Source organism: uncultured Tateyamaria sp., from assembly GCF_947503385.1.
Classification (GTDB): Bacteria; Pseudomonadota; Alphaproteobacteria; order Rhodobacterales; family Rhodobacteraceae; genus Tateyamaria.
In genome coordinates, this window is sequence record NZ_CANNDO010000010.1 from 55,887 (window position 1) to 98,444 (window position 42,558).

General features: G+C 61.1%; 49 protein-coding genes and 1 tRNA gene (1 of these 50 cut by a window edge). 21 read left to right on the forward strand and 29 right to left on the reverse strand.

Annotated elements, in window-relative coordinates; genetic code table 11:
• The 3 genes in view from Q1A85_RS20960 to Q1A85_RS20970 are tightly spaced (at most 7 nt apart) and all read right to left on the reverse strand, a layout consistent with a single transcriptional unit that may run on beyond the window.
• A protein-coding gene (locus tag Q1A85_RS20960; RefSeq protein WP_299694369.1) for a saccharopine dehydrogenase crosses the window boundary here: on the reverse strand, nucleotides 1-21 show its 5' portion. The gene continues 1,035 nt to the left of window position 1, outside the view; 21 of the gene's 1,056 nt are visible here — the first part of the coding sequence; its start codon is at nucleotides 19-21; its stop codon lies off the left edge, out of view.
• Nucleotides 18-632 (reverse strand): glutathione S-transferase family protein, encoded by a 615-nt coding sequence (locus Q1A85_RS20965; protein WP_299694371.1) that lies wholly within the window; start codon nucleotides 630-632, stop codon nucleotides 18-20. Before Q1A85_RS20965 ends, Q1A85_RS20960 begins: the two co-directional genes overlap by 4 nt.
• A 7-nt stretch (nucleotides 633-639) precedes the next feature.
• The gene (locus tag Q1A85_RS20970) at nucleotides 640-1,293 is read right to left on the reverse strand and encodes a histidine phosphatase family protein (RefSeq protein WP_299694374.1); all 654 of its coding nucleotides are present in this window, start codon (nucleotides 1,291-1,293) and stop codon (nucleotides 640-642) included.
• 232 nt (nucleotides 1,294-1,525) lie between these two features.
• Here Q1A85_RS20970 and fdhF point away from each other — a divergent pair, with 232 nt between their 5' ends.
• A complete protein-coding gene (gene fdhF / locus Q1A85_RS20975) occupies nucleotides 1,526-4,288 on the forward strand; it encodes a formate dehydrogenase subunit alpha (RefSeq protein WP_299694377.1) in 2,763 nt (920 codons plus the stop codon).
• A gap of 3 nt (nucleotides 4,289-4,291) precedes the next feature.
• Here fdhF and Q1A85_RS20980 read toward each other — a convergent pair whose 3' ends face one another.
• A complete protein-coding gene (locus tag Q1A85_RS20980) occupies nucleotides 4,292-5,512 on the reverse strand; it encodes a PAS-domain containing protein (protein WP_299694380.1) in 1,221 nt (406 codons plus the stop codon).
• A 156-nt stretch (nucleotides 5,513-5,668) separates the two neighbouring features.
• Here Q1A85_RS20980 and Q1A85_RS20985 point away from each other — a divergent pair, with 156 nt between their 5' ends.
• Nucleotides 5,669-7,627: an AMP-binding protein gene (locus Q1A85_RS20985; protein ID WP_299694509.1), complete on the forward strand. Its 1,959-nt coding sequence runs from the start codon at nucleotides 5,669-5,671 to the stop codon at nucleotides 7,625-7,627.
• Between the two features lie 131 nt (nucleotides 7,628-7,758).
• On the opposite strand, the gene Q1A85_RS20990 is transcribed toward Q1A85_RS20985, so the two are convergent.
• The gene (locus Q1A85_RS20990; RefSeq protein WP_299694382.1) at nucleotides 7,759-7,926 is read right to left on the reverse strand and encodes a hypothetical protein; all 168 of its coding nucleotides are present in this window, start codon (nucleotides 7,924-7,926) and stop codon (nucleotides 7,759-7,761) included.
• 85 nt (nucleotides 7,927-8,011) lie between these two features.
• Between Q1A85_RS20990 and Q1A85_RS20995 the strand changes: the two genes are divergently transcribed.
• From Q1A85_RS20995 to Q1A85_RS21015, 5 genes are read left to right on the forward strand one after another with little or no spacing between them, the layout of a single operon-like run.
• A complete protein-coding gene (locus Q1A85_RS20995) occupies nucleotides 8,012-8,830 on the forward strand; it encodes an ABC transporter ATP-binding protein (RefSeq protein ID WP_299694385.1) in 819 nt (272 codons plus the stop codon).
• Nucleotides 8,823-9,293, forward strand: a complete 471-nt coding sequence (locus Q1A85_RS21000; protein ID WP_299694388.1) for a hypothetical protein — start codon at nucleotides 8,823-8,825, stop codon at nucleotides 9,291-9,293. The genes Q1A85_RS20995 and Q1A85_RS21000 overlap by 8 nt, the downstream gene beginning before the upstream one ends.
• Nucleotides 9,283-9,861, forward strand: a complete 579-nt coding sequence (locus Q1A85_RS21005; protein ID WP_299694391.1) for a hypothetical protein — start codon at nucleotides 9,283-9,285, stop codon at nucleotides 9,859-9,861. Before Q1A85_RS21000 ends, Q1A85_RS21005 begins: the two co-directional genes overlap by 11 nt.
• Entirely contained in the window at nucleotides 9,858-10,394 is a 537-nt protein-coding gene (locus tag Q1A85_RS21010; protein WP_299694394.1) for a hypothetical protein, read from the forward strand. The genes Q1A85_RS21005 and Q1A85_RS21010 overlap by 4 nt, the downstream gene beginning before the upstream one ends.
• Nucleotides 10,395-10,397: 3 nt before the next feature.
• Entirely contained in the window at nucleotides 10,398-11,408 is a 1,011-nt protein-coding gene (locus Q1A85_RS21015; protein WP_299694397.1) for a branched-chain amino acid ABC transporter permease, read from the forward strand.
• A 72-nt stretch (nucleotides 11,409-11,480) separates the two neighbouring features.
• On the opposite strand, the gene Q1A85_RS21020 is transcribed toward Q1A85_RS21015, so the two are convergent.
• A complete protein-coding gene (locus tag Q1A85_RS21020; RefSeq protein ID WP_299694400.1) occupies nucleotides 11,481-11,810 on the reverse strand; it encodes a hypothetical protein in 330 nt (109 codons plus the stop codon).
• Nucleotides 11,811-11,990: 180 nt separating this feature from the next.
• On the opposite strand from Q1A85_RS21020, the gene Q1A85_RS21025 reads away from it, so the two are divergent.
• The 8 genes from Q1A85_RS21025 (at nucleotide 11,991) to Q1A85_RS21060 (ending at nucleotide 19,689) form a co-directional block, all read left to right on the forward strand.
• Nucleotides 11,991-13,067 (forward strand): branched-chain amino acid ABC transporter permease, encoded by a 1,077-nt coding sequence (locus Q1A85_RS21025; protein ID WP_299694403.1) that lies wholly within the window; start codon nucleotides 11,991-11,993, stop codon nucleotides 13,065-13,067.
• Between the two features lie 92 nt (nucleotides 13,068-13,159).
• Nucleotides 13,160-14,443, forward strand: coding sequence for an ABC transporter substrate-binding protein (locus Q1A85_RS21030; protein ID WP_299694406.1), 1,284 nt, complete (start codon nucleotides 13,160-13,162; stop codon nucleotides 14,441-14,443).
• 67 nt (nucleotides 14,444-14,510) lie between these two features.
• Nucleotides 14,511-15,335 carry an ABC transporter ATP-binding protein gene (locus Q1A85_RS21035; protein WP_299694409.1) on the forward strand — a complete coding sequence of 275 codons (825 nt, stop codon included), beginning with the start codon at nucleotides 14,511-14,513 and terminating at the stop codon, nucleotides 15,333-15,335.
• 12 nt (nucleotides 15,336-15,347) lie between these two features.
• Nucleotides 15,348-15,728 (forward strand): cupin domain-containing protein, encoded by a 381-nt coding sequence (locus Q1A85_RS21040; RefSeq protein WP_299694412.1) that lies wholly within the window; start codon nucleotides 15,348-15,350, stop codon nucleotides 15,726-15,728.
• Nucleotide 15,729: 1 nt separating this feature from the next.
• On the forward strand, nucleotides 15,730-16,017 hold the full coding sequence (locus Q1A85_RS21045) for a hypothetical protein (RefSeq protein WP_299694414.1): 288 nt from the start codon (nucleotides 15,730-15,732) through the stop codon (nucleotides 16,015-16,017).
• Nucleotides 16,018-16,052: 35 nt separating this feature from the next.
• Nucleotides 16,053-16,751, forward strand: coding sequence for a VIT family protein (locus Q1A85_RS21050; RefSeq protein ID WP_299694417.1), 699 nt, complete (start codon nucleotides 16,053-16,055; stop codon nucleotides 16,749-16,751).
• A 17-nt stretch (nucleotides 16,752-16,768) separates the two neighbouring features.
• A complete protein-coding gene (locus Q1A85_RS21055) occupies nucleotides 16,769-17,986 on the forward strand; it encodes an AMP-binding protein (protein ID WP_299694420.1) in 1,218 nt (405 codons plus the stop codon).
• Nucleotides 17,987-18,030: 44 nt separating this feature from the next.
• On the forward strand, nucleotides 18,031-19,689 hold the full coding sequence (locus Q1A85_RS21060; RefSeq protein WP_299694423.1) for an iron ABC transporter permease: 1,659 nt from the start codon (nucleotides 18,031-18,033) through the stop codon (nucleotides 19,687-19,689).
• Here Q1A85_RS21060 and Q1A85_RS21065 read toward each other — a convergent pair.
• The 3 genes from Q1A85_RS21065 to Q1A85_RS21075 form a co-directional block, all read right to left on the reverse strand.
• The gene (locus Q1A85_RS21065; RefSeq protein WP_299694426.1) at nucleotides 19,686-20,165 is read right to left on the reverse strand and encodes a hypothetical protein; all 480 of its coding nucleotides are present in this window, start codon (nucleotides 20,163-20,165) and stop codon (nucleotides 19,686-19,688) included. The genes Q1A85_RS21060 and Q1A85_RS21065 overlap by 4 nt on opposite strands.
• Nucleotides 20,166-20,225: 60 nt before the next feature.
• A complete protein-coding gene (gene yghU, locus Q1A85_RS21070) occupies nucleotides 20,226-21,095 on the reverse strand; it encodes a glutathione-dependent disulfide-bond oxidoreductase (RefSeq protein ID WP_299694429.1) in 870 nt (289 codons plus the stop codon).
• 91 nt (nucleotides 21,096-21,186) lie between these two features.
• Nucleotides 21,187-22,050: a LysR family transcriptional regulator gene (locus Q1A85_RS21075; RefSeq protein WP_299694432.1), complete on the reverse strand. Its 864-nt coding sequence runs from the start codon at nucleotides 22,048-22,050 to the stop codon at nucleotides 21,187-21,189.
• Nucleotides 22,051-22,146: 96 nt separating this feature from the next.
• On the opposite strand from Q1A85_RS21075, the gene Q1A85_RS21080 reads away from it, so the two are divergent.
• The gene (locus tag Q1A85_RS21080; protein ID WP_299694435.1) at nucleotides 22,147-23,202 is read left to right on the forward strand and encodes a sodium-dependent bicarbonate transport family permease; all 1,056 of its coding nucleotides are present in this window, start codon (nucleotides 22,147-22,149) and stop codon (nucleotides 23,200-23,202) included.
• A 177-nt stretch (nucleotides 23,203-23,379) separates the two neighbouring features.
• On the opposite strand, the gene ykgO is transcribed toward Q1A85_RS21080, so the two are convergent.
• On the reverse strand, nucleotides 23,380-23,505 hold the full coding sequence (gene ykgO / locus Q1A85_RS21085; RefSeq protein WP_005850168.1) for a type B 50S ribosomal protein L36: 126 nt from the start codon (nucleotides 23,503-23,505) through the stop codon (nucleotides 23,380-23,382).
• Between the two features lie 108 nt (nucleotides 23,506-23,613).
• Nucleotides 23,614-23,688, reverse strand: a tRNA-Val gene (locus Q1A85_RS21090).
• Nucleotides 23,689-23,838: 150 nt separating this feature from the next.
• Between Q1A85_RS21090 and Q1A85_RS21095 the strand changes: the two genes are divergently transcribed.
• Nucleotides 23,839-24,699 carry an N-formylglutamate amidohydrolase gene (locus tag Q1A85_RS21095; RefSeq protein WP_299694438.1) on the forward strand — a complete coding sequence of 287 codons (861 nt, stop codon included), beginning with the start codon at nucleotides 23,839-23,841 and terminating at the stop codon, nucleotides 24,697-24,699.
• A gap of 1 nt (nucleotide 24,700) precedes the next feature.
• Here Q1A85_RS21095 and Q1A85_RS21100 read toward each other — a convergent pair whose 3' ends face one another.
• Nucleotides 24,701-25,954: a DNA polymerase IV gene (locus Q1A85_RS21100; RefSeq protein ID WP_299694441.1), complete on the reverse strand. Its 1,254-nt coding sequence runs from the start codon at nucleotides 25,952-25,954 to the stop codon at nucleotides 24,701-24,703.
• Nucleotides 25,955-26,011: 57 nt separating this feature from the next.
• Here Q1A85_RS21100 and Q1A85_RS21105 point away from each other — a divergent pair, with 57 nt between their 5' ends.
• On the forward strand, nucleotides 26,012-26,449 hold the full coding sequence (locus Q1A85_RS21105; protein WP_299694444.1) for an NUDIX hydrolase: 438 nt from the start codon (nucleotides 26,012-26,014) through the stop codon (nucleotides 26,447-26,449).
• A gap of 210 nt (nucleotides 26,450-26,659) precedes the next feature.
• On the opposite strand, the gene pyrF is transcribed toward Q1A85_RS21105, so the two are convergent.
• Complete coding sequence (gene pyrF / locus Q1A85_RS21110; protein WP_299694447.1) at nucleotides 26,660-27,376, reverse strand: orotidine-5'-phosphate decarboxylase; 717 nt, start codon at nucleotides 27,374-27,376, stop codon at nucleotides 26,660-26,662.
• A 203-nt stretch (nucleotides 27,377-27,579) separates the two neighbouring features.
• On the reverse strand, nucleotides 27,580-27,891 hold the full coding sequence (locus tag Q1A85_RS21115) for an orotidine 5-phosphate decarboxylase (RefSeq protein ID WP_299694450.1): 312 nt from the start codon (nucleotides 27,889-27,891) through the stop codon (nucleotides 27,580-27,582).
• 417 nt (nucleotides 27,892-28,308) lie between these two features.
• Here Q1A85_RS21115 and clpB point away from each other — a divergent pair, with 417 nt between their 5' ends.
• Nucleotides 28,309-30,924: an ATP-dependent chaperone ClpB gene (gene clpB, locus Q1A85_RS21120; RefSeq protein ID WP_299694453.1), complete on the forward strand. Its 2,616-nt coding sequence runs from the start codon at nucleotides 28,309-28,311 to the stop codon at nucleotides 30,922-30,924.
• Between the two features lie 123 nt (nucleotides 30,925-31,047).
• On the opposite strand, the gene Q1A85_RS21125 is transcribed toward clpB, so the two are convergent.
• The 5 genes from Q1A85_RS21125 to Q1A85_RS21145 all read right to left on the reverse strand — a co-directional run bounded on the left by Q1A85_RS21125 (nucleotide 31,048) and on the right by Q1A85_RS21145 (nucleotide 35,361).
• A complete protein-coding gene (locus tag Q1A85_RS21125; protein ID WP_299694456.1) occupies nucleotides 31,048-32,331 on the reverse strand; it encodes a TRAP transporter large permease in 1,284 nt (427 codons plus the stop codon).
• Between the two features lie 9 nt (nucleotides 32,332-32,340).
• Nucleotides 32,341-32,868 (reverse strand): TRAP transporter small permease, encoded by a 528-nt coding sequence (locus tag Q1A85_RS21130; protein ID WP_299694459.1) that lies wholly within the window; start codon nucleotides 32,866-32,868, stop codon nucleotides 32,341-32,343.
• Between the two features lie 75 nt (nucleotides 32,869-32,943).
• Nucleotides 32,944-33,924: a TRAP transporter substrate-binding protein gene (locus Q1A85_RS21135; protein ID WP_299694462.1), complete on the reverse strand. Its 981-nt coding sequence runs from the start codon at nucleotides 33,922-33,924 to the stop codon at nucleotides 32,944-32,946.
• A gap of 213 nt (nucleotides 33,925-34,137) precedes the next feature.
• Nucleotides 34,138-34,650, reverse strand: a complete 513-nt coding sequence (locus tag Q1A85_RS21140) for a redoxin domain-containing protein (protein ID WP_299694465.1) — start codon at nucleotides 34,648-34,650, stop codon at nucleotides 34,138-34,140.
• 18 nt (nucleotides 34,651-34,668) lie between these two features.
• Complete coding sequence (locus tag Q1A85_RS21145; protein WP_299694468.1) at nucleotides 34,669-35,361, reverse strand: GntR family transcriptional regulator; 693 nt, start codon at nucleotides 35,359-35,361, stop codon at nucleotides 34,669-34,671.
• A 214-nt stretch (nucleotides 35,362-35,575) separates the two neighbouring features.
• Between Q1A85_RS21145 and Q1A85_RS21150 the strand changes: the two genes are divergently transcribed.
• The gene (locus Q1A85_RS21150; RefSeq protein WP_299694471.1) at nucleotides 35,576-36,319 is read left to right on the forward strand and encodes an SDR family oxidoreductase; all 744 of its coding nucleotides are present in this window, start codon (nucleotides 35,576-35,578) and stop codon (nucleotides 36,317-36,319) included.
• A gap of 19 nt (nucleotides 36,320-36,338) precedes the next feature.
• Complete coding sequence (locus Q1A85_RS21155; protein ID WP_299694475.1) at nucleotides 36,339-36,650, forward strand: cupin domain-containing protein; 312 nt, start codon at nucleotides 36,339-36,341, stop codon at nucleotides 36,648-36,650.
• Nucleotides 36,651-36,696: 46 nt separating this feature from the next.
• On the opposite strand, the gene Q1A85_RS21160 is transcribed toward Q1A85_RS21155, so the two are convergent.
• From Q1A85_RS21160 to Q1A85_RS21205, 10 genes are all read right to left on the reverse strand, one after another.
• Nucleotides 36,697-37,716, reverse strand: coding sequence for an AI-2E family transporter (locus tag Q1A85_RS21160; protein ID WP_299694478.1), 1,020 nt, complete (start codon nucleotides 37,714-37,716; stop codon nucleotides 36,697-36,699).
• 7 nt (nucleotides 37,717-37,723) lie between these two features.
• Entirely contained in the window at nucleotides 37,724-38,488 is a 765-nt protein-coding gene (locus Q1A85_RS21165; RefSeq protein WP_299694481.1) for a hypothetical protein, read from the reverse strand.
• Nucleotides 38,481-38,876 (reverse strand): phage holin family protein, encoded by a 396-nt coding sequence (locus Q1A85_RS21170; RefSeq protein ID WP_299694483.1) that lies wholly within the window; start codon nucleotides 38,874-38,876, stop codon nucleotides 38,481-38,483. The genes Q1A85_RS21165 and Q1A85_RS21170 overlap by 8 nt, the downstream gene beginning before the upstream one ends.
• Complete coding sequence (locus Q1A85_RS21175) at nucleotides 38,863-39,351, reverse strand: hypothetical protein (protein WP_299694486.1); 489 nt, start codon at nucleotides 39,349-39,351, stop codon at nucleotides 38,863-38,865. Before Q1A85_RS21175 ends, Q1A85_RS21170 begins: the two co-directional genes overlap by 14 nt.
• Before the next feature lie 59 nt (nucleotides 39,352-39,410).
• Complete coding sequence (locus Q1A85_RS21180; protein WP_299694489.1) at nucleotides 39,411-39,683, reverse strand: hypothetical protein; 273 nt, start codon at nucleotides 39,681-39,683, stop codon at nucleotides 39,411-39,413.
• A gap of 36 nt (nucleotides 39,684-39,719) precedes the next feature.
• Entirely contained in the window at nucleotides 39,720-39,881 is a 162-nt protein-coding gene (locus tag Q1A85_RS21185; RefSeq protein WP_299694492.1) for a DUF1328 domain-containing protein, read from the reverse strand.
• A gap of 232 nt (nucleotides 39,882-40,113) precedes the next feature.
• Nucleotides 40,114-40,590: a PRC-barrel domain-containing protein gene (locus Q1A85_RS21190; protein WP_299694495.1), complete on the reverse strand. Its 477-nt coding sequence runs from the start codon at nucleotides 40,588-40,590 to the stop codon at nucleotides 40,114-40,116.
• Nucleotides 40,591-40,831: 241 nt separating this feature from the next.
• Entirely contained in the window at nucleotides 40,832-41,233 is a 402-nt protein-coding gene (locus Q1A85_RS21195; RefSeq protein WP_299694497.1) for a DUF4112 domain-containing protein, read from the reverse strand.
• On the reverse strand, nucleotides 41,230-42,174 hold the full coding sequence (locus tag Q1A85_RS21200) for a YihY/virulence factor BrkB family protein (protein WP_299694500.1): 945 nt from the start codon (nucleotides 42,172-42,174) through the stop codon (nucleotides 41,230-41,232). The genes Q1A85_RS21195 and Q1A85_RS21200 overlap by 4 nt, the downstream gene beginning before the upstream one ends.
• A 195-nt stretch (nucleotides 42,175-42,369) precedes the next feature.
• Nucleotides 42,370-42,558, reverse strand: a 189-nt coding sequence (locus tag Q1A85_RS21205) for a hypothetical protein (RefSeq protein WP_299694503.1), incomplete at its 5' end; no start/stop codon positions are given.

The window sequence follows — 42,558 nt, forward strand, 5'->3', positions numbered from 1 at the left end:
GCGCACCCAGAGATGAGTCATCTCAGCAGCCCCTTTGCCCGCATCACGTCGATGCTGTGGCGCGCGCTCATTGTGTCCATGAAGCCCCGGATGCGGGGGAACGGTGCGAGGTCAACGCCGTCACCGGGCAGCCACGTGCAAACCACGTAGAGGTAGCAATCGGCAATCGACAGATGCGCGCCCAGCACAAAAGGCGCGGCGATGCAGTTTTCTTCGACGAAAGTGGCGCTTTCGGTCATCGTTTGCGGCACCTTGGCGGCCATGTCGTCGCGGCTGGCCTGCTGGTCCGCCCAGCGGTGGCCACGCATCTTGTGGGCGTGGTTCACATGCATGGTCGAGGCGAGGTAGTACATGACGCTGCGCGCCTGAGCGGCGTGCACCGGATCGGCGGGCATCAGGCGCGGGTCATGGGCCGCGACAAAGTCGAGGATTGCACCGGTTTCGGTCAGGACGGTGCCGTCGTCGAGGATCAGAGCGGGCACGCGGCCTTTGGGGTTGATGGCGCGGTAGTCGTCACTTTGCTGTGCGCCGCTGGCAAAATCGACCATGTGCAGATCGTAATCCACGCCCGCTTCTTCGAGGGCGATGGCAACGGCGACCGAGATGGTGCCGGGGGCGGCAAAAAGTTTCATGGGGACCTCAAACGTGGGTGTGGGCGTGGTGGCGATCGGGTGCCTCAAGATGCGGGATCGCGTTGAAGAGAACCGGCGACCACGTGCCACCGATGGGATGCAGCCGGTGCATGGAGGTGTTGAAAATCGCCAGCGCAACATTTGCCATAGCACTGACGTCGAGACCCAGATGCAAACGCATGGTCATCGCGATCAGCCCGCCGGAGGTTACGACCAGCGCAGGCCCCGACCCTTCACCGATTTCGGTCAACGCTTCGCTTATGCGGCTTTCGAAGGCCGAAAACCGTTCCGGCACGCCTTCGAGTTTGTCGTCCTGCCAGTGCGACAGGACCTTGGGGAAATGGTGGACGAACTGGCTGGGATCTTCGGGGGCGCTGATCCCGTGTTCGGCCTCCAGCGCTTGGGCCATGGTGAAATACTCAAGCTCATTGAGCCGCGCGTCTTCGGTGGCGTTGAGGCCGGTGTTCATCGCCTCGGCTGTCTGGCGGTGCCGTTTGAGCGTGCCGGTATAAAGCCGGGTGTGGGTCTGGTGTGTTGCACGCATATGGTCCCCCAGCCATGCGGACTGCTGGCGGCCCAGTGGGCTGAGCCGGTCATAGCTCGCCTCGTCCGTTGCGTGCGTGTTGGCCTGACCGTGGCGGATGAGGGTGATGTGGGACATGGGGTGCCTGCTGCTGCTTTGGTGCTGTTCTAGGTCAGGGGGGCGCATGTGGAAAGGACGGGAGCCTCCGGCGGGGATTTTTTTGGGACAGAGACGGGGGACGCGGATTGGCGCATGGTGGCGCATTTCGGAAACGGGCGCGCCGCGAAACAGGGCTTTGGTGTCGGGAATGGGAGTCTGTTTGTGGCGCGGGGCGCGCTAGAACGGGGGCCAGATCAGGGAGACGGGTGCGATGACCGATAAGGTGACATTCACGCTGGATGGGGAAGACGTGCAGGCGGAGGCAGGCATGACCATCTGGGAGGTGGCCAATGGTCGGGGCCTTGTGATCCCGCATCTGTGCCACAAGCCAGCCCCCGGATATCGTCCCGACGGCAACTGCCGGGCCTGCATGGTGGAGATCGAAGGTGAGCGCACGCTGGCGGCATCGTGCATCCGCGAACCTGCCGAGGGTATGGTGGTGACGACAAACTCGGCCCGCGCCGAAGGCGCGCGCAAGATGGTGGTCGAGATGCTGCTGGCGGACCAGCCCGAACGTGACGTGGCGCATGACAAGTCCGCGCATCTCTGGGACATGGCCGAGGCCAATGGCGTCTCTGAAAGCCGATTGCCCAAACTGGAAGCCGAGCGCATCCCGCTGCTGGATGACAGCCATGTGGGGATGTCAGTGAACCTTGATGCCTGCATCCAGTGCGGGTTGTGTGTACGGGCCTGCCGTGAGGTGCAGGTGAACGACGTGATCGGGATGTCGGGCCGGGGGCACGACGCCTATCCGACGTTCGATTTCGCAGACCCCATGGGAGCGTCGACATGCGTGGCCTGTGGCGAGTGCGTTCAGGCCTGTCCGACAGGGGCGTTGATGCCCGCTACGGTCGTGGACGACGCGCAGGTGGGCGACAGCAAGGACTATGACCGCGAGGTCGAAAGCATCTGTCCGTTCTGCGGCGTGGGCTGTCAGGTGTCGCTGAAGGTCAAGGACAACAAGGTCAAGTTCGTCGAAGGGATCAACGGCCCGGCCAACGAAGGACGGCTCTGCGTCAAGGGGCGGTTCGGGTTCGACTATATCCACCACGATCACCGCCTGACCAAGCCGCTGATCCGGCGCGACGATGCGCCCGCCAAAGGGTTGAACGTCGACCCGGGGAATTGGGGCGAAGTGTTCCGCGAGGCCACATGGGACGAAGCGCTGGACTTTGCGGCGAACGGTCTGAAAGGGCGCGGGCGTGAGGTTGCAGGCTTTGGTTCGGCCAAATGCACGAACGAAGAGGCGTACCTCTTCCAGAAATTCATCCGTCAGGGCTTTGGCCACAACAACGTCGACCACTGCACGCGGCTGTGCCATGCATCGTCGGTTGCGGCGCTGATGGAGAACGTGGGCTCGGGGGCGGTCACCGCGACATTCAACGAGATCGAGAATGCGGATGTGGCGATTGTGATCGGGGCGAACCCGATCGAAAACCACCCCGTCGCCGCCACCTATTTCAAGCAGTTCACCAAACGCGGCGGCAAGCTGATCGTGATGGACCCACGGGGGCAAGCGCTCAAGCGGTTTGCATCGCACATGCTGCAATTCCGCCCCGGTGCGGACGTGTCGATGCTGAACGCGATCATGCATGTGATTGTCGAAGAAGGTCTCTTCGACCAGCAATATATCGAGGCCTATACCGAAAACTGGGACGCCGAAAAGGCGCATCTGGCCAATTTCCCACCGGACAAGATGGCCGAGATTTGCGGGATCGAGGCTGATGTGTTGCGTGACGTGGCGCGTACTTTTGCGGGTGCGCAGGCGGGCATGATCTTTTGGGGGATGGGCGTGTCGCAGCATATCCACGGCACGGACAATTCACGGTGCCTGATCTCTCTGGCGCTGATGACGGGCCATGTGGGGCGGCCCGGTGCCGGGCTGCACCCGCTGCGCGGGCAAAACAACGTGCAGGGGGCGTCTGATGCCGGGCTGATCCCGATGTTCCTGCCGGACTATCAGACGGTAACGGATGACGGCGTGCGCTCGGCCTTTACCTCTGTCTGGGGGTCTGGGGATTTCTCGAATGAGAAGGGCCTGACCGTGACCGAGATCATGGATGCAGTCCATGACGGCGATATCAAGGCGATGTATGTGTTGGGCGAAAACCCGGCCATGTCGGACCCGGATGTGGAGCACGCCCGCGATGCGCTGGCCAAACTGGATCATCTCGTGGTGCAGGACATCTTTCTGACGGAAACGGCGAACTATGCCGACGTGATCCTGCCCGCCTCCGCCTTTGCCGAAAAATCGGGGACTGTGACCAACACCAACCGGCAGGTGCAAATGGGGCGGCCTGCCGTTTCCCCGCCCGGCCAAGCGCGGGAGGATTGGTGGATCGAGGTGGAACTGGCCAAACGGTGCGGTCTGGACTGGTCCTATGACAGCCCCGCGGATGTGTTTGCCGAGATGAAGCAGAACATGGCGTCGCTCGACAACATCACGTGGGCGCGGCTCGAAGACGAGAATGCCGTGACCTACCCGTCGCTGTCGCCCGAGGATCCCGGTCAACCGATCGTGTTTGGCGATGGGTTCCCGCGGCCGGACGGGCGCGCGCGCTTTACCCCGGCTGCGGTGATTGCGCCGGACGACGTGCCGGATGCCGACTATCCGATGATCCTGACCACGGGGCGGCAGCTGGAACACTGGCACACGGGGTCGATGACCCGGCGGTCCAAAGTGCTGGACGCGGTGGAGCCGGAGGCGAACTGTTCGCTGCACCCGTCCACCTTGCGCAAACTGGGGATCGAGGCGGGCGGCATGGTCCGCCTGACGACCAAGCGCGGCTCGATTGAGATCATGGCGCGCGAGGATCGTGCGGTGGCCCCGGACATGGTGTTCCTGCCCTTTGCCTATGTGGAGGCGGCCGCGAATATCCTGACCAATCCGGCGGTGGACCCCTATGGCAAAATCCCGGAGTTCAAGTTCTCGGCCGTGCGGGTCGAGGCTGCGACAGCGATGGCGGCAGAGTAGCGGTTATTCGGTCCAGGTGACATCCCCGACAAAGATATAACCCGCGCCGTAAACGGTGCGGATATGCTTGGGCGCCTTGGGGTCGTCCCCGAGCTTTTGTCGCAACCGTGAGATGCGCACATCCAGCGCGCGGTCTGAACAGGGGCTGAGCCCGGGTGCGGCAAAGATCTCTTCGCGTGTGATCAGCCGGTTGGCGGCGGTCAGAAAGGCGCGCAATAGGGCTGCTTCGGCAACCGTCAGGGCAACGGGATCACCATTTCCGCTCAAATCCAGCCGGTCAAACTGCGCGGTCCACGCGCCAAACTGTGCCGTACGGCTTTGCCTCACGTCGCCGCTTTGCGACAGGGTGATGTCCATTGACAGAACGTAAACGCCGGTCACCACGCCTGCGGAATTGGTGTCAGGCGTAAAGGCCGCGCGGATATGCCGGCCATCCTGGGCGACGGTGAACTCAACGACTTTTGGGTGGCCATCGTAGGCCGACCGGAGTGCGGGTGTTATTTCGCTGTAGATCTGCGGCCCCAGAACGGATTGTGCCGTGTGCCCGACGATGTCGTCTGCGCCGTTATAGGGGTGCAGCGGCAAGCGCTGGTTCGAATAGGTATAACGTTCCTGTTGATCGAGCCGCGCAATGTGTGCGGGTGTCGTTTCCGCGGCGAGCCGGACGCGCGCCTCTGCCGCCTCAAGGTGTTGCTGGGTTTCGTGCAGGCGGCTGATTGTCGCCTCCAGCGCACGGTTCGCGCGGGCCAGTTCTTCGGATCGGTCCAAAAGGCGGCCCGATAATTCGTCGGAATGCGACCGCAGCATCTCTTCCTGCCGTTTGATGTCGGTGATGTCGGTATAGACCGTGACCCAACCGCCTTGGCGCAGCGGCCCCCCTTCGACGGAAATCCAGCGTCCGTTCGAGCGTTTGCGTTCGACGTAATGCTGCTCGAACGTCAGGGCCTGTTGCACGCGGGCCTGAATAAAGCCTTCGGGGTCATTCACGTCGCCGTATTCCCCCGTCTGAACCAGATAGCGGATCGTGTCGGAAAACGGGGCGCCGGGCTCGCATAGGTGCGGTGGCAGGCCAAACATCGCGCGGAAGCGTTGGTTGGCCACGATCAGCCTGAGGTCATCGCTGTAGATCGACAGGGCCTGCTGGATCATGTTCAGGCCCGACCGCAGCAGAACGGATGTGTCGCGCGACCGGTGCAGAATGTCCGGGGACTGGATTTGCGACATGATCGAAACCTGAAACAATTCGTTGCATTTGAGAATGTATTCAGAAAGATTTGACAGGTCTAGACGTTCCCGCGACGTTTCAGGTGCGGGATTCGCGTAGCCCGTCAAAACAAGCCGGAGACCGGCAACCAGGGAGGACATTACGTGACTGCCGAAATGGCCAATCAGACGGGCATGACATCCATCCCGGCGCTGCTTTTGCGCAATGCGTCGCAATTTGGCAGCGCGCCTGCCTATCGTGAAAAAGAGTTTGGCATCTGGCAGAGCTGGACATGGTCCGAGACGCTTGAGGAAACCGAAGCGCTGGCGCTGGGTATGCTGGACCTTGGGCTGGCGCCGGGCGACCACGTGGCCATCATCGGACGGAACCGGCCCTACCTCTACTGGTCGATGATCGCCGCAGAGATGTGCGGCGCGATTCCTGTGCCGCTCTATCAGGACGCGGTGGCCGAAGAGATGGCTTACGTGCTGGATCATTGCGGCGCACGGTTCGTGGTCGTGGGCGACCAAGAGCAGGTCGACAAGGTCATCGAGGTGCAGGCGCAATTGCCCGAGTTCGAGCAGATGATCTACCTCGATCCGCGCGGGCTGCGGAAGTACGACCATTCCAAACTGCACCAGTACAGCCATGTGCAGGACGCCGGCCGCGCCAAGCGCGACGAACTGATGGGAACGATAAAAGAGCGCATCGCCGCGCTGGACTACGACAGCACCTGCGTGATGCTGTATACATCCGGGACGACGGGCAAACCCAAGGGCGTTGTGCTGTCAAACCGCAACGTGATCGAGACGTCGAAATCGTCATCTGAGTTTGACGATTTGCGCCGGAGTGACGAGATTCTGGCGTATCTGCCGATGGCGTGGGTCGGCGATTTCATCTTTTCCGTGGGACAGGCGTTGTGGACCGGGTTCTGCACCAATTGCCCGGAAAGCGCGGACACGATGCACGTGGACCTGCGCGAGATCGGGCCAACTTATTACTTTGCCCCGCCACGTGTGTTCGAGATGCAGTTGACGCAGGTGATGATCCGCATGGAGGATGCCGGGCGGTTCAAGCAATGGCTGTTCCATCGGTTCATGGACCATGCGCGAAAGGTCGGACCAGCGATCCTTGACGGACTGCCGGTGAGCGCGATGGATCGCCTGAAGTACCGTTTGGGCGAGTTGATGATCTACGGGCCTTTGAAGAACACCCTTGGGTTCAGCAACGTGCGCGTGGGCTATACGGCGGGTGAGGCGATTGGACCTGAAATCTTTGATTTCTATCGGTCTTTGGGGATCAATCTGAAACAGCTTTATGGTCAGACCGAGGCCACGGTGTTCATCACCGCGCAGCCGGATGGCGAAGTGCGGTCGGATACGGTTGGCGTGGCCTCACCGGGTGTGGAGTTGAAGATCGCCGAGAATGGCGAGGTCTTCTATCGCTCACCGGGCGTGTTTGTGGAGTATTACAAAAACCCCGAAAGCACCGCAGGCACCAAGGATGCGGATGGCTGGGTCGCCACAGGGGATGCCGGGTTTATCGAAAAGGACAGCGGGCACCTGCGGATCATCGACCGGGCCAAGGATGTAGGGCAAATGGCGTCGGGCGCGCTCTTTGCGCCGAAATATGTCGAGAACAAGCTGAAGTTCTATCCGAACATTCTGGAGGCCGTGGTCTTTGGCAACGGCAAGGATGAGTGCACGGCATTTATCAATATCGATCTCACGGCGGTGGGAAACTGGGCCGAGCGGAACAACATCGGCTACGGGTCCTATCAGGAACTGGCGCAGCACCCGCAGGTGCTGGAGACAATTCAGGGCCACGTGGAAGAGGTGAACCGGTCAGTTGCCGAAGACGAAATGTTGTCGGGCTGTCAGGTGCACCGGTTTGTGGTACTGCACAAGGAACTGGATGCGGATGATGGGGAACTGACGCGCACCCGGAAGGTGCGGCGGCGGATCATCGAAGAGAAATACGCCGACATTATCGCAGCCCTGTATGATGGGTCATCCGAAATTTCGACAACCACAGAGGTGACCTATGAAGATGGGCGTAAGGGGTCGATTTCGGCAACGCTTGAGGTGCGGTCAGCCTCTGTGACGTCCGCAACACAGAAGATGGCGGCGGAGTGATGATGCGTGACGCTCGCCCGATGGGCATCGCCCCACCCACCATCCCATGGTGCATGATGATATCGCGTGCGGCGCGGGTGGCCTACCGGCCCTCCGGGGGGGATTTTTGGTGGACAGAGACGCGGCGCGGGTCAATCGGTATCGAAGACGTGGCGCACAGCGCAGGTGAGCCTGTTGTCACCGGTGAACGCGCCAATGCTATGGCGCATGATCCTGCGGGTGTCAGCGGCGTTCAGCCCCTTGCGGCGGCAGTCAAAGGCAAGTTGCAACAGGTAGCGGCGTTCCAGTGCGTCAAACATCTTGGGACCTCCAATCCGGTGTGCCGCCACTCTGCCCATAAAATGGTTAACATGCCCCCAAGGCGGCGGGCGATGGAGTTTGCCCATGCTTGATCAGACCGACGGATATGTCACGGCGGACGGTCGTCAAATTGGCCCCGTTGTCATGGAAATGCGCAATATTACCCTGCGGTTTGGGGGGGTTGAGGCGATCAAGGACATCTCGTTCGACATTCGCGAAGGCGAAATTCGTGCGATTATCGGCCCGAACGGTGCGGGCAAGTCCTCGATGCTGAACGTGATTTCGGGGTTTTACGTCCCTCAGGAGGGGCAGGTGTACTACAAAGGGGCACCGCGCCCGCCGATGAAGCCATTTGAAGTGGCGCGGCAGGGGATTGCACGGACTTTCCAGAACATCGCCTTGTTTGAGGGGATGAGCGTTCTGGACAATGTGATGACCGGTCGGCTCACCCATATGAAAACGGGAATGCTGGCGCAGGCCCTTTGGAAGGGCAAAGCCGAGGACGAAGAGACGGCGAACCGGGAAGTCGCTGAAAAGATTATTGATTTCCTTGAAATTCAAGCGATCCGCAAAACGCCGGTGTCGCGCCTGCCTTATGGTTTGAAAAAGCGGGTGGAGTTGGCGCGGGCTTTGGCAGCGGAGCCGTCGCTGCTTTTGCTGGATGAGCCTATGGCCGGGATGAATGTTGAGGAAAAAGAGGACATGAGCCGCTTTATTCTCGACGTGAATGACGAGTTCGGCACCACGATTGCGCTGATCGAACACGATATGGGCGTGGTCATGGACCTGAGCGACCGGGTGGTCGTGATGGATTATGGCAAAAAGATCGGCGACGGCACGCCGGACGAGGTGCGCAGCAACCAGGATGTGATCGACGCCTATCTTGGGGTGTCACATGACTGAAAAACGGCGGTCACGAGGCGTACACCTGCTGTGCACAGCCTGTGCACCGCTGATATGCTTTTTGGGCGCCGGGTCTGTGCAGGCGGGTGCCGCGTGGGAGATGTTCGAAGCGCGCTGTCTTGATCCATTTGAGCATCAGGCTGAGCCGGTGGTGGATGGGCTGGAACAGCTGTCGTCGCTGCCATGGCAGCGTGGCTATCTGGATGGGGCAGGCCGCCTGCTTGTACTGGATGCGGCGCCGGAGGACGGGCTGCGGTCTTGCGAGGTCTCTGAAAAGGGGGGTGCGGCCCTTGATCCGTCCTTTGTCAATTGGGTGACGGATGTCACCGCGCGGCGGCTTTACGCATCGGTGGATGGTGTGTTGGCGAGCGTGGAGTGGATCGAGCCGCAAGTGCATGTAGAAGCATTTGTTTGGAATGGCGGTGCCACGTACCGGGTGTTGGAGACAGACCTTGAGAGCTAGGGCGTTCGCGATCTGTGCGGCCCTGTGGGCCGGGCCTGTGGCGGCAGAGGAACCGGCGATTTGCGAGGGCGGTCTGGCGGGGCTGTGCGCGATGATCAAGACGCAATGCCTACCCTATCTGGAGGATCCGGCGAGCCTGTCGCCGCGCGATATCCTGCCGGTGCCGCGCACCTTCCGGCGCTATTTTGAGAGCACGTTGAATTCCTATGTGCTGGGCTATCAGGAGACGGATGTTCCCGGCACGCTTGTCGTGTTCATGTATGACGAGCCGGCCTGTGAGGTGATCACCCATGGGTTGGCCTACTCCGATGTGTTGCCAGCCTATCAGTCGTGGCGGGATGGGGCGGGCGCGCGCTTTGTGTCGACGACAGGATTTGAGCCTGTGTCCCGTGTGACCATGGACCGGGCCTATGCGGCGGCGTTTCTGGCTGCACCGCGCCGGGATGGGCGGGTGACCGAGGTCACATTGAACTGGAACCTGACATTCGAGGGGCTGACGCGGCTGCGGGTGAGCTATCAGCCGCTGCGGGATCACACGGCGGACCTGATGGGAGTGGCGGCGAAATGAGGGGGCTTTGGGCGGTCTTGCTGATCTGTCCCGCCGCGCTTTGGGCGCAGGACCAGAGCGCCTTTGATGCCGGGATTGCCGAATGCGCGCGCTATGTCGCGGCACAGCCCGAGGGCGACTATGCGTTTCAGGCGCCGGTCATGGACAGGGACGAAGACGAGAGCAGCATTGGCCGCACCATCGTCTACCCGCCGGGATCGGGCGGCAATTTCGATTTTGCGCTGAGCTTTGACTATACGCGCGGCACGTCGACCACGCCGGGGACATGGGCCTGCTCCGGCACCGGCCCGGCATCGCCGCAATGGCCGACATTTGTGACGACGGGATGGATTGCAGCGGATGCTGCCTTGCGCTCGAACGGGTTGCAGGAATTGAATTTTCCGGGACCGCAAAAGGCCTATGCCAATTGCGGGGCGGAAACACCGGATATCTACGTGCTGTTCAATGCCGGTGCGGGTGACCGCGTCGTCTTTGCCGCGACGACGGGGCCTGCGGCGGCTGCGTTCTGCACGTCTATGGGAGTGAAGGGATGAACGATGCCTGAACAGTTGTTCTTTGCGATGGAGGTCATTCTGAATGGCCTGATGGCGGGCGTGCTTTATGCGCTGGTGGCTTTGGGGTTTGTCCTGATCTTCAAGGCTTCGGGGATTTTCAACTTTGCCCAAGGGGTCATGGCGCTTTTTGCGGCGATGACCTTTGTGGGGATACAAAACGGGCAGGTGCCGTTTTCACATCTGATCAACGCGATATTCGGGACGCATATCCACTATTTTGGGTGGGAGGTGCATTCGGTTGTGGCCATTGTGCTGACGGTGGTGGTGATGATCGGCCTGGCATGGGCGGTCCAGCGGTTCATCTTTCGTCATCTGGTGGGGCAGGAGCCGATCATTCTGTTTATGGCGACCATTGGGCTTGCCTATTTGCTGGAAGGCGTGGCGGACCTGATGTGGGGGTCCGAGATCAAGAAGCTGGATGTATGTCTGTCCGAAGGGACCTGTTTGCCGCAGGGGATGAACCTCGCCTTTGATGAGTTTTCGGCGGCGCTGTTCAATCAGCCCTTTGGCATGTTCATAGACAATCTGGACATCACGGCGACAATCATCGCGATCTTGCTGGTGGCGGCCCTTGTGGTGTTTTCGCAATATACCAAGCAGGGCCGTGCGATGCGCGCGGTTGCGGATGACCATCAGGCGGCGTTGTCCGTCGGTGTGTCGCTGAATTACATCTGGATCCTCGTGTGGTCGGTTGCGGGCTTTGTGGCGCTTGTGGCGGGGATCATGTGGGGCGCGAAATCCGGTGTGCAGTTTTCGTTGAGCCTGATTGCGCTGAAGGCGTTGCCGGTGTTGATGCTGGGCGGTTTTACTTCGATCCCCGGCGCGATTGTTGGCGGATTGATCATCGGAGTTGGTGAAAAGCTGTTTGAATTTGCCATTGGTCCGATGGTGGGCGGGGCGACCGAGAACTGGTTTGCCTATGTGCTGGCGCTGGTGTTTCTGGTGTTCCGGCCGCAGGGATTGTTCGGGGAGAAGATCATTGAACGGGTATGATACGATATCCCGTTCGGGCGACCCCATTGAGCGATGCTCAATGAGACCCGCCCGCCCGGGAACCTTCGCGGGCTATCCGTCAAGCTGCCGAAAGAGCATGACAGTGAAGGCGGCGAGCACCGTGATGGCCAATGTTGCAGACAGGAGCAAATCCCCCGTCAACAGCAATGCGACCCCGGCGCAGACGATGAGAATGATTGTGCAGAACATGAGCATTGGACCAAGTGTGCCGCGCGGCTCTGTCGCTTGTGTAGGGGGCGGGGCGGGTTCTGTCGTATCAGGGGTTATGTCGGGGATGGAATCCATCAGCTTGGCCTTGGCCGCGGCCAACTCCACGGTACTCATTTCGCCCCGCGCATGTGCGGCGTCGAGACGACGGATGTCATCCAGAATTGCGGTCATGCAACCCACTCCAATTACCCATGCCCAAGCTGGCGGGGAAATGGGGAAAGAATGTGGCAAAGCGCGAGAAGTTACGCGTGTGGTTAACCGGAGAGATTTTGGGGGCCAGCCCCCAAACCCCCGGGATTTTTGGGAACAGAGACGGGGTGGACCCGTGATGCGCGTCGGGGGAGTGATCTGATGTTTTACCGTGAGGCCGGGGATTTCTCGACCACTTATCCGCAGGACAGCCAGACCTTTCCGATCCGGTTTGACCGCTATCGCTATTACGTGGTGTTGGCGATTGCGGTGTTTGTCATGCCGTTCGTGATGACGGATTACCTCGTCAACTCGATCTTTCTGCCCTTTCTGATCTATGCGATTGCGGCCATCGGATTGAACATTCTGACGGGCTATTGCGGACAGGTGAGCTTGGGTACAGGCGGTTTCATGGCGGTGGGGGCTTATGCCTGTTACAAGCTGATGACGGCGTTTCCGGATGTGAACATCTTTTTCCATGTGATCCTCGCGGGGGGGGTCACGGCGGCTGTGGGCACGGCTTTTGGCCTGCCGTCCTTGCGGATCAAGGGATTTTATCTGGCGGTGGCGACGCTGGCGGCGCAGTTCTTTCTTGTGTGGCTCTTCAACAAGGTGTCGTGGTTCTACAACTACTCCGCCTCGGGGCAGATCAACGCGCCGGAGCGTACGGTGTTCGGCATTCCTGTAACGGGCGCGAACACGGATGCGTGGGCCACTTATCTGTTCTGTCTGGTCTTTACCGTGGGCGCCGCGATCCTTGCGCGGAACCTGACGCGCGGCGCGATGGGGCGGCAGTGGATGGCAATCCGGGACATGGATATCGCAGCCGAGATCATCGGAGTGAACCCGCTGAAGGCGAAACTGACCGCCTTTGCGGTCAGTTCGTTCTTTGTGGGCGTGTCCGGCGCGCTGTTCTTTGCGGTTTATCTGGGTGCTGTGGAGGTGGGTGAAGTCTTTGGCATCACCAAGTCATTCCTTGTGTTGTTCATGATCATCATCGGGGGGCTTGGGTCGATCTTTGGCTCTTTTGCGGGGGCGGCATTTCTCGTCGTGCTGCCGGTGGTGCTGAAGATCGTGGGCGTGGACATGCTGGGCTGGCCCACGGACATTGTGGCACATTTCCAGCTGGTCATTGTTGGCGCGCTGATCATCATCTTTCTGCGCTATGAGCCGCATGGGATCGCGCAACTGTGGCGCGTGGCCAAGGAGAAATTGAGATTGTGGCCGTTCCCACACTAGGGGATGGTTGCCAAGAATGGCGGGGTGAACCCCGCCCTACGGATGGGCCTGCAACGGCTCGCATCGGATAGAACCATAGGGAGGAAACACCGATGAAGATGAAACTGACCACAATGGCCGTGGCCGCCGTAATGGCGGCGGGGCCGGTGATGGCGGACCTTGTGTTCCCATCGCTGAGCTACCGCACTGGTCCTTACGCGGCGGGGGGCATCCCCTTTGCCGATGGCTATGCCGACTACATGACGCTGTTGAACGAGCGGGATGGCGGCATTGGCGGTCTGCCTGCGCGCATTCTGGAATGCGAAACAGGTTACAACACCGAGAAGGGGGTCGAGTGCTACGAGGCCACCAAAGGCGAAGGGTCGCTGGTGTATCAGCCGCTTTCCACTGGTATCACATATCAGCTGATCCCCAAGGCAACGGCGGATGATATCCCCGTGCACTCCATGGGCTATGGCCGGACATCGGCCAAAAACGGCAACGTGTTCAGCCACGTGTTCAACTATCCCGCCAATTACTGGGATGGTGCGTCGGGTGCGATCAACTACCTGCTCGAAGCCAATGGCAACGACATTTCCGGCAAGAAGATTGCGCTGGTTTACCACAATTCCGCCTATGGCAAGGAGCCGATCCGCACGCTGCAGGGGCTGGCTGAAAAGCACGGGTTTGAGCTGATGGAAGTGGCCGTGGATCACCCCGGTCAGGAGCAAAAGTCGCAGTGGTTGCAAATTCGCCGTGAGCGTCCGGACTTTGTCCTGATGTGGGGCTGGGGTGTGATGAACCAGGTGGCGATCCAGGAAGCGGCCAACATCCGCTATCCGATGGAGAACTTCATCGGCATCTGGTGGTCCGGCTCTGAGAACGACGTTCTGCCTGCGGGCGACGCGGCCAACGGCTACAAGGCGCTGACATTCCACGGTGTGGGCAGCGATTTCCCCGTCTTTGACGACATTCAGAAGTATGTCGTGGATGCGGGCAAGGCAGCCGGTGCAGGCGATCAGGTCGGTACGGTTCTGTACAACCGCGGTCTTTATGCGGCGATGCTGGCAGCCGAGGCGGCCAAGAAGGCGCAGGAAATCCATGGTGTGGCGGACATCACGCCCGGGATGATGCGTGACGGCATGGAAGCGCTGGAGATCACCGAGGCCAAGATGGCCGAACTGGGCCTGCCCAACTTTGGCCCCGAGTTCACAGTGAGCTGTGAGAACCACGGCGGTAACGCGCTTGTGGGTGTGACCCAGTGGGACGCGTCGGCGGGCTCTTGGTCGCTGATCTCGGACTTTAAGCCGACCGATGGCGATATCATCGGACCGCTGATCGAAGAAGACAGCGCGGCTTACGCAAACGAGAACAACATCCCCGCCAACTGCGGCTGATGTGATCTGACCCGGCGGTTTGCATCACGCGCGCCGCCGGGTTTTGAGTATTTGAAAAGAGAAGAAGATGCTGGACACAAGCGCCGAGACCGAGACCGTTCTGGAGGTCAACAATATCGAGGTGATCTATAATCACGTGATCCTTGTGTTGAAGGGTGTTTCGCTGAAGGTGCCCAAGGGCGGCATCACTGCGTTGCTGGGTGGCAATGGCGCGGGCAAGACGACGACGCTAAAGGCGATCTCGGGGTTGCTGGCCAGTGAACGCGGTGAGGTGACCAAAGGGTCAATCACCTATCACGGGGCGAACACAGCAGATTTGGACCCGGCCGATCTGGTGAAGGCGGGTGTGGTGCAGGTGATGGAAGGCCGACACTGTTTCGAGCACCTGACCGTTGAAGAGAACCTGCTGACCGGTGCCTATACAAGGTCGGATGGGTCGGCGGCAATTCAGGCCGACCTTGAGATGGTCTACAACTATTTTCCCCGCCTGCGGGAGCGGCGAAAGTCGCAGGCGGGGTACACCTCGGGTGGGGAGCAGCAGATGACGGCCATTGGCCGCGCGCTCATGTCCCGGCCCGAGACGATCCTGCTGGATGAGCCGTCCATGGGGCTGGCACCGCAACTGGTGGAGCAGATTTTCGAGATCGTGAAATCGGTGAACGAGAATGAGGGCGTGACCTTTCTTCTGGCCGAGCAGAACACAAACGTCGCCCTTCGCTTTGCGCATTATGGCTACATTCTGGAATCGGGCCGCGTTGTAATGGATGGTCCGGCGGCAGAGCTGCGCGAAAACCCGGATGTAAAGGAATTCTATCTCGGCATGTCCGAAGAGGGGCGCAAGTCGTTTCGCGATGTGCGGTCCTATCGACGCCGCAAGCGTTGGTTGAGCTGAGGAGGGTTGAGGATGAGACGGTTGGGTCTGACGGCGATTGGCCTGCTGATGGCGGGCGCGGCCTCGGCCGGTGATATCAGTCGTGAAGAGATACGGCGCGTTGCAGTGCCTGGCTCAGACACGATGATCGTTGTGGTCTCAAAACTGACTGTCGCACCAGGCGCGACCATTCCGATGCACACCCACGCGGGCGACGAGCACGCCGTGGTGATTACGCCGACGACCGCCAAAGCGCCGAATGGCAAGGTGCTGGAGTTTCCGGTGGGCGCCACGCTTTATTTTCCCGAAGGGCAGGCGCATGGCGGGCTGACGAATATTGGCGATGGCCCGATGGTGGCGATCACAACGCAGGTGGTGCGGGGCGATGCGCCGCTGAGCACACCCGTGAACTGAGATGGACAAAGTCGCCTGCCGTACACCTGCCGAGGGGCGGGATGGGGTAACCAACATCCCGGCGTGGAAGTTTGACCTGATCCGCGGCCATGTGCTTGATCTGCTGGTGGATGGTCCGCGCGTCTACAACGACGTTCGGGATGAGATCGGAGCGCGGTTGACCCCGGATGAGGCGGCGGCACTGGGCAAGCTCGGATGGCACGTCATCACAGTAAAGCTCGAACTTGAAGTGCGCGGCGAGATCGAGAGAGTGAAGGCCAAGGGGCCGCAGCAAATCAAACTGGCCTGACGTTCCGCCGTCAGCACAGCCAAAAGGCCCCGCCGATGACCAATATGCATCCCGACGATCCACACCTGATCGACAGATCCGGCTGGTTGCGTGCGGCGGTCTTGGGCGGGAATGACGGCATTGTGTCGACTGCGTCGGTGATTGTGGGCGTGGCTGCGGCAGAGCCGGGGATGCGCGCGGTTCTTATTGCCGGGGTGGCTGCGCTGGTGGCGGGAGCGATGTCCATGGCGGCTGGAGAATATGTCAGCGTGTCCTCGCAATCTGATCTGGAAGAGGCAGACATCGCGCGCGAGAAACGGGCGCTGGCCGACGACCCGGAAGGCGAAGAGGCGGAGTTGGCGGAAATCTACGTCGACCGCGGCCTGAGCGCCGAGACCGCGCGGCAGGTGGCGCGCGAACTGACGCAAGCCGATGCTCTGGGCGCGCATGTGCGCGATGAACTGGGCCTGTCGGACCAGCAGGCAGCGCAGCCCTTGTTGGCGGCCGCCGCGTCCGGCATCACCTTCATGATTTTTGCGGCCATTCCGCTGATTGCGGCATGGGTGGCACCGGTGGGGAGGCTGATCCCTCTGGTGGTCTGCGTGACCATGGTGGCGCTTGCGGGCCTTGGAGCTTTGGGCGCGTGGGCGGGTGGCGCACGGTTCGGGCCTGCGGCGTTGCGTGTGATGATCTGGGGCGGGGCGGCCATGGCCGTGACCGCCGCCGTTGGACGCCTCTTTGGCGTGGCAATCTGATTTTTTCGGGAGGGGATATGACCCATTACGACGATTTGGAAACGCGCAGTGACGACCTGCGGGCGCGGGACCTCAAGGTGGCGTTGCAGGATCAGGTGGGCCGTGCACAGCGGCTTGGCGGCTATGCGGACAGTCTGGCCGGGATCGACGCGCTCAAGATCGGGGGCGTGGCCGATCTGGCGCAGCTTCCGGTCCTGCGAAAATCCGACCTTGGGGCCGCGCAAAAGGCAAACCCACCGCTGGGCGGGTTCACCACGGGGGTCAGCCAGTTCAGCCATATCTTCCAGAGCCCGGGACCCATCTATGAACCCGGCAGCCATGACAGCAAGGACTGGTGGCGCTTCGCCCGGTTTCTGCACGCCGCAGGGTTCGGGTCCGGTGACATTGTGCAGAACTGTTTCTCCTACCATCTGACACCGGCCGGGATCATGTTTGAAAACGGTGCAACGGCGATTGGTGCGGGCGTGCTGCCCGCAGGCACCGGTCAGACAGAGGCGCAAGTGACAGCGGCGCGGGATATCGGCACAACGGCCTATGCGGGCACGCCGGATTACCTGAAAGTGATCCTCGACAAGGCCGACGAGATGGGTGTGAACCTCCGCATCGCCAAGGCGGCGGTGGGTGGAGGGGCGCTGTTCCCGTCGCTGCGGCAGGAATACACGGACCGTGGGATCAGCTGCTTGCAGTGCTATGCCACGGCAGATCTGGGCAATATCGCCTACGAAAGCTCCGCCATGGAGGGGCTTATTGTCGATGAGGGTGTCGTGGTCGAGATCGTGACACCCGGCACGGGCGATCCTGTGCCCGAAGGCGAAGTGGGCGAGGTCGTGGTGACAACGCTTAACCCCGACTATCCGCTGATCCGTTTTGCGACAGGTGATCTGAGCGCGGTGTTGCCGGGTCACAGCCCCTGCGGGCGGACGAATATGCGGATCAAGGGCTGGATGGGGCGCGCCGATCAGACCACCAAGATCAAGGGGATGTTTGTGCGTCCCGAGCAGGTGGCTGCGCTGGTGGCGCGCCATGACGCGGTTGCCCGTGCCCGGGTGATCGCGCAGCGCAAAGGCGAACAGGATGTGATGGTTGTGCAGCTGGAGGCCACCGGCGGGACACCCGAGGATTATGCCGCGAGCGTCGCGGATGTGCTCAAGCTCAAGGGGGCGGTTGAGGTCGTGGCACCCGGCACCCTGCCGCGCGACGGCTTGGTGATTGAGGATCAGCGCAGCTACGACTGACCTCTGGTCCCGGCGCGTTGTTCCTGACATAAAGCGTTGGACTTATGAGCGACGCAAGCCTCTCCCCCTCTTCCGCGCGCAAGGTGGCGCGCCCTCACGGCATTGCCGTGATCGCGTGGGGCGTGGCGCTGATGTGTCTGCTGCCGATGGTTGCGGTTGCCCTTGCGGCCCTGTTCGGTGGGACGGATACGGTGGCCCATCTGCTGGAAACGGTGCTGGCGCGCTATGCGGGAAACACTGCGCTGTTGGTGGTGCTTGTTGCGTCGGGGACACTTTCCGTCGGCGTTGGGGCCGCTTGGCTGGTGACGATGACGCGGTTCCCCGGTGCGCGGCTGCTGGAAATTGCGCTGGTCCTGCCGCTGGCCTTTCCGGCCTATGTGCTTGCCTATGCCTATACCCATGTGCTGGACCATCCAGGCATTGTGCAGACGACGCTGCGCGATGTGACCGGTTGGGGGCCGCGCGACTACTGGTTTCCCGAGATCCGCAGCCTTGGCGGTGCGGCGATGATGCTGGTGCTGGTTCTTTATCCTTATGTCTATCTGCTGGCGCGGGCCTCGTTCCTGCAACAAAGCGGCAGCACCTTTGTCGCCGCTCGCGCGCTGGGGTCGAGCCCGTGGGCCGCATTCTGGCGGGTGAGCCTGCCACTGGCGCGCCCGGCCATCGCCGCGGGCGTTCTGCTGGCGGTGATGGAGACCATCGCGGATTTCGGAACCGTGGCCTATTTTGGCGTCCAGACCTTTGCCACGGGCATTTACACCAGTTGGTTTTCGCTGGCGGACCGGGCCGGGGCGGCGCAACTGGCGCTGTGCCTGCTGGCCTTTGCCCTGCTCTTTGCCGTGCTGGAACGGACGCAGCGCGGCAATGCCCGCTATCACGACCCCAGCCGCAGCGGAAAGGGCCAGCCACCGATGATCCTGCGCGGCTGGAAGGCGGCAGGGGCGTTTGGCCTGTGCGCGGTGCCGGTCCTGTTGGGTGCGGTGCTGCCGGTGCTGATCCTGCTGAGCCTCGGGATCGGGTCCGAGCAGGACTTGCTCAGCCCGCGCTATCTGGGCTTTGTCCGCAACTCGCTGGTGCTGGCGGGGACGGCGGCGGTGCTGACGGTTTGCGCGGCCATTGCGGTGGGGTTTTATCAGCGTAGCCGACCCGGCACCGCCTCGGCCACCGCCGCTTATGCCGCACGACTGGGATATGCGGTGCCGGGGGGCGTGATTGCCGTTGGGCTGATCGTGCCCTTTGCCGCCTTTGACAATACGCTTGATGCGTGGGTGCGCAGCACCTTTGACATCTCGACCGGGTTGTTGATCACCGGGTCGATCTGGCTGCTGGTTTTTGCCTATATGGTGCGCTTCCTCGCGGCGGCTCTTGGCGCCTATGAGGGTGGGCAGGCGCGGGTGCACGCCAACATGGATGCCGCTAGCCGGTCGCTGGGTCAGGGACCGATGGCCACGCTGCGCCGCATTCACCTGCCGATCCTGACGCCAAGCTTGCTGACCGCGCTGCTGATCGTATTTGTCGACGTGATGAAGGAGTTGCCCGCAACCCTCATCATGCGACCGTTCAACTATGACACGCTGGCAGTGCAGGCTTATCGGTTAGCGTCAGACGAACGTCTTGCGGGGGCGGCTGTGCCCAGCCTCGTCATCGTGGCGGTGGGGCTGTTGCCGGTCGTCCTGATATGTCGTCAGGTGGGACGCCGTTAGGACGTGCATGGATCAAGGGGCAGTGTGGCGCTGCCGCTCGCGTCGAAGAGCGCTGTGACCCCATCTGCCCGCAGCGTCGCCCCTACCATTTCCGAACCGTCAACGGTGATCTGGCGACCGCTGGTGGTGTCGTCAATGTCGACCGTAAAGGCACGGACCTCGCCCGGTGCCCACTGATCCAGCGACACGGTCAGCATGGTGTCCCCATCCGAGACGTCTGATGTTTGCGCCGCTCCCTGCACCCATTCGAGCGGCTGGAACACTTCGACACCCGCACCGGCGGCCGTGATGTCAAAGATCAGGCCCGCAGGTGCGGTGCCAAGGTCAATCACAAGCTGTGTCGGGCCAAGCGGGCAATTCCCATCGTAGGACAGCGTAAAACGGTCCTTGGGCGCGCCGTCGCGGAATTGGACAGTGACCCCCGCTGTGGCGGGCAGGGCGAGGGTGGTGGCAAGGCAGAGGGCGATCAGGCGCATGGGTGCTTGGTCCTTTGATTGACCAAACACCACCTAGCAGCGCCTGAAGCCGCGACAAGGTCAGGCGTCGCCGATCTTGTCCTGTGTTTGCGTGTCAAAATCAGACGCGTCATGGCGTTCGTGCAGTTGCATCTCAGGCTCGCCAAAGGAACGGTTGACCATGCGCCCGCGCAGGGTGGCCGGGCGGGCGTCGATCTTTTCCGCCCAAGCCATGACGTTCTTGTAGCTTTGCACGTCAAGGAACTCAGCCGCAGAATAGAGCCGCCCAAGGCAAAGCTGGCCATACCACGGCCAGATCGCCATATCCGCGATCGAATAATCATCACCTGCGATAAAGGGCCGTTCGGCCAGTTCACGGTCAAGCACGTCAAGCTGCCGTTTGCTCTCCATCGCGTAGCGGTTGATCGGGTATTCGTATTTCTCGGGCGCGTAGGCGTAGAAATGGCCAAAGCCGCCGCCAAGGAACGGTGCGGACCCCATCTGCCACATCAGCCAATTCAATGTCTCGGTGCGCATAGGCCCGGAGGCGGGGAGGAAATGACCAAATTTTTCGGCCAGATGGATCAGGATCGAGCCGGATTCGAATACCCGCAGGGGCGTGTCTCCGGAGTGGTCGACAAGGGCCGGAATCTTGGAGTTTGGGTTGGCGTCGACAAAGCCGCTGCCGAATTGCGCGCCTTCGCCGATGTTGACCAGCCATGCGTCGTATTCGGCACCGGTCTCTCCCAGAGCCAGCAATTCTTCGAACATCATGGTCACTTTGACGCCGTTGGGGGTCGCAAGCGAATACAGTTGGAACGGATGCTTGCCCACGGGCAGGTCCTGATCACGCGTGGCCCCTGCGATAGGCCGATTGATTGACGCGAACTGGCCGCCGCTCTCGCTGTCCCACGTCCATTTCGCCGGAGGGGTGTATGTTGGATCGCTCATCTGTGCGCCTTTCCATCAGTGCGGTTCCGGCCAAGGTAAGGGCAGGCCATGTGTATGCAAGCGACGGGGACTTGTGCGTATGCGCACGACGTCAGTCGGGCAGGACGTGATGCAGCAGCGGGTGAGGAAAGCTGCGCTGAGTGGTGACGCCATAGAATGTGTCGGTGATCCCGGTGTCGAAAGGTGCCGTGACCAGCTGGCCGGTTGCGATTTCATCTGCCAGTACAATGTCGGGCGCAAGGGCAAGGCCTACCCCCTCGCGGGCCAGCAGCCGCACCATGGCCATATCGTCCACGTCCGCCACGATGCGTGGCTGCACGCCCAGCCGTGCGATCAGGCGGTTGAAGCCCGTGCGCATGGCGCTTTCGGTGGGGACAATCACCGGCTCGCAGGTCAGAAGCGTTGCGAGGTCGGGATGGTCCATGCGGCCTGGCACGCCGTGCAGGCGTGCGGGGTGAGCAGCAAGCCGGTGCGCGATAAAGTCGGATCCGGCGGCGCTGCGCGGCGCATCAGTGGTCAGCACCACGTCAAGCGCCAGATCGGACAGCGCCTTGAGCAGTTGCGTGCTGCCGCCGGAGGTCAGCACAATGTCCAGTTCGGGGTCCGCCAGTGCAGGGCGCAGGAACTGAATTTGGAAGTTGCGCGATAATGTGGACAGCGCGCCCACACGCAGCGGCGGGGTTGCATCGGCGCTGCGGTTGAGGATCGCCATCAAATCTTCACCCGTGCCAAAGATGCGGTCTGCGTGATCCAGCGCGATGCGCCCCACTTCCGTCAGTCGGAGTTGCCGCCCCACCCGGTCAAACAAATCATGGCCCAGCCGCGCCTCCAACGCTTTGATCTGGATCGACAATGCTGATTGCGACAGGTTGAGTTGCGCGGCAGCACGGGTCAGGTTGCCCTCATGCGCGACAGCGCGGAAATAGCGGAGATGGTGATAGTTCAGCGTGTCCATAGATTTAAAATATAGAACATAAATGCGTAATACTTATATTTTTTATTTGTTATGCCGCCCGCTATCTGTCCCATCAGCACAAAGATGGGGGCCGTCATGGACATTCTTGCAGACATCGTCACGACCATTCTGGCACAGATGCAAAAGCCGACACTGGCGTTTTTGATTGGCGGCATGATGCTGGCTGCACTTGGCAGCAAGTTCGAGGTGCCGGAGCCGGTCTACAAGTTCATCGTGATCCTGCTGTTGCTTAAAGTGGGCATTGGTGCAGGTATTTCCTTGCGCGAGGCCGAGCTTGTCGACCTTGTCGTGCCAGCGCTGCTGGCTGGCGGTGTCGGTATCGCGATTGTAGCACTTGGCCGGTTCACGCTGGCGCGCTGGCGCGGCGTATCCGAGACGGACGGTTTGGCCACTGTGGGTCTGTTTGGGGCGGTGTCCGCCTCGACTTTGGCGGCTGGTATGGCGGTGCTGGATGATGAAGGCATCGCCTACGAAGGGTTTATCGGCGCGCTTTATCCGTTCATGGATGTGGCGGCGCTGGTGACCGCGATTGTATTGGCGCGGCTGGCCCGGGCGCGCAAGGCGGTGACCGTTCAGGGCGGCGGCACGATGACGATGGGTGGCGGCAATGCGGGCGGCCCGGTGGTGGAACAAGGGCTGATCAAGGGCATTCTGGTTGACACGCTGCGGTCGCCTGCGATTTCGGCGCTGCTGCTTGGTCTGGCGCTTGGTCTTTTTGCCCGGCCCGAGACGGTCTATGCCAGTTTTTACGAGCCGCTCTTTCGGGGGCTGTTGTCAGTGTTGATGCTGATCATGGGGATGGAAGCATGGTCGCGGCTGTCGGAACTGAAGGGCGTGGCACATGCCTATCTGTTCTACGGTATCACCGCGCCACTGGTGCACGGAGCGCTGGGGTTCGGTGCCGGTCTGATTGCGCATCAGTTGACCGGGTTTTCGGCGGGCGGCATCGTCCTGTTGTCGATCATGGCGGCGTCAAGTTCGGACATCTCCGGCCCGCCCACAATGCGCGCGGCGCTGCCCGAGGCGAACCCGTCTGCCTATGTGGGCACATCCACAGGGCTGGGCACGCCGGTGGCGATCCTGAGCATCCCGCTTTTCATGGCGCTGGCGGACTGGTTTGTGGGGTTTTGAGGGTGTCTTGGCGGTCCCGCTCGGGCAAATTACGCGGGGGGCGGGCGTTGGCCCGCCCTTTGTGTTGGGGGGGGCGGGCTGAAGCCCGCCCTACGATGCACGGCTTTGGTTGCGCGCAACCTCAACGAAAAAGCCGCCCCCGATGGAGCGGCTTTCAATTTCGTATCGCTGTGAGCCTCAACCCTGGCGGGCTTTGAACCGGCGCTGCGTCTTGTTGATGACGTACACACGGCCCTTGCGACGCACAACACGGCAATCACGGTGCCGGTTCTTAAGCGAGCGGAGCGAGTTGCGAACCTTCATGGCGCTTCTTCCTCATGTTTCATGGCGCGAAGCAGCGCCGGGTTGCATTTTGGCACATGCGTGCCGGTGTCTGGTGCCGTGCGGGGACCCCCGGTTGGCGGAATAGGATGGTGGGCGATACAAGGATCGAACTTGTGACCCCTTCGATGTCAACGAAGTGCTCTACCGCTGAGCTAATCGCCCACTTTACCCGTCAAAAACCCTGCGCCCACAATAAAAGCAGGCGCGGAAGTCCGCGCCGGGTGAGGGGTGCTATAAAAGGAGTCGGAACGGGGATCAAGGGCTTTTGGCTTTGCGGCGACATGGGCTATGTTCCTCGACAGAGGAGTGCGCATGCCCAAGGTTGCTTACGACGTTCTACACCCGGAAAAACGCACAAGCTGCGTTGTTTTCGCGTCGCCCCATTCAGGGCGTGACTATCCGTGGACCTTTGTGCGCAAGACGCTGCTGGATGAAAAGACCATCCGGTCATCCGAAGACGCGTTCGTCGATCAGTTGTTTGACAGTGCACCGGCGTTTGGTGCGCCGCTGCTGACCGCCGGGGCGCCACGTGCCTTTGTCGATCTCAATCGCAGTGCGGATGAGCTCGACCCTGCCCTGATCGAAGGGGTGCGGCGTCAGGGTCACAATCCGCGTGTGGCCAGTGGCCTTGGCGTGATCCCGCGCGTTGTGGCCAACGGACGGTCGATTTACCGGGGCAAACTGCCGATGACCGAGGCGGAGCGGCGCATATCGCTCTATTGGCGGCCCTATCACCAGATGCTGCAAAAGCTGCTGGATGGAGCATATCAACAGCACGGGCAGGCTGTGTTGATTGATTGCCATTCTATGCCGCACGAGGCGATGGACGGGATTGCGCGCAGTGGCGTCAAACGCCCGGATATCGTACTGGGCGACCGCTTTGGCGCGGCGGCTTCCGGTGAGGTTGTCGACGTGGTCGAAGCGGCCTTTGCCGCGGCGGGCTTTACTGTGGCGCGCAACGCGCCCTTTGCGGGCGCCTACATCACGCAAGCCTATGGGCGGCCATCGCGGCACCAGCACGCTGTGCAGGTGGAGATTGACCGGGCGCTGTACATGGACGAACGCCTGATCCGGCCCAACAGCGCCTTTGACGAGATGCGGCAGCGGTTGCAGACGGTGATCGCCGAGGTTGCAAATTTCGGCCAGACGCGCATTCCGCTGGCGGCAGAGTGACCTAGCGCAGCGCGCGCCCTTTCATGATCGCATCAGACCCGAACCGCGCGCGGATGGCATCCGTTGCGCGTTCCGCCTCGCCCCTTTTGTGCGCGCCGGGGTCCAGCAAATCACCGGCTGCGGCGGCCTCTGTGGTATCGGACAGGTCGCTGATGCCGCAACCCAGCAGCCGGAATGGCCCTTCGTCGTGCACCTGATCGAACAGCGCACGCGCCGTGCGGTAGATCGTGTCGGCCAGTTGTGCAGGTTCCCGCAGGGACACGCGCCGGGTCAGGTTAGAATGGTTGTGCCGCTTGAGTTTGAGGGTCACGACGCGGCCTGCCTGCCCTTTGGCCTTGGCGCGGTCAGACACTTTTTCCGCCATGCGCCAAAGGTGACCATCAAGGATGTCCGGGTCGGCAGTATCCGCGTTGAATGTGGTTTCGTTGCTGATTGATTTCATCGGTGCGTTGCGCGTGACGCGCCGCCGGTCCTGTCCGCGGGCCAGATGATACAGCCGTTCGCCCATAGACCCGAAGCGGGCCACCAAATCCGTCTGATCCCACCGCAGCAAATCCGAGAATGTGCGAATACCTGCCTTTTCCAACGAGGTCTGTGCCGCAGGCCCGATGCCCCAAATCAGCCGGACGGGCTTGTCGCGCAGAAAGGCGGCGGTGTCGCCCTCACCAATGACCGAAAACCCGTGCGGTTTTTCGAGATCGGAGGCAACCTTGGCCAGAAATTTGTTGTGGCTGAGCCCGATGGAACCTGTGATCCCCAGTTCGTCCCGCATCGTCTTGACGAGGCGCGCGAGCATCACCGCCGGTGGTTTGCCGTGCAGTCGGGCGGTGCCGCGCAGGTCGAGAAACGCTTCGTCAAGGGACAGGGGTTCGATGGCGGGGGTAAGATCCTCCATCAGCGCGCGTATGGCGCGGCTGACCTCGGCATAAACATCCATGCGTTGTTTGATGATCACTGCGTCCGGGCAGAGTTTCAGCGCCTGAAACATGGGCATGGCGGATCGTACGCCCCGGATGCGCGCAACATAGCAGGCGGTTGACACGACGCCGCGCTGCCCGCCCCCAATAATGACCGGCTTGCCTTCAAGGCTGGGATCATCCCGCTTTTCCACGGACGCATAGAACGCGTCACAATCCATATGCGCGATGGCAAGCGTGTCGAGTTCGGGGTGCTGCACAACGCGTGGGCTCGCGCAGGCGGGGCACCGTCGCTCGGCATCGAATTCAGTCAGGCAGTCGCGGCAAAGGCTGGGCATGAGCGGACAAAATGGCTAGGCCCGGCAAGTGTAGCGCAGCGGACAGGGAATGAACACATGGGCCAACGTGTGATCGGGGCGAAACTGGCCCTGTTTGTGGGCGATGCGCTGGCCACCTTGCAGCGGGATGAAAAACCCGGCCTGCTTTGGGCCGGACATTGGGATTTGCCCGGTGGTGGGATCGAACCGGGCGAGACGCCGTTGGAATGCGCCTTGCGCGAAACGCAAGAGGAACTGTCGCTGACCATCGCGCCCGCAGCAGTGATCTGGGGCCGCGACTATGGCACCAGCAACGGGGAAATTTCGTGGTTCTTTGCGGCGCATATCCCGGCGGCACGGGAGGCTGAGATAGTGCTGGGCGATGAAGGTCAGGGGTGGCAGCTGATGCGCGTTGAGGCGTTTCTCGACCACGCCCTCGTGGTGCCGCAGTTCAAGCCACGGCTGCGCGATTACCTCGCCGGTGCCGCCACCGCATCGTTTACACATCTGACATAGAAAGGCCCCCCGCGGGAGGGCGGGGGGAGGTGACGAACCTCAGGAAGAGTCGGTCCGTCGGGGAGTATCACCTAACGTAAACTACCACTTCACCGGGTGTTTTTACAGTCAGGAAATCCGGACCCGCCGATATCGTGTGGTCTGTTGCGGGGATACCACAACCTGTTGATCCACAAGGCTGTGTGGACAAGCGCAGCTTTGTGTTTCGATTCAACGGTTTGGCGCGCTCGCCTGTGGGCTTTGTAGCTCAGACAGGATTTGGTCTGCGGCGGCCTTGGGCGCGGCAGATTTCCAGATCGGGCGGCCAACCACGATGTGATCTGCACCATTTGCAATGGCCTGCGCAGGGGTTGCGATACGCTTTTGGTCGCCAAGATCTGCACCAACAGGGCGAACACCGGGCGTCACGATCAACCGGCCAGCAGATTCCGGCAGCGCACGGATGGCAGCCGCCTCGTTGGGGGAGGCGATAACGCCGTCGGCACCTGCCTCAAAGGCGCGGGCGGCACGGTCGGGGACCAAATCGGCAATCGCGCCCTCCTGAATGAGACTGTCGTCAAGATCGCTGCGGTCCAGCGATGTGAGGATTGTCACGGCGAGGATTTTAAGGTCGGTGCCAGCCGCCCCCTCTTTGGCCGCGCGCACCACGTGGGGGTCGCCATGTACGGTCAGAAAGTCGAGGTCGAATTGTGCAACGCCCCGAACGGCGGCCTCGATTGTGGCTCCGATATCGAACAGCTTGAGGTCCAGAAAGATGCGTTTGCCGTGTTCGGATTTGAGCTCGTTGGCGAGCGCCAGTCCGCCGCCTGTCAGCATCCCCAGCCCAATCTTGTAAAAACTCACGCTGTCGCCCAGCGTGCGGGCCAGTTCCAGCCCGTCGAGCACGTTGGGCACATCCATTGCCACGATCAATCTGTCATCGGCCATGCGCCATCCCCCTTGTGTTCAGCGGGTCATACGGCAGGCTTGCGGCGGCGTCCATTGCGCAAAAAAGCCCGGATGCGGGGGATGCATCCGGGCCAGTTGGTCAGAGACGAGCAGGCAGGCACCTGTCTCTGTGTCCGGCGCGCGGAACCCTGCAAGGGGACAGGTGTTCGCAGGGACGTCGCGCGCGGGATCTCGGGTATAGGTCAGGCAGCGCGGGTTGCCGCGCCTGTGAACTTTGGGGACACCAGCTTGCGCCATGTCGTCATGCGTCCGGCGCGCGTCGATGGTGTCGCCGACGGCATGTGGGTGCCGTCAGCACGCCCATGTGTGTGGCGGCGCATGGCTTGGGTCGCCAGGCCTTGGGCCGCGTCGTGGAATTCCATGGTGATGGGGGCATCAATGGCGCAGGCATAGCTGCGGGCGCCGCTGTGATCGTGAACAGTCACGAGAGCTTCGAAAGACTGCGTTGCGGCATTGTAAATCACGTCGCTCAGTTGAAGAGGTACAGTCTGCATTTGTGTCACCTACATTTTGTGGTTCTGCTCGTCTAACGATCAAGATGGGGAATCGGTTCCACGGAAAAAGGGGGAGACGGTTACACTGTGAATCACAGTCGCGTTAAGTTATCCGGTACCGTATGGCGCGGATTCATCTAAAGCGTTGTTAAGAAAAGATTTTACCCATTTTGGTAGCCGTACGCGTCCGACTGTGTCATCGGCAGAAAATTGCCGTAATCCGTTGATTCATAGACGTAAACGGAGTGCCAAAGACCCACTTGGTCGAGGGCGACGTCCTCTAACGCGCAGCGCAATTCCTGCATCTCTGGCCCTTGTTCCTGTTCACAAAATCCCCATCTTGCCTGTGTAGGCCCGACCGCCTGCGTGCCTCCGGGAGGGCGCGGGAGAAACGGGCGCTGAACAAAGGAGAGACCCATGGACTTGTCGAAGTTCACGGAGCGGTCGCGCGGGTTTGTTCAAGCCGCGCAAACGATCGCCACACGCGAAAGCCATCAACGGCTTTTGCCCGAACACCTGCTCAAAGCATTGCTGGATGATGATCAAGGCCTTGCGGCCAATCTGATCACGCGTGCTGGTGGTGATGCGGGCCGGGTGATGACCCATTTGGAACAAACACTTGCCAAACAACCCAAGGTGACCGGAGACGCAGGCCAGATTTATCTGGATCAGGCGACCGGCAAAGTGCTGGCAGAGGCTGAAACGCTCGCGCAGAAGGCTGGCGACAGCTTTGTGCCGGTGGAGCGTGTCCTGATGGCGCTTGGCATGGTCAAATCTGGTGCCAAGGACGCGCTGGAGGCGGGCAAGGTCAGCCCGCAGGCTCTGAATTCCGCGATCAATGACATCCGCAAAGGGCGTACAGCGGACAGTGCCAGTGCCGAAGAGGGGTATGACGCGCTGAAGAAATACGCGATGGATCTGACCGAACGCGCCGAAGCGGGCAAGATTGACCCGATCATTGGCCGTGACGAGGAAATCCGCCGCGCCATGCAGGTGCTGTCCCGCCGGACCAAGAACAACCCGGTCCTGATTGGTGAGCCGGGTGTGGGTAAGACTGCGATTGCCGAAGGCTTGGCACTGCGGATCATCGACGGTGACGTGCCCGAAAGTTTGCGCAACAAGCGTCTGCTGGCGCTCGACATGGGCGCATTGATCGCGGGCGCAAAGTACCGCGGCGAGTTCGAAGAACGGCTCAAGGCCGTGCTGACCGAGGTCACAGAGGCCGCGGGCGAAGTGATCCTGTTCATTGACGAAATGCACACGCTGGTAGGTGCGGGCAAAACAGACGGCGCGATGGATGCGGCCAACCTGATCAAGCCTGCACTCGCGCGCGGAGAGTTGCACTGCGTCGGGGCCACGACCCTCGATGAATACCGCAAGTATGTTGAGAAGGACGCGGCCCTCGCCCGTCGTTTCCAACCGGTGATGATTGCGGAGCCGACGGTAGAGGATACCGTCAGCATTCTGCGCGGCATCAAGGAAAAGTACGAATTGCACCATGGTGTGCGGATTTCGGATTCGGCGCTGGTGACGGCGGCGACCCTGTCGCATCGCTACATCACCGACCGTTTCCTGCCGGACAAGGCCATCGATCTCGTGGACGAGGCGGCGAGCCGTTTGCGTATGGAGGTCGACAGCAAACCCGAAGAGCTGGACGCGCTCGACCGCCAGATCCTGCAAATGCAGATCGAGGTGGAAGCGTTGAAGCTGGAGGATGATCAGGCGTCCAAGGACCGTCTCGAAACGCTGGAAAAGGATCTTTCGGAGCTACAGGAGCAGTCGTCGGAACTGACGGCGCGCTGGCAGGCGGAGCGCGACAAGCTGAGCGAGGCGCGCGATATCAAGGAACAGCTTGATCAGGCCCGCGCCGCCCTCGACATCGCGAAACGCGAAGGCAACCTCGCGCGTGCAGGGGAACTGTCATACGGCGTGATCCCGCAGCTGGAAAAACGCCTGACCGATGCCGAGGCGGCAGAGAATGACGTCATGGTCGAAGAGGCGGTGCGCCCAGAACAGATCGCGGGCGTTGTCGAACGCTGGACTGGCATTCCGACGTCCAAGATGTTGGAGGGCGAGCGGGAGAAACTGCTGCGCATGGAGGATCAACTGCACGGTCGCGTGATCGGACAGGACAGCGCCGTGCGGGCTGTGTCCAACGCGGTGCGCCGTGCGCGGGCTGGCCTGAACGATGAGAACCGCCCGTTGGGGTCGTTCCTGTTCCTCGGGCCGACCGGCGTGGGTAAGACCGAGTTGACCAAGGCCGTGGCCGAATTCCTCTTTGATGACGACAGCGCGATGGTCCGCATCGACATGTCGGAGTTCATGGAAAAACACGCGGTGGCCCGCCTGATCGGTGCGCCTCCGGGCTATGTCGGTTACGACGAGGGTGGCGTGCTGACCGAGGCGGTACGGCGCAGGCCCTATCAGGTCGTGCTGTTCGACGAGGTCGAAAAGGCGCACCCGGATGTGTTCAACGTGCTGTTGCAGGTGCTGGACGATGGTGTTCTGACAGACGGGCAGGGGCGGACTGTTGATTTCAAGCAGACGCTGATCATCCTGACGTCGAACCTTGGCGCACAGGCGTTGTCACAGTTGCCGGACGGGGCGGATGCCTCGGACGCGCGGCGGGACGTAATGGATGCGGTTCGGGCACATTTCCGTCCCGAATTCCTGAACCGGCTGGATGAGACGATCATCTTTGACCGGCTGGCACGGGCGGATATGGACGGGATCGTGGACATCCAGTTGGGGCGGCTTTTGCGGCGGCTCGCGGCGCGGAAGATCACGCTGGAACTGGATGAGGGCGCGCGGAAATGGCTGGCAGATGAAGGCTATGACCCCGTGTTCGGGGCGCGCCCGCTAAAGCGTGTGATCCAGTCGGCGCTCCAGAACCCGTTGGCAGAAATGCTGCTGGCCGGGGACATCGGAGACGGGCAGGTGATTGAGGTCACCGCAGGTGCCGAAGGTCTGCTGATCGGAGACCGGGTGAGCGCTTCGAACAGGCCCAGACCGGACGACGCAGTCGTTCACTGATCAAAGGGCATCACGAAATGCTGTGGAAACGGCGGGGCTTGCCCCGCCGTTTTCCGTTCACGTCTGCGGGTTACCGACCTGCACCATTCAAGTCCGCAGCGCCGCGCCGGGCCGCCCCCAAACCTACCCGCCAATCAAAGACGGCAGGGTGAGAGAGATTGCGGGAACGAAGGTGATCAGCATCAAGGCCACAAGAATGGCGATGTAGAAGGGCCAGATGGTGCGAACGGCCTGTTCCATCGGCAATTTGCCAACCGCGCATCCGACAAACAGGCATGAACCCACAGGCGGCGTGCACAGGCCAAGCCCGAGATTGACCAGCAAGATCATCCCGAACTGTAACGGATCAATTCCAAGGCTGTTGGCCACCGGCAGGAAGATGGGTGTGCAAATCAGGATCAGCGCGGCCATATCCATGATCATGCCAAGGATCAGCAGCACCAGATTGATCATCAGCAAGATCAGGATCGGATTTTCGGTCAACCCGGTCAGCAGGTCGACCGTCTTGGCCGGCACCCGGTAGAAGGTCAGCATATAGGCAAAGGCGCCCGCACATGCGATCAGGATCATCACCATCGCCGTGGTCCGCACGGATTGCAGAACGGCCGTTTTGAATTTGTCCAATGTGATGGAACGGTAGACCACGAGCGTTACAACAAAGGCATAGATCGCGCCAAAGGCACCGGATTCAGTCACCGTAAACACGCCCGATAAGACCCCACCGACAATAATTACAGCCGTCAAAAGCCCGGGGATCGCCCCGAGGAATGCGATCATCAACGCGGTCCAGCCCGGGAATTTTTCGGCGGCATAGCCGCGCTTGACCGCCACCAGATAGGCCGCGGCGGCAAGGCACACACACATGAGGATGCCAGGCACGACACCGGCCAGAAACAGCTTTGAGATTGAAATGCCGCCGCCCGCCGCGATGGCAAAGATGATCATGTTGTGGCTGGGTGGGATGATGATGCCCGCGATGGACGATGTGACGGTCACATTCACCGCGTAATCCGCGTCATACCCCTTTTCCTTCATCACCGGGACAAGGATAGACCCCAGCGCCGATATATCGGCGATGGCAGACCCCGAGATGCCGCCAAAGAGCATAGAGGAAAAGACGTTCACGATCCCCAGACCGCCGCGCACGGCGCCAACCGCCGCTTGGGCAAAGCGGACCAGCCGCATCGCGATACCGCCGTGAAACATCAACTCGCCCGCAAAGATAAAAAACGGGATTGCCATGAGCGCAAAGACGTTGATGCCGGAAATGATCCGCTGAAAGCCGATCATCAGGGGCAGACCTTCGAACCAGAAGGCGACGATGGCCGAGATGCCAAGCGCGAAAGCCACAGGCGTTCCGATCAGCACACACAGGGCGAAGGCCCCCAGAAGGACGGCAATTCCCATGGTCTGATCCTATTCGATGCTGTCGGTGCGGTCATCCACACCAAGGAAAAGGCGGACGAGGTGGCCCAGTGAAAAAAGCAGAATCAGGCCGCCCCCTACGGTCAGCGGCAGGGACCGCAACCCCTCGGGCACTTGGATCAAGGGGATCAGTGAGCCCCATTTGAACACGGTCAGTTGCCAGCCATACCACAGCATCAGCCCGCCAAACCCGGCCATGGCCACGTCCGAAACAAGGACAAGAGCGGACCGGACCCGCTTGGGAACGGAACTGCGCACGATAGAGACCGATAGATGCGTGTGCTCATGCACGCCAACAGCAGCGCCGAGAAATGCGATAAGCATAACAAGCAACAGGGCCACCTGTTCCACCCATGTGGGCGTCGCGTTCAGCACGTAACGGCCAAAGACCAGCCAACCAAAGATCACCGTCAGCACCACAAGGGCAATGCCGGTCACGACCTTGCAGAGCAGCGCAATGCCATCCAGCACGGCCGACATGCGCTGCAAGTGTTGCGGGCTGTGGGTTGCATCACTCATGCGTGGTTCCCCGGATAAAGGCACCCGGCTCCGACGCTGCGGAACCGGGCTGTCAAAGCATAGCGTGGTTTCAGGTTATTCCGTGGCTTGGATCAGTTCGACCAAGGACCGCAGGCCCGGGTTCGTCTCGAAATAGGCTTCGTAGACGGGACCCATCGCGTCTTGGAACGGTGCCTTGTCGGCAATTTCGTTCACGATCACACCCCCGGCTTCCACGGCTTCACGGCTTGCCGCTTCGCGGGCGGCCCAAAGCTCCCGCTGGAGGGTGGCCGATTCCTGCGCCGCTTCGGTCACGGCGGCCTGCATGTCCGCCGACAGGGCGTTGAACGCATCCGTGTTCACGCAGATGCATTCGGGAATGATCAGGTGCTGTGACAGCGAATAATAGCCCGCCACCTCGTAATGCCCGGTCGACTCGTAAGAAGGCCAGTTGTTTTCAGCGCCGTCCACAACGCCGGTTTTCAGGGCCTGATAGACTTCGGCAAAGGCCATAGGAGAGGGGTTGCCGCCCAGTTGTGCTATCATGCCGGTGAACAGATCGTTGTTCATCACCCGGACTTTCATGCCTTGGACATCGGCGGGCGTGTTGATTGCCTTGTCACCGTTATAAAACGACCGCGCGCCCGCGTCGTACCACGCCAGCGGCGTCAGGCCCTTGGCGGCCATGCCTTCGGCGATGGCGGCGCCGCCCTCGCTGTCGAGGACACGGAACATATGCGGCACGTCCTTAAAGACAAAGGGCAGGGAGACGACATTCGCCTCTGCTACAATCGGGCCAATCGGGCCGAGGTTGAAATTGCCGATTTCAAGTGCGCCCGCGCGCACCTGCTCGACCGCGTCTGGCTGGCTGCCCAATGTTCCGCCGTGGAACATTTGCAGGGTCACTTCACCGCCGGTCTTTTCGGCCAGCAATTCGGCGAATTTGTCCATGGCCACAGTGTTTGGATATCCCTCGACGTGGATGTTCCAGCCGCGCCAGTCTGCCGCGTTTGCTGTGACGGCTATAATGGCAAGCGCTGCCGCGCCGACCAATGATTTGGTGATCTTTTCGAACATGGTGTCCTCCCTTGAGATCTGAGCCAACGTCTTGTTGCGCCGTGTCATGCCGCCGTGGCGGGTGTGTCCCGCACGTGCAGACCAAACATGGCGGTTTGGCGTTTTGATGCCCTAGAGGATTACTAGTATACCAGTTTTGTCAACTGTAAAAGTTTTGCCCATGCTCAAGTCCCTGAGGCCAGAGCGCTGCACCGCCTTGGATTGCTTGGGTGGCTAGGCTGTACCGCGCACGGGTCGGTCGTTTTCGATGTTGAATGTCATGCCGTCCAGCAACTCGGCCAGATCGGGGCGCGCAGCGGGACCGTTGGAGATATCGACCAGCATCAGAGTGCCGTCGGGCCGGACGCCAAATGCGCCGGGTTCGGCAAAACGGTCTGAGGTTTCCGCTTCGGACAGGGGGTCAGACACATAAAGCCCAAGCGCCCGCATTTGATCCTCAGTCAAACCGTAGCCAAGGTCGAACTGCCACCCAAACTCCACCTTGTCCGATTGCGCCTTGTCCGCCGTGTCCGCAGAGACAACGAGCACATCCATAACGTCGGTCCACTGACCGAGCATATCGTTCAGCTTCTTCAGAAACCGTTTGCAGCGGGGACAATGCTTGCCGCGATAGACAAACAGCATGGTCCAGCGGTCCGTGGTGCGGCCAATCGTGACGGTGCGGCCATCCAATGTCTGGATGTCGAGCGGGCCGACGGGTTCCCCGACGCGCGGTTTGGCTGTCATGTCGATTGTCCTATGGTGTCAGGTCTCTTCGGGCATGAAGTAGTTGGCATTGCTCTGCGAGATCTGGTTGATGGTCTCGTCAAGCCGCGACAGGTGGTGCACGCCCGCCGCGATTGCCGCGACCGGATTGTGGGTCTGAACGGCTGTGGCGATGGCACGGTGGTCTTCGACCAGTTCCGGCATACGGTCGCCCTTGGAGAGGCTCAGCGTACACAGACGGTCGACTTTCGATTTCTCCGAAAGGATGACGTCGAAGGCAAATTCCGAGCGCGCAATCTGACAGATCAGTTTGTGAAAATCATAGTCCAGCGCGTTAAAGCGGTCGATGTCGCGGTCTTGGACAGATTGTTCCTGCATCTTGAGCGCGGTGTCGAGCTCTGCGGCGTCAGCATCGTCGCAATGCTCGGCCGCGCGCAACAGAACCTCTTTTTCGACGGACAGCCGGACAAAGCGGGATTTGACGATCTCGCGCATCGAAAACCGCTTCACCTCGGTCGCGCGCTGCGGGCGGATCAACAGCAGATCGAGCGTGGCCAGACGGTTGAACGCATCGCGCACCGGTTGCCGTGACACACCGAATTTGGTGGCAATGTCCGCTTCGGAAATCTTGTCTCCGGGCCGCAGGCGCAGGGCTGCGATCTCTTCGTAGAGATAGGCATAGATGTCATCCACGCTTGTGCGCCGCGCACCAATTTGAGTTACCTGTGCCATGTGGCGGCCTCCGTACCGTGTTCGTCTTGTGCAAGGTCTAAAGCGTTTGCGGCGTGACGAACACTCCATTTGCACGCCTGTTGTCTCGGTCGATCCGGACGCTGAACAACACTGATTGACTAGTATACCAGTTTGGGTGAAAAGTGAAACCGAATCTCGGTACGTACCATCCGCGCGCTGCATCACCAGATACGAACGACAAGGGGACCAGACCATGAAACTTGCGGGACATACGGCCATCGTGACCGGAGGCGGGCGCGATATCGGCCTTGCCGCAGCGCTCAAACTCGCGTCCGAGGGTGCGCGCGTGGCCATCAACTATTACTCCAGCAGCGCAGGTGCGGATGCGGCAGTGGAGCAGATCATGGGGCAGGGTGGGCAGGCCTTTGCAATGCAGGGCGATCTGACCCGGCAGGCGGATGTGGATGCGCTGGTGTCCAAAACGGTCGATGCTTTTGGCGGCATCAACATCCTCGTGAACAATGCAGGCGGGTTAATCGCGCGCAAGACGATAGCCGAAATGCCGCTGGATCACTGGAACGCCGTGATGGACCTGAACGTCACAAGCGTGTTCATGATCACCAAGGCGTGCCTTGCGCATATGACATCCGGGGCCATCGTGAACCTCGCAAGTCAGGCGGCGCGTGATGGTGGCGGGGCTGGTGCTGTGGCCTATGCCACCTCCAAGGGGGCGATCACGACCATGACCCGGGGCCTCGCCAAAGAGCTTGGCCCGGACATCCGTGTGAACGCATTGTGCCCCGGCATGATCGACACCGATTTTCACAACATTCACACCGCCGACGCCGCACGGCGTGGGTACGAGGCCGCCGTCCCTGTCAAGCGGCAAGGCTCGGTGCAAGACACCGCCAACCTGATCCTGTTCCTCGCCTGCGACGACTCGGCGTTCATCACGGGCGCAAACATCGACATCAATGGCGGAATGCTGTTTTCCTGATGTACGAAGGGCCATTGAGATGACCGCATTTCCAATTGTCGTGACGGGCGACGGCGTGACCCGGCAGGTTCTGGCGGATCATGCGGACCTGATGGTTGTTGCGTTTCGGTTCGAAGCCGTTGGCGCCATTGGCGCGCTTCACGATCATCCGCATGTGCAATCGACGTATGTGGAATGCGGGCGGTTCCGGTTTACAATCGGGGATGAGGTGCGCGAGGTCGGTCCCGGCGACAGTTTCATCATCCCCACCAAGGTGACCCACGGCTGTGTCTGTCTGGAACCGGGCACCCTGATCGACTGTTTCACCCCGCGCCGGGACGATTTCCTGTGATGCCTCTGCAGTGTCAGCGTGCGGGCTTCAAGTCGCGAATAGCCGATCAGGTTGTCCGCGGCTGACGCGTCCGCCACGAGGCGCGCGCCAGCACATTGGGCTGCATCAGCACGCCAAACCACAGCAGTACCGGCAAAGCGACAATGGCACCCACAGGCCCCCAGAGCCACAGGCCAACCACAATTGCCAGAAACACCGCCAGCGGGCTGAGCCGAAGCCGCTGGCCGACAACAAGTGGTGTCACAAACTGTGCTTCGGTCATGTTAATCAGCAAAAAGGCGAAGGGCGGCAGCAGTGACATCGGACCGGAAAATTGCAGCAAGCCCGCGATGAGCAGACCCCCGATGATGATCATAGGCCCAAGATACAGGATAAAGTTCAAAATGCCCGCGGCCAGCCCCCACAAAGGTGCGTAGTCGACACCGACAGCCATAAGAACAAAGGTTGTGACAACGCCAAGCCCGGTGTTCACCAATGTCACTGCGCCAAAGTAGCGGGCGACAGACCGGTCCGCGCGCTTCAGTTGCGATTCCAGATTGCCCGCAGCGGCATATAGGTCGTCGCGCGTCAGCACGAAGAAAAACAATGTGCCCATGAAAATGAACACCTGTGCCGCAAAATTTGGGGCCAGCCACAGGGCGTCGCTGATTGATGGGATGCTGCTTTGGGGTTCGAGCGCGTCGGCACCGACAGAATTCTCGATCTCTTGGCTGATCGTTTCGATACCGCGCATCAGGTTGGCGGTGATCTCGATCCATTCGGCGGCAGCGTCCTTGAGGCGGGGGAGCTGCTCGGCCAGCATAACAAGCAGGGGGTCCGCGATCATCACAAGCATACCGATGAACGCCGTCGTCAGCAGCAACAGCACCAGCGAGATGATCACACGGGGGATGCCAAAGGCGGTCAGCCGTTCGGCCAACGGTGACACAACCACGCCCAGCACCAAGGCGAACACGATAGGGGCCGCAATCGGCTTGGCGAATTGCAGAGCGGTCGTGACGATGATCACCGTCACGACCAGCAGCATGACCCGTGCCGCGTGTTCGCTCAGCGCTGTGCGCAGCATCTGGCGGTCAGGCCCGCAGCGGCGTGTCGGACGCGCTGCGATTGGTGCTGTCTTGCAGCTTTTCCGAGGCAGCGGCGTGCGCGTTTTGCAACTCTTCCCGAAGGATATCCTGCGCCGACCGCATCATCGCATCGCGATGTGCACCCAGCAGTTCGTCCTCGCGTTGTGTGGAGGGCAACAATGCACCGACCAACGCGCCCAAGCCCACGGCGAGTGCGCCAACGGCAAGCGGTTGGTCGTCCATAAAGGTGCGCGACCGGATGGCCAGTTTGGCGGCCTTGGCTTCCACGCGCTCCTGCGCCTGAAGTGCGGATTTGCGTGCCTTGAGGACGCGCGCACGCGCGGCTGCGGGCAATTTGTCCAGCCCATGATCCATGGCGGCGCGCAATCGCGATGCGGATACTGTTTCGTCGGACATGCCGGTCATCTCCTCTTTTATTGCGGTGTCGGCGGCAGCAACGCGCGCATCAAAGCCCTGCATGGCCTTGGCGGGCGGAACGGCCGTCTCGGGATGCGGCCTGCGTTCAGGCCGCTTGCCTGTTCCGGTGAGAAGCAGGCCAATACCAGCGCCCACCAATGCAAAGGCGGCAGGGTTCTGCCGTGCGGCTTCCCACGTTTGCCGCCCGATTTCGCCGCCATACTCGTGCGCGATCGTGGAAATCTGGGTCGTCGCGCGTTCCGGGTCGGCGGCATCGGTCAGCGCATCCAGCGACTGAGACAGGGCGGCGCGGTCGCGCGCGACCTGTGCTTCGATTGCGTCAAAATCAGGCATTGCTCGCCTCCTTGATGCTGTCGATATCTCGGGACAGGTTTTCGACCGTGCGTGTGGGGTGCAATGCTTCGGCGCTAAGGCGCGTTTTGCCTGCAAATGCGAACCCGGCAGCAATAGCCAAAAGGCCACCGCCCACCAGCGTCGCCGCGAGCCCAAGCGACAGGCCAGCCGCAGCGATATATCCCACCAGCGCAGTGGCAAGGACATTCAACGCAACAAGCGAAACAAGTGCCGCAACGCCAAAAAACACAAGGCCCACGCCAGCGCGCGACAGGTTGCGCGCGATCTCGGCCTTTGCCAGCGCCAGCTCGCCCTGCATGAGCGATGACAGGTGCCGGATCGTTGCAACCAGATGCCCCGGCGCATCGCGCAGATCAGTGCGTTGCATGATCCGCCTCCCTGTTCAGGTGCGACTCGATACCGGTGTCGGTATGCCCTGAGGATGCCCACGGGTCGTCGTGGATGTAGGGGGCGCCGTGCCCCTGCGGATCGCGTGCCTTGAGAAACCGTGTGGCGGCAAAGCCCAGCAGCGCTGCGCCAGCGACGAACAAAACGGGGTTCTCCCGCGCGAATGTGTTGACACTTTGCAACGACGTGCGGACGTCTGTCGTGCGCAGATTGTGCGCAAACCCTTCGATGCGGTCAGCCACATGTTGTACCGCTTCGGCTTGCACACTTCCCGGGTGGAAAGCGCTGGCTGCAGCTTCTGCCGCGTCCGACGTGGTCTGAACCTGCGCTGCTGCGCGGTCGCGGACTGCCTCCACATGCTGATTCACATGGTCTTTCGCAGCGGTTTTGGCTTGTTGGCCAAGATCGGCGGCGGTTTGACGTGCGTGTTGTCCCAGATCCGATGCCTCGGTCATGGCGGAACTCCTTTGTCTGAAAGGTTTTGGCGGGGTGGGCTGCGGCGCAGCCCGAACCGTTATCTGCGCTTGCTCACGGCAAGCCCGATCAGCAGACCGACGCCTGCTGCACCTGCAAGAGCGATGGCAGGGTTCTCGCGAACGAACTTGGTCGACTGGTCAGACAACCGCTTGAACTCGTCGGAGCCATGCGTGACGGCTTTGTCGAATCCGTCCTGCGCCTGCTCAACGATGTCAGCAACTTGCGATGTGGCCGCATCTTTCAGCGATTGTGCGCTGTTGCTGGCCGTGGTGCCGCTGTCGCGGCCATTGGAAGCTGTGGTCGTAGTCATGTCATGTCTCCTTTTGGTCGGTGATCCCGGCGTGCGTTAGCTGCGGATCGCGCGGTAAATGAGGGACAGGACGAACAGGACGACGAACACAAAGAACAAGATTTGTGCGATCCCGGCGGATGCTCCGGCGATCCCGCCAAAGCCGAGCACGGCGGCGATAAGAGCAACGACGAGGAATGTGATGGCCCAACCAAGCATTGGAATTCTCCTTTGATTCAGGGGGCGCCGTCATGTGGCGCGGTCTGACGAAGAAACGCCTGAGCGGGCTGAAAGGTTCCCAAATTTGTTTCAAAACTGCCCGACGCGTTGTCCGGACCCGCTTACAGGGCGGGCGTTGGCGGGCCTTTCGAACCGCAGTGACAATTGGCAGGCGGACAATGAAAAAGGGGCCGCCTGACAGGCGACCCCCGGTGCAAAAAATGTCGACGGATTAGTTCCAGAAACCTTCGTCGATGCCTTCCATCTCTTCGAGCTGCTCCTCGCTCAGACGGGTCACAAACGCATAGCTGGTGTCATCAACTGCGACCAGGTTCACGTCGTCCAGAGGGATCATGACGTGCTTGTCACCGATGTCGAGGAAGCCACCTACTTCGGCCACAATGCCAATCATCTTGCCGGATTGGGACAGGACCACATCTTCGATTTCGCCGATCTCGCTCCAGCTGTCGGCGACGCCGTCATGCATGGGTGCGGCGGACCACGAATCCCACGATGCGTCAGCAGCATTTGTCGTATAGATGGCGCCACCGGTGATGTCGCGGGTGCGGATCAGTTCGGCGCTGTCGGCAGTGTAGGACGCGGGCGTCACGGAAGCCGCTTCATCCTTGGCGCTGGTGTTCATTTCACCGGCAAATGCGCCAGTGGCGGCAAGGGTCAGTGCGGCAGCGGTTGTGGTCAGGCTGTTCATGTTTTTGCTCCTCTGTTATGTGTGAAGTGACAACGTACAAAACGCCGTAAGGTTCCGATTTTAATTGATAACTTCTGCAGAATTAGCGGGGAACCAAAGGGGTGCTCGTCGCGTTTTGGTCTGGCGCTAAGCGATTTTCCGATCCTTCGCACCCACGCTCTTTGTCAGCTTGCGCGTTAAAGAAAGTACGTGCCCCGATCGCGCGGGACGCATAAAAAAACCATTGCAAAGCGGTGCGGTTTCAGGCGGGGTGCGGTGTCTTAACCTGCTCGATGCCCATCTCGCGTTCCAGAAGGGCCAGATTGCGCCGATTGGCTTTGAAGACCAAGTCGAAGGCGTCGCCGATAATGGGAACGCCGCCCAACACAAAGTCAATCGCGCTGTTTACACCCATCCGGGCCAGCACGCGTTTGCGCGCGCCCATCCGCCACCCTTCGGCGATGAAAATGCCTGCGGGAATTACGGTCACAGCATCACCCAAACCGGGGACCAGACCCAAAACGGAATCCCAGCCGAACCGAAGGGACGTTCCGGGGATGCGAAACTTGCTGTCGAGGCCGTCCGCCAGTTGGCGCAATCGCGCGATGCGGCGCGCTTGATCAGCGGCTTTGTTCGTCATGTGATGGGCGTCCCGCTGTGTCATTCTGCTGGGGCCGTGCTGAGTGTGTCGGCCTTGACAGCACCGCGATTGCCCATGGGTCGGTCCGGACCCACAGTGCTGTCGCGGCTTGTTTGCGCCTCAAGCTCAGCGTCAAGCAGGCCGCCCAGAAGGACGATGAACGCCGATAGCCACAACCATGTCAGCAGCACAGTAACGCCGCCCAGCGTCCCGAAAGTTTCATTATAAGTGCCGAAAGATTCCACATACATGCTGAAGCCAAAACTGCCCGCCACCCACAGCACGCACGCCACGCCTGCGCCGGGGGTCAGCCAGCGCCATTTGGCAGAGCGGCGGTCTGGCCCGTAGCGGTACAGGATGGCGATCCCAGCGCCTGCAATCAGCAGAACCACGGGCCAACGGGCGAGCATGATGATATCCGTGAGGAGGGCGGCGCCGAACCACGCCGCAACGGCGGGCAGGGCGGCCACAATCAAAACCGCGAGCAGGCCGCCGATGATGAGACCCAGCGTCAGCACAAGTTTTAGCAACGTCAGGCGGACGAAGCCGCGGGATTCTTTCTCTTCATACACCACGTTGAAGCCGTTGATCAGGCTGGCGACGGCCTTGGACGCGGAATAGAGCGCGAGGGCCAGTGCGAAGGCGGCGGCGAGGCTGAGCGACGTGCTATCGGCTGTCGCGACCTCGCGAATTTGGCCGATAACGATATCCCGCGCGCTTTCCGGTAGAATGTCGGCGAGGGTCTCGGCGTGGGTAGTGATAAGGCTGGGGTCCACCAAAAGACCCGCAATCGCGACCGTCGCCGCGATGCCCGGAAAAAGCGACAGGAGACCGTAAAAGGCCACGCCTGCGGCCAGCAGGCCAATATGGCTCGCGTCCTGCCGTTGATAGACCCGCTGCAGCACGTGCCACCACCCTTTGAGGGGAATGGCGGTTGGGTGTGCGGCTTGGCGTCCGGGGGCCATGATTTTGTCTCCGTCTGATCCGGGTCGAGGAGGCAACGCGGGGGCGGCGGGATTTGTTCCGACCGGGGTGGACCTTGGCTTGAGGATGCGGTGATCCGAGGGTTTTCATGGGCCCCGGAGAAAGACTCTGATGGGGGTGTCCCAGCGTGGGACATCACCCGGCGTTATATGAATCAATAGGTTACAGAGGTGGATTCAGGAAGTGTTAAGGATCGGGCAGCCTGTGGCCAGTTGGGTTTGGCCCGTGACGGGGCCCAGCCCGGAGGTGACTTTGGCGATCACGCCCCGGACAATGGGGACGCGGACAAAGCCGATGGGGTGGATGGCTCCTGCTCCAACCGGCGTCGCAATGCGCCATAGTGCAGGTGTCGATATCTGCTTATG

Bases quoted from the DNA above. Each gene is read 5' to 3' on its own strand.
- Q1A85_RS20965 (WP_299694371.1), bottom strand. From the start codon at position 632: ATGAAACTTTTTGCCGCCCCCGGCACCATCTCGGTCGCCGTTGCCATC.
- Q1A85_RS20970 (WP_299694374.1), bottom strand. From the start codon at position 1,293: ATGTCCCACATCACCCTCATCCGCCACGGTCAGGCCAACACGCACGCA.
- fdhF (WP_299694377.1), top strand. From the start codon at position 1,526: ATGACCGATAAGGTGACATTCACGCTGGATGGGGAAGACGTGCAGGCG.
- Q1A85_RS20980 (WP_299694380.1), bottom strand. From the start codon at position 5,512: ATGTCGCAAATCCAGTCCCCGGACATTCTGCACCGGTCGCGCGACACA.
- Q1A85_RS20985 (WP_299694509.1), top strand. From the start codon at position 5,669: ATGGCCAATCAGACGGGCATGACATCCATCCCGGCGCTGCTTTTGCGC.
- Q1A85_RS20990 (WP_299694382.1), bottom strand. From the start codon at position 7,926: ATGTTTGACGCACTGGAACGCCGCTACCTGTTGCAACTTGCCTTTGAC.
- Q1A85_RS20995 (WP_299694385.1), top strand. From the start codon at position 8,012: ATGCTTGATCAGACCGACGGATATGTCACGGCGGACGGTCGTCAAATT.
- Q1A85_RS21000 (WP_299694388.1), top strand. From the start codon at position 8,823: ATGACTGAAAAACGGCGGTCACGAGGCGTACACCTGCTGTGCACAGCC.
- Q1A85_RS21010 (WP_299694394.1), top strand. From the start codon at position 9,858: ATGAGGGGGCTTTGGGCGGTCTTGCTGATCTGTCCCGCCGCGCTTTGG.
- Q1A85_RS21015 (WP_299694397.1), top strand. From the start codon at position 10,398: ATGCCTGAACAGTTGTTCTTTGCGATGGAGGTCATTCTGAATGGCCTG.
- Q1A85_RS21020 (WP_299694400.1), bottom strand. From the start codon at position 11,810: ATGACCGCAATTCTGGATGACATCCGTCGTCTCGACGCCGCACATGCG.
- Q1A85_RS21025 (WP_299694403.1), top strand. From the start codon at position 11,991: ATGTTTTACCGTGAGGCCGGGGATTTCTCGACCACTTATCCGCAGGAC.
- Q1A85_RS21030 (WP_299694406.1), top strand. From the start codon at position 13,160: ATGAAGATGAAACTGACCACAATGGCCGTGGCCGCCGTAATGGCGGCG.
- Q1A85_RS21035 (WP_299694409.1), top strand. From the start codon at position 14,511: ATGCTGGACACAAGCGCCGAGACCGAGACCGTTCTGGAGGTCAACAAT.
- Q1A85_RS21040 (WP_299694412.1), top strand. From the start codon at position 15,348: ATGAGACGGTTGGGTCTGACGGCGATTGGCCTGCTGATGGCGGGCGCG.
- Q1A85_RS21045 (WP_299694414.1), top strand. From the start codon at position 15,730: ATGGACAAAGTCGCCTGCCGTACACCTGCCGAGGGGCGGGATGGGGTA.
- Q1A85_RS21050 (WP_299694417.1), top strand. From the start codon at position 16,053: ATGACCAATATGCATCCCGACGATCCACACCTGATCGACAGATCCGGC.
- Q1A85_RS21055 (WP_299694420.1), top strand. From the start codon at position 16,769: ATGACCCATTACGACGATTTGGAAACGCGCAGTGACGACCTGCGGGCG.
- Q1A85_RS21060 (WP_299694423.1), top strand. From the start codon at position 18,031: ATGAGCGACGCAAGCCTCTCCCCCTCTTCCGCGCGCAAGGTGGCGCGC.
- Q1A85_RS21065 (WP_299694426.1), bottom strand. From the start codon at position 20,165: ATGCGCCTGATCGCCCTCTGCCTTGCCACCACCCTCGCCCTGCCCGCC.
- yghU (WP_299694429.1), bottom strand. From the start codon at position 21,095: ATGAGCGATCCAACATACACCCCTCCGGCGAAATGGACGTGGGACAGC.
- Q1A85_RS21075 (WP_299694432.1), bottom strand. From the start codon at position 22,050: ATGGACACGCTGAACTATCACCATCTCCGCTATTTCCGCGCTGTCGCG.
- Q1A85_RS21080 (WP_299694435.1), top strand. From the start codon at position 22,147: ATGGACATTCTTGCAGACATCGTCACGACCATTCTGGCACAGATGCAA.
- ykgO (WP_005850168.1), bottom strand. From the start codon at position 23,505: ATGAAGGTTCGCAACTCGCTCCGCTCGCTTAAGAACCGGCACCGTGAT.
- Q1A85_RS21095 (WP_299694438.1), top strand. From the start codon at position 23,839: ATGCCCAAGGTTGCTTACGACGTTCTACACCCGGAAAAACGCACAAGC.
- Q1A85_RS21100 (WP_299694441.1), bottom strand. From the start codon at position 25,954: ATGCCCAGCCTTTGCCGCGACTGCCTGACTGAATTCGATGCCGAGCGA.
- Q1A85_RS21105 (WP_299694444.1), top strand. From the start codon at position 26,012: ATGGGCCAACGTGTGATCGGGGCGAAACTGGCCCTGTTTGTGGGCGAT.
- pyrF (WP_299694447.1), bottom strand. From the start codon at position 27,376: ATGGCCGATGACAGATTGATCGTGGCAATGGATGTGCCCAACGTGCTC.
- Q1A85_RS21115 (WP_299694450.1), bottom strand. From the start codon at position 27,891: ATGCAGACTGTACCTCTTCAACTGAGCGACGTGATTTACAATGCCGCA.
- clpB (WP_299694453.1), top strand. From the start codon at position 28,309: ATGGACTTGTCGAAGTTCACGGAGCGGTCGCGCGGGTTTGTTCAAGCC.
- Q1A85_RS21125 (WP_299694456.1), bottom strand. From the start codon at position 32,331: ATGGGAATTGCCGTCCTTCTGGGGGCCTTCGCCCTGTGTGTGCTGATC.
- Q1A85_RS21130 (WP_299694459.1), bottom strand. From the start codon at position 32,868: ATGAGTGATGCAACCCACAGCCCGCAACACTTGCAGCGCATGTCGGCC.
- Q1A85_RS21135 (WP_299694462.1), bottom strand. From the start codon at position 33,924: ATGTTCGAAAAGATCACCAAATCATTGGTCGGCGCGGCAGCGCTTGCC.
- Q1A85_RS21140 (WP_299694465.1), bottom strand. From the start codon at position 34,650: ATGACAGCCAAACCGCGCGTCGGGGAACCCGTCGGCCCGCTCGACATC.
- Q1A85_RS21145 (WP_299694468.1), bottom strand. From the start codon at position 35,361: ATGGCACAGGTAACTCAAATTGGTGCGCGGCGCACAAGCGTGGATGAC.
- Q1A85_RS21150 (WP_299694471.1), top strand. From the start codon at position 35,576: ATGAAACTTGCGGGACATACGGCCATCGTGACCGGAGGCGGGCGCGAT.
- Q1A85_RS21155 (WP_299694475.1), top strand. From the start codon at position 36,339: ATGACCGCATTTCCAATTGTCGTGACGGGCGACGGCGTGACCCGGCAG.
- Q1A85_RS21160 (WP_299694478.1), bottom strand. From the start codon at position 37,716: ATGCTGCGCACAGCGCTGAGCGAACACGCGGCACGGGTCATGCTGCTG.
- Q1A85_RS21165 (WP_299694481.1), bottom strand. From the start codon at position 38,488: ATGCCTGATTTTGACGCAATCGAAGCACAGGTCGCGCGCGACCGCGCC.
- Q1A85_RS21170 (WP_299694483.1), bottom strand. From the start codon at position 38,876: ATGCAACGCACTGATCTGCGCGATGCGCCGGGGCATCTGGTTGCAACG.
- Q1A85_RS21175 (WP_299694486.1), bottom strand. From the start codon at position 39,351: ATGACCGAGGCATCGGATCTGGGACAACACGCACGTCAAACCGCCGCC.
- Q1A85_RS21180 (WP_299694489.1), bottom strand. From the start codon at position 39,683: ATGACTACGACCACAGCTTCCAATGGCCGCGACAGCGGCACCACGGCC.
- Q1A85_RS21185 (WP_299694492.1), bottom strand. From the start codon at position 39,881: ATGCTTGGTTGGGCCATCACATTCCTCGTCGTTGCTCTTATCGCCGCC.
- Q1A85_RS21190 (WP_299694495.1), bottom strand. From the start codon at position 40,590: ATGAACAGCCTGACCACAACCGCTGCCGCACTGACCCTTGCCGCCACT.
- Q1A85_RS21195 (WP_299694497.1), bottom strand. From the start codon at position 41,233: ATGACACAGCGGGACGCCCATCACATGACGAACAAAGCCGCTGATCAA.
- Q1A85_RS21200 (WP_299694500.1), bottom strand. From the start codon at position 42,174: ATGGCCCCCGGACGCCAAGCCGCACACCCAACCGCCATTCCCCTCAAA.